The following is a 56,732-nucleotide window of genomic DNA, read 5'->3' on the forward strand; positions in this document are numbered from 1 at the left end:
ACAGTCGACAAATCCAGCCAAGGACAGCAACCGTCGGTCAGGGCAAGGGTCAGACAACCGGGTGACCGCCCCTACATCCTCACTGTCAGGGCAGGAGGGCGCTGGGGATGACCTCGCCGGTGGCGAGCAGGACGGCGGGGCCGGCCAGCCAGCAGGAATCCGGGGTGACGGTGACCGTGAGACGACCGCCGGGGACGTCGACCGCGACCACGCCGGTGTCCCGGGAGTCGTCGTGCAGGGCCACCGCGGCCACCGCGCAGGCCCCGGTGCCGCAGGAGAGCGTCTCGGCCGAGCCGCGCTCGTAGACCCGCATCTGCACGTGCCCGTCGGCCCCGTCGACCGGGTCGCCGGGAGTGATGAATTCGACGTTCACCCCGGCCGGGAAGACCGCCGGGTCGAAGCCGGGGGCCTGGGTGAGGTCCAGCGCGGGCAGGTCCAGCCCGGCGGGCAGCGAGCAGACCAGGTGCGGGTTGCCCACGTCCACCGCGGTGCCGGTCAGCGTCAGCCCGCCCAGGACGGCCGTGGAGGCGTCGTACAGCCGGGGGCGGCGCATCTCGACGGCGATGGTCTCCTCCCCCTCGACGCGCGCGCGCACGACGCCGGCCCGGGTGGCCACCGGCAGCACCGCGCCGTCCGGCGTGGCCAGCCCGGTGTCGAGCAGGTAGCGGACGAAGACCCGGGCGCCGTTGCCGCACATCTCCGCGTACGAGCCGTCGGAGTTCCAGTAGTCCATGAACCACTCGGCCTCGCCCGCCTGACCGGCGCCGTCCGGGTGCTTCGCCGCCCGGACCACCCGCAGCACGCCGTCCGCGCCGATTCCCCGTCGCCGGTCACAGAGGCCGGCAATCAGGCCCGGGGTCAACTCGAGCTGATTGTCCGGATCGGGCAGCACGACGAAGTCGTTGCCGGTGCCGTGCCCCTTGGTGAACTCCACGTACCCATCATCGCGCAGGGGCCGGCACCAACCGCAGGGCGGCCTCGATCAGGTCGGGCGCGGCCGAGTCGAGCCAGTGGATGCGCGGGTCACGCCGGAACCAGGAGCGCTGCCGGCGGACGAACCGGCGGGTCGCGCGGATCGTCTCCTCGTGCGCCTCGTCTTCGGTCAGCTCCCCGGCGAGAAGACGCAGCACCTGCTGGTAGCCGAGCGCGCGGCTGGCGGTGCGGCCCTCCGGCAGGCCGTGGCCGACCAGCTCCCGGGTCTCGGCGACCAGCCCGTCGGCCCACATCCGGTCGACCCGCCGGGCGATCCGCTCGTCGAGCAGCGGGGTGCCCAGGTCGACGCCGAGCTGCACCGACGGGTAGTACGGGGTGGGCTCCGGCAGCGAGGCGGTGAACGTCCGCCCGGTCAGCTCGATCACCTCCAGGGCCCGGACGATCCGACGGCCGTTGCCGGGCAGGATGCTGGCGGCGGCGGACGGGTCGATCTCCCGCAGCCGGGCGTAGAGGGGCGCGGGGCCCGTCTCGGCCAGTTCCCGTTCCAGCCGTTCGCGCACCGCCGGGTCGGTGCCGGGGAACTCGAAACGCTCCAGCACCGCCCGGACGTAGAGCCCGGAGCCGCCGACCAGCAGCGGCACCCGACCCCGGGCCAGGATGTCATCGATTGCCGCGCGGGCCAGCCGCTGGTACTCGGCGACGCTCGCCGGCTCGGTCACCGCCCAGATGTCGAGCAGGTGGTGCGGCACGCCGTCTCGCTCGGCCGCGGTGAGCTTGGCGGTGCCGATGTCCATCCCCCGGTAAAGCTGCATCGAGTCGGCGTTGACCACCTCGCCGTCGAGGGCGTGCGCGAGCGCGATGCTCAGCGCGGACTTGCCGGCCGCCGTCGGTCCCACCACCGCGACCACGGTGCCGACCGGCGGGCGGCTGCCGCCGGGGTCGGTCGGCCCGGTCACGCCGGGGTCCAGCTGGCGACGAGGTACGCGACGCCGTAGGGGGCGGCGTCGTAGCGCAGCTCGCCGCGCCAGTCGCCGCCGGCGGCCCGGGCCGCGCCGGCCAGCACCTGCCAGGGCGCCCGCCCGGCGACCCGCAGCTGCGCCGAGAGCGCCGGGTCCAGGTTGAGCAGCGCGTCGGCGTCCGCGCCGGCCAGGGCGGCGGCGACCGCGCGGTCGTACGGCTCGGCGCGCGGGTCGTGGTAGCCGGGTGCCTTCTGTCCCCGACAGGCCGAGGAGTCGCCGAGCACCAGCAGCCCGACCCGCGGACGATGGTCGTGCACCTGCCCGGCGAGCTCGCGCAGCAGCGCCGGCCCGGCGTCGGCGGCGACCTGGACCGCGGCCACCGGCGGTCGCGGGTCGTGGCGGGTCAGCAGCCAGGCGCCGATGGTCAGGCTCAGCGGCAGCACCGCGCCGCGGTCGGGCAGCGTCGGGTCGAGCGGTACGGCCAGGTCGACGCCCCAGGGTTGCAGTGAACCGGTGGCCGGCGGGCCGATCCAGCCGGTGACGGGCCCGTCACCGATCAGCACCACGGCGTCCGGCCGGTGGGCGAGCAGCGCGGCGACGGCGCTGTCGCAGGCGGCGCGGAGATCGTCCAGTTCGGGCGCGGCGGCGCCGGCCACCTCGGGCATGAGCAGGGGCGGATGCGGGCAGACGGCGGCGGCGACCAGTGGCACCCGATCACCGTAGCCGGACTTCCCGGTGAGTCTCCGCGCCGATCCGGTCATCCGGGCGCTAGGACACCGTATGGTCACGGTCGGCGATAGGCGCTCGACGGGGACCGGGTCGGACCTGTGACAATGCCGGGAGAAACTTGGCTGCGCTGTGGCGGTGATCGGGAGACTGCTCTTCCGACGCCGGGAGAACGAGGATGGGCACATGAGCGACTGGACTGCCTTCGGACGGGTGGACGCGGACGGCACCGTGTACGTCAAGACCGCCGAGGGTGAGCGGGTGGTCGGATCCTGGCAGGCAGGGGCACCAGAGGAGGGGCTGGCACACTTCGCGCGCCGCTTCGCCGACCTGGTGACCGAGGTGGACCTGACCGAGGCCCGGCTCAACTCCGGTGCGGCTGACGCCGGCCACTCGCTGACCACGATCCGCCGGATCCGGGCCTCGCTCGCCGAGGCGCACGTGGTGGGCGACATCGACGCGCTGGCGGCGCGGCTGGACAAGCTCGCCACCGTGGCCGAGGAGAAGGCCGGGGAGGCCCGCGCGGCACGGGACGCGGCCCGCGGCGAGGCGTTGGCCCGCAAGACGGCCCTGGTCGAGGAGGCCGAGAAGCTCGCCGCCGAGTCGACCGGCTGGAAGACCGCCGGCGACCGGCTCAAGGAGATCCTCGACGAGTGGAAGACGATCCGCGGCGTCGACAAGAAGACCGACGGCGAGCTGTGGAAGCGGTTCGCCGCCGCCCGGGACGGCTTCACCCGCCGGCGGGGCGCCCACTTCGCCTCGCTCGACGCGCAGCGCAAGCAGGCGCAGTCGGTGAAGGAGGAGCTGGTCGCCGAGGCCGAGAAGCTCAAGGAGTCCACCGACTGGGCGGCCACCGCCAACCAGCTCAAGGACCTGATGACTCAGTGGAAGGCCGCGCCGCGTGCCTCCAAGGAGGCCGAGCAGAAGCTCTGGGACCGGTTCCGGGCCGCGCAGGACGAGTTCTTCACCCGGCGCAGCGAGGTCTTCTCGGCGCGCGACAACGAGCAGCGCGCCAACCTGGAGCGCAAGCAGGCGCTGCTCGCCGAGGCGGAGGCGCTCGACGTGGACGCCGACCCCAAGGGCGCCCAGGCGAAGCTGCGCGAGATCCAGGCACAGTGGCATGAGGCCGGTCGGGTGCCGCGTGAGGCGGCGGCCGGGCTGGAGCGGCGGCTGCGGGTCATCGACGACCGGGTCCGCGAGGTGATGGATTCGGCCTGGCGCCGGACCACCCCGGCGGACAATCCCCTGCTGGCTCAGATGCGGGCCCAGGTCGCCGAGGCCGAGGAGCGGCTGGCCCGCGCCCAGGCGGCTGGTGACGCCCGGCGGGTCCGGGAGGCCGAGCAGGCGCTCGCCTCGAAGCGGCAGTTCCTCCAGCTCGCCGAGCAGTCCGGCTGAGCTGACGTACGTCGGAAGCCCCGGTCCGTGCGGGCCGGGGCTTCCGTGCGTCCAGCGTGACTGCCGGGCCGGCAGCCGGGATCAGCGCGCGGCGCAGGCGCTGTCGGCTGCCGGCGCGGCGGCCGGGGCGCCGAGCCCGGGCAGCCCGAGCAGCACCCCCGGGGTACGCGGGGAGCGGCCGGCCTCGGCGGCGTCGCCGGCCCGGGTCCGCCGGTGCGACAGCGGTTCACCGTCAGCGTTGAGGTGGTGCGGGGCGGCGTAGGTGACGGTGGTGTGCACGATGTCGCCGGGGCGGATCTGCCCGGCGAGCGCGCCCGTGGCGAAGTGCACGAGCCGGCTGTCGCGGGCCCGGCCGGAGAGCCGACCCGTCCGGTCGTCCTTGCGCCCCTCGCCGACCGCGACCAGCACCTCGACGGTCTCCCCGAGCTGGCGCTTGTTCTCCGCCCAGGTGATCTCCTCGACGCAGGCGATCAGCCGCTCGTAGCGCTCCTGGACCACCTGCTTGGGCAGCTGTCCGTCCATCGTGGCGGCCGGGGTGCCGGGGCGCTTGGAGTACTGGAAGGTGAAGGCCGAGGAGAAGCGGGCCTCGCGGACCACGTCGAGGGTGCGCTCGAAGTCGGCCTCGGTCTCGCCGGGGAAGCCGACGATGATGTCGGTGGTGATCGCGGCGTCCGGCATCGCCGCCCGGACCTTCTCGATGATCCCCAGGTAGCGGTCGGACCGGTACGACCGGCGCATGGCGCGCAGCACGTCGTCGGAGCCGGACTGGAGCGGCATGTGCAGCGAGTGGCAGACGTTCGGCGTCTCGGCCATCGCGGCGATCACGTCGTCGGTGAAGTCCTTCGGGTGCGGGCTGGTGAACCGGACCCGCTCCAGGCCGTCGATGTCGCCGCAGGCGCGCAGCAGCTTGCCGAAGGCGAGCCGATCGCCGAACTCGACGCCGTAGGAGTTGACGTTCTGCCCGAGCAGGGTCACCTCCAGCACACCCTCGTCGACCAGCGCGCGGACCTCGGAGAGGACGTCGCCGGGGCGGCGGTCCTTCTCCTTGCCGCGCAGGGAGGGCACGATGCAGAACGTGCAGGTGTTGTTGCAGCCCACCGAGATCGACACCCAGCCGGCGTACGTCGACTCGCGGCGGGTCGGCAGCGTCGACGGGAAGACGTCGAGGGACTCCAGGATCTCCACCTCGGCGGCGGCGTTGTGCCGGGCCCGCTCCAGCAGCACCGGCAGCGAGCCGATGTTGTGCGTGCCGAAGACCACGTCGACCCAGGGCGCCTTGCGGACGATGTCGCCGCGGTCCTTCTGGGCCAGGCAGCCGCCGACCGCGATCTGCATCCCGGGGTGCTTGTCCTTGACCGGGCGCAGATGACCGAGGTTGCCGTAGAGCCGGTTGTCGGCGTTCTCCCGGACCGCGCAGGTGTTGAACACCACCACGTCGGGTTGCTCGTCGGCCTCGGGCGCGCGGACGTAGCCGGCCTGCTCCAGCAGCCCGGAGATGCGCTCGGAGTCGTGCACGTTCATCTGGCAGCCGTACGTCCGCACCTGGTAGGTGCGCGGGCTGCCCGCCGCTGCGGTAGTCATGACGAGGACAGCGTATCCGGGCCCACCGGATGGACCAGAACCGAGGAGGAGCCGTGTGCCGGAGCATCAAGACCCTGCGTGAGCCGTACACCCCGCAGGTGACCGACGCCGACGTCGAGGCGGCGGCGCTGCAGTACGTCCGGAAGATCTCAGGTTTCCGGGCGCCCGCCGCGCACAACGCCGCCGCCTTCGACGCGGCGGTGGCCGCCGTGGCGGAGGCCACCCGGACCCTGCTCGACCAGCTCGTGGTGCGCGGCGGGGCCGCGCCACGGGACGGTCAGGCCGCCGCGAGCACCGGGGCGACCGTGTCGGGGGCCCACCGCGAGCGGTGACACTGCGACCAGCCCCGGCACCCGGGGTCGGCCTCGGTGCAGAGCCGCTGGTTGCTGAGCACCTCGCCGTCGTCGGTCTCCTGGACGTCGAAGTGCACCGGGCGGATCGTCCCGTCCGGGGTGACCAGCAGGTGCCGGCCTGCGTCGAGGGTGTCGTCGCGCAGCAGGCAGTTGCGGTCCAGCAGCCGGGCCAGCCCGGCGATGCTGGCGTGCTCGGAGAGCCGGTCGGGCACCCCGTAACAGTCCACGATCGTGGCGAACTCGCCCGGCGCCTGCCAGACGTCGCAGATCACCGCGTACGTGGGCAGCCGTGCCGGGTCGGCGACTGCCAACGGCATCACCACCCGACCGAGTGCCTCGGCCAACGCCGGGTAGACCGCCACGGGTCGTACCTGGTCGATTCTCCAGTTCCACAGCTCGGTCATGCCGCCTCCTCGCTGCGTTCGTCCCACCGGCCCCGGACCGGGCCTTACTCACGATGGTGGGGTGCATTTGACCCCAGCCGGGGGCAAGTTACCGGTCTGTGACCATTCCGGGCAAAATTTACTGGACCGGCATTGCTCCGAGTAGCGGGAAGATGACAGATTATCGGGTATGGTGCCGCTTCGCCCCTCGACACGTGCGACGACGGGCGACCGTTCTCAGCGGATGACGACCCGGTGCTCGCCGGCCGGGAGCAGCTCGCCGACCACCGGCGCGCCGGGCAGCTCACCGGCGACCAGCAGCCCGCCCGAGGTCTGCGCGTCGGCCAGCAGCAGCCGTTCTTCCTCCCCGGCGGCGCCGAAGTCGGTCCACGGGCTGACCCAGTCCAGGTTGCGCCGGCTGCCGCCGCTGACGTGGCCGTCCCGGACCGCCTCCCGGGCCCCGTCCAGGTAGGGCACCTGGGCCGCGTCGATCGCCACGGTCAGCCCGCTGGCCCGGGCCAGCTTCGAGGCGTGCCCGAGCAGGCCGAAGCCGGTCACGTCGGTACCGCAGCGGATGCCGGCGGCCACGGCCGCCCGGGCGGCGTCCCGGTTCAGCGCGCTCATCGTGGCGACCGCCTCGGGAAACCGCTCGCCGGTCGTCTTGTGTCGGGTGTTCAACACCCCGACGCCGAGCGGCTTGGTCAGCGACAGCGGCAGCCCCGCCCGGCCCGCGTCCAGGGTGATCAGGTCCTCCGGGCGGACCACTCCGGTGACCGCCAGCCCGTACTTCGGGCCGTCGTCGTCGACGCTGTGCCCGCCGGCCAGGTGGCAGCCGGCGTCGCGGGCCACGTCCTGCCCGCCGCGGAGCACCTCCCGCGCCAGCTCCAGCGGGAGCACGTCGCGCGGCCAGCAGAGCAGGTTCAGGGCGACCAGGGGGGTGCCGCCCATGGCGTACACGTCGGAGAGCGCGTTGGCCGCGGCGATCCGGCCCCAGTCGTAGGCGTCGTCGACGACCGGGGTGAAGAAGTCGGCGGTGCTCACCAGGCCGGTCCGCTCGTCCAGCCGGACCACCGCGGCGTCGTCGCCGTGGTCCAGGCCGACCAGCAGCTCCGCGGTGCCGGTCGCCGGACCGAGCCCGGCCACCATCGCCTCCAGCTCGCCAGGCGGGATCTTGCAGGCGCAACCGCCGCCCCGGGCGTACCGGGTCAGCCGTACCGGTTCGGTCATCCCCCCATGATCCCGGCACCGGGTCCGCCACCGCCACCGCCACCGCCACCGATTCGCGGTCGAAATCGGACACCCGACGCCGATCACAGCTGGTGTTACCGCTCCGTGACCAACCGAGTTGCGTTCCGCCACATCCCCCCGCCTACAGTTGCCCAACCGGGGGTCATCGCACCCCTATCCGGGAGACGACAGGGACGGTGGACGACGTGACGACGGGCGAACCGCTCATCGTGCTGGACTCGGTCAACAAGTGGTTCGGGCCGCTGCACGTGCTGGACGACGTCTCGCTGTCGGTCGGCCGGGGCGAGGTGGTCGTGGTGATCGGGCCGTCCGGCTCCGGCAAGTCGACGCTGTGCCGCGCCATCAACCGCCTGGAACCGATCAACTCCGGCACCATCACTTTCGACGGCCAGCCGCTGCCGGCCGAGGGCAAGGCCCTGGCGAAGCTGCGCAGCGAGGTCGGCATGGTCTTCCAGTCGTTCAACCTCTTCGCGCACAAGACGATCCTGGAGAACGTCACCCTCGGCCCGATCAAGGTACGCAAGGAGAAGCCGGCGGTCGTCCGCGAGCGCGGCCTGGCCCTGCTCGACCGGGTCGGCATCGCCAACCAGGCCGACAAGTTCCCCGCCCAGCTCTCCGGCGGCCAGCAGCAGCGCGCCGCGATCGCCCGCGCGCTGGCCATGCAGCCCAAGGCGATGCTCTTCGACGAGCCCACCAGCGCGCTCGACCCGGAGATGGTCGGCGAGGTGCTCGACGTGATGACCTCGCTCGCCAGCGACGGCATGACGATGGTCGTGGTGACCCACGAGATGGGCTTCGCCCGGCACGCGGCGAACCGCGTCATCTTCATGGCCGACGGGCAGTTGGTCGAGGATGCTCCGCCGGCCGAGTTCTTCGCGAACCCCCGCAGTGAGCGGGCCCGGGACTTCCTCTCCAAGATCCTCACGCACTAGGCGTCTGTTAGTGGAGCGCGCCATCCCCCGGCGGGTCCAACCGAAGAAGGAGAAGAGTATGCGTATCACGCGTGTAGCGGCACTCGCGGCGGCCGCCACCCTGGCGCTCGGCCTGACCGCCTGCGGTGGCGACGACGCCGGCGAGGGCACCGGCGCCGGCAGCAAGTCGTTCGCCGCCGGCAGCACGATGGAGCGGCTCAACAAGGCGCAGGCCATCAAGATCGGCACGAAGTTCGACCAGCCCGGCTTCGGCCAGAAGGGGCTGTCCGGCAAGCCGGAGGGCTTCGACGTCGAGGTCGCGAAGATCATCGTCAAGGAGCTCGGCATCCCCGAGGACAAGATCGAGTGGGTCGAGGCCCCCTCGAAGGTCCGCGAGGACGTGATCGTCAACGGCACGGTCGACCTGGTCGCCGCGACGTACACGATCAACGACAAGCGCAAGGAGCGCATCGCCTTCGCCGGGCCGTACTACGAGGCCGGCCAGAACATCATGGTGAAGAAGGACGACGCCGCGATCACCGGCCCGGACTCCTTCAAGGACGGCACCAAGAAGGTCTGCTCGGTGACCGGCTCGACCCCCGCTGAGACGATCAAGCAGTACGTCAAGGACGTCGCCACCCAGCTGGTGCTCTTCGACACCTACGACAAGTGCCGGGACGCCCTCAAGGGCGGCCAGGTCGACGCGGTCACCACGGACAACGTGATCCTGCTCGGCTACATCGCCAAGGACGAGGCCTCGTTCAAGCTCGCCGGTGACAACTTCACCAAGGAGCCGTACGGCATCGGGGTGAAGAAGGAGGACACCGACTTCCGCAACTTCGTCAACGACACGCTGGACAAGGCGTTCGCCGACGGCAGCTGGAAGAAGGCGTGGGACGACACGGCCGGCAAGTTCGGCGCCGAGCTCGGCAGCGCCCCGACCGTCAACCGCTACTGATCTGATTCCGCCGATCTGGAGGGTGGGGAGGAAGACCGACCCGTGAGTGTTCTCATCGACAAGTTCGACGTCTTCGCGGGTGGTTTCTGGCTCACCCTCCAGATCTGCGTGCTCGCCGCGATCGGTGCCCTGATCCTGGGCGCCATCGTGGCGGTGCTCCGGATCTCACCGGTCCCGCCGCTGCGGGCGGTCGGCACCGGCTACGTCAACATCTTCCGGAACATGCCGCTGACCGTGGTGATGTTCTTCGCCGCGTTCGGCCTGCCGGCGCTCGGCTCGAACGCCGATTTCCTGCGCATACCGGGCCTGGACTCGCTGTTCAACCGGCTCGGCACGGACCTGCCCTACTTCCGCTTCGCGCTGATCGCGCTGGTGCTCTACACCGCGGCGTTCGTCTGCGAGGCGCTGCGCTCGGGCGTCAACGCGGTGCCGGCCGGACAGGCCGAGGCCGCGCGGTCGTTGGGGCTGACCTTCGGCCAGAACCTGCGGTACGTGGTGCTGCCCCAGTCCTGGAAGGCCTCGATCGTGCCGCTCGGTTCGGTGATCATCGCGATGATCAAGAACTCTGCGCTGATCGGCTTCTTCGGCGTGGTCGGTGACCTGTCGGCCACCGCCGACCAGCTCACCGGGGCCGAGGGTTACGCCTTCATCCCCGTCGCCATCGGCATCTCGATCGGATACCTGATCATGACGGTTCCCCTCGGCGCCCTCCTCGACCGGATCGAGAAGCGGCAGGCGGTGGCCCGATGAGCCAGCAGACCGTCCTCTACGACGTACCCGGGCCCCGGCAGCGCCGGATCACCCTCGTCAGCAGCCTCGTCGCCACCGTGCTGCTGCTGGTCGGCGCGTACTTCCTGATCTACCGGCCGCTCAGCGACAAGGGCCAGTTCTCGATGGAGCTCTGGGGGCCGCTGATCGACCCCGCCAACGAGAACTTCTCGCTGGTCTGGGACCGGATCGGGCTCGGCCTCAAGAACACCCTGATCGCGGCGGTGCTGGCGATCATCTCCTCGCTGGTGATCGGCACCCTGCTGGCGGTCCTGCGGATCCAGCTCAAGAGCCTGGCCCGGCGCCGGTTCACCGGGTTCGCCACCCCCGTGTCGTACCTGCTGCGCGGGTTGAGCGTGCTGCTGTCGGCGGTCACCCGGGTCTGCGTCGAGGTGTTCCGCGGCCTTCCCGTGGTCATCACCATCTTCTTCGTGGCCCGGGGCTTCCCGGAGTTCGGCGTCACCTTCGAGACGCTCTGGTACCTGGTCATCGGCCTCACCATCTACAACTCGGTGGTGATCGCCGAGATCCTCCGCTCCGGCATGGAGGGCCTGCCCGGCGGGCAGGGCGAGGCCGCGGCGGCGATCGGCCTCTCCCCGCTGCAGACCACCCGGATGATCCTGCTCCCGCAGGCGTTCCGCATCATGCTGCCGGCGCTGATCAGCCAGCTGGTGGTGGTGCTCAAGGACACCTCGCTCGGCTTCATCATCAGCTACGAGGAAACCCTGAACATCGGCAAGCAGATCATCGGTGTGCTGGGCAACCCGATCCAGGTCTACGTGGTGATCGCGGTGCTCTTCATCGCGGTCAACTACTCGCTGTCGAAGCTGGCCCAGTACGTCCAGCGCCGGCTCTCCCGGGGCCGCAAGACCGCCGGAACCGCGGGGCAGAACCCGCCGCCGGCGGCGCTGATGTCGCAGGCCGAGGGCGGCGGCATGGGCGGCGGCGTCTGAGCCACACCGCAAGCACGACGAAGGGCCGCCCCGACATTCGGGGCGGCCCTTCGGTCAACCACCCCCGGCCGGTTGCCCGGCCGGGGCTGAGGGTTCGGGTCAGCGGGCGATCTCGGTGACCCGGGACTCACGGACCACGGTGACCCGGATCTGACCGGGGTAGGTCAGCTCCTCCTCGATCTGCTTGGCCACGTCCCGGGCCAGCACGGCCGCGCCGATGTCGTCGACGTCGTCCGGCTTGACCATCACCCGGATCTCCCGGCCCGCCTGCATGGCGAAGACCTTCTCCACGCCGAGCTTGCTGGCCGCGATCTCCTCGATCCGCTCCAGCCGCTTGACGTACGCCTCCAGGCTCTCCCGCCGAGCGCCCGGCCGGCCGCCGGAACAGGCGTCGGAGGCCTGGGTCAGCACCGCCTCGATCGTCTGCGGCGGCACCTCGTTGTGGTGCGCCTCGATGGCGTGCACCACGTCCTCGCTCTCGCCGTACTTGCGGGCCAGGTCGGCGCCGATGATGGCGTGGCTGCCCTCCACCTCGTGCGTGAGCGCCTTGCCGATGTCGTGCAGGAACGCGGACCGCTTGATGGTCGGCACGTCCAGCCGCAGCTCGGCGGCCATGATGCCGGCGATGTGCGCCGTCTCGACCAGGTGCTTGAGCACGTTCTGCCCGTACGACGTGCGGTAGCGCAGCCGCCCGAGCAGGGTGACCAGTTCGGGGTGGATCTCGGTGATGCCGACCTCGACCAGCGCGTCCTCGGCGGCCCGCCGGCAGAGCTGCTCCACCTCCTGCCGGGCCAGGTCGTAGACCTCCTCGATCCGGTGCGGGTGGATCCGCCCGTCCAGGACCAGCTTCTCCAGGGTGAGCCGGCCGACCTCCCGGCGGACCGGGTCGAAGCAGGAGAGCAGCACCGCCTCGGGAGTGTCGTCGATGATCAGATTGACCCCGGTCACCGACTCGAAGGCGCGGATGTTGCGCCCCTCGCGACCGATGATCCGCCCCTTCATCTCATCCCCCGGCAGGTGCAGGACGCTGACCACGCTCTCCGCGGTCTGCTCGCTGGCCACCCGCTGGATCGCGTCGACCACGATGTGCCGGGCGCGCTGCTCGGCGGTGCCCCGGGCGTCCGCCTCGATGTCCCGGACCAGCAGCGCGGCCTCCCGCTTCGCCTGGGTCTCGATCGCCTCGATCAGCTCCGCCCGCGCCGAGTCGGCGGTGAGCCCGGCCACCCGCTCCAGCTCCCGGCGGCGCAGCTCCTCCGCCTCGGCCAGCTCGGCCTCCCGCTGGTTGAGCGCGGTCTCCCGGGCGGCCAGCGCCGCGCTGGCCGCGGTGAGCTGCCGCTCCCGCTCGGCGAGCCGCTCCACCTCCTCGGTGTGCAGCCGCTCCCGCTCGTCCATCCGGGCGGCCCGCCGCTCCACCTCGGCCGCCTGCTCGCGCGTCGTCGCGGCGAGCACCGCGACCTCGCGTTCGCCGCTGCGTCGGGCGGCCGTGCGCAGCTGTTCCGCGTCGGCCTCCGCCTGCTTGTGGGCCCGCTCCAGCACGGTGTCGGCCTCGGCGCGGGCGTCGTCGAGCATCCGCCGGGCCTCGGCCCGCGCCGACTTCGCCTCCGCGTTCGCGGCCGCGGCCTCGGCCCTCGCGGCCGCCGCCGCGGACTTCGCCACGTCGATGGTGCTGTTCGCCTGGTCGGCCGCGCTGCGCAGAGCGGCCAGGGACTGCTCCTGGCGGTCCTTCTCGGCGATGAAGGCCGGGTCCTCCGGCACCGGAGCCACGCCGATCTGGCGAAGCGCCCGGACGCCGAACAGCACCGCGCCGACCACCACCACGGTCAGGATCAGTACGGCGGCGAGGAGCACGATGTCGAAGCCGCTCATGCCGGCACTCCGCTGCGCTGCGTGCCGCCATGAGGCACAGCCGCCCTGAGTCGATGATTCGCTCGCTGACGCTCACTCATGCCAGCACACTCGCGCGGACCGCTGGTTAACCTGTGCCGCCCCGCCATGGCCGCCTCCCCTGAACGTCGGCGCCGCAGTGACCGTGCCGACGGCACGCTCCTGCGACCTTGGACGCCCGACCGGAGCGGCTGGCCGTGGGTGGGTAGCTTTCTCCGCCGGCGGTGCCCTCGGGCATCGTCGGCGGCCGGGTGCAGTTGTCGCGGGCTCCGGGCCGGCCTGCCCGGAGCTGTCGCCAAAGGCCGATGAGTCGGCCAAAGTGATGCTGTTCTGTTACGAGATCTATGTTGTGCGCTTAGCCTGCGCTGGTCGGGCAATGTGAGCCTGTATGGCGAGGCTAGGTCGCGAGGGGTGGTCTGGTCAAGAACTCATGATCAAACCCCCCGAACGGAGAGAAGTTGTGACGTCACTCACCGCTGATGTCTCCTCGGACACCGCCGGACAAACGCGGCGAGTCAAGCGGCGTCATGCGGCCCCGCGCCTGTTCAATGGCCCAGGACGCTCGGCAGGAGGCGGGAAGCCGGCGGTGCCGGTCGCACGGTCGACAACGATCGGTGACATCGCGGCATCCGGTGCCGTGGATTCCCCGGGTCGTCGAGACGAAGTGGATCGTCCGCCGCCGCCGGCGGGCCGGGGTCGGTCAGTGCGCGCCGGCCGCGAGCGCGGCGCTGACCAACGCCGCGTTGTCCGCGACGGGCTCGCCGTCCGGCAGCTGGAGCGTGTCCTCCAGGCCGATACGGGTGTGCAGGCCCCGGCGGACCGCCTCCGCGAGCACCGGCCAGGTGGCCGGCCCCTCGGCGTGCAGCAGCACCGGCGGGGTGTCGTCTCCACCGGCACGCCGGGCGTCTCCGCCGGCGGCCGGTAGCGCGGCGAGGATCCGGGCCGCGTCGGCCAGCGCCACCGCGGGCTGCTCGGCCATGCACTCGACGAGGATCCGGCCCACCGGCACCCGCCAACGCCGGTAGGCGGCAACCGCGTCGACCGTCCAGAGGCCCGCCTCCACCATGACGCCCCGCTCGTGCAGCACGGCGGCGACCGCCTCGGCGCCCTCCTCGTGGGCGTTGACCGAGGCGAAGTCGGGCAGCCCCCGCCAGGCCCGGATGGCGGCCACCCGGGCGCCCGGGTCCGGCTCGATCCAGGCGCCGGTGCTCACCCCGATCGGCAGGCCGGGCCGGGCAGCCCGGATCGCGGTCAGCGCATCGGCGATCGCGTCGGGGCGCAGCGACTCGGCGCCGGTGGCGTCCCGCGGATGGACGTGCACGGCCACCACGCCGATCGCGGCGCAGCGGGCCGCGTCGGCGGCCAACTCGACGGGGGTGAGCGGCACGGCGGGGTGCTCGTCACGACCCCGCCCGCCGTTGAGGCACGCCTTCAGCACGGCGCGCACCGCCTCGGCGCACCGGACGGACACCGGCGGCGGCGACCGGCTTCCCTCGTTCGCCGCGAGCCGAGCTGGCCGCCGGTCACCCGGCCGGCCGGCTGTCGCGGTCGAGCTCCCCCTCGGCATCGGCGAGCGCGTCGGCGTCGATCTGCTCGGCGAACTCGGCGGCCTCGGCGCTCTGCGCCGCGAGCGCGTCCTTCACCGCCCGGATCGCCACGCCGGGCGGATAGCCCTTGCGGGCCAGCATGCCCACCAGCCGGCGGAAGACCGCGTCGGGCTCACCCCGGGCGGTACGCAGCTTCCGCTCGACCAGGGCGCGAGCGGTCTCCGCCTCGGTCTCCTCACTCAGCTCACCGAGGGCCTCGCTGGCGACCTCGCCGTCGACACCGCGCTGGCGCAGCTCGTTGGCGAGCGCCCGCCGGGCCAGGCCCCGCCCGTTGTGGCGGCTGGAGATCCAGGCCCGGGCGAACGCGGCGTCGTCGATGATGCCGACCTCGTCGTAGCGGTCGAGCACCTGGGCCGAGACCTCGTCGGAGATGCCCCGTTTCGCCAGCGCACCGGCCAGCTCGGCCCGGGTGCGCGGGCGCACGGCGAGTTGCCGCAGGCAGATCTCCCGGGCCAGCTCCGCCTCGTCGCGCGGCGGAGTCGGCGAGCCGCCGCCGCCGGCCGCGTCGGGACCGGCGTCATCGGCGCCTGCGGGGCGGGATCGCCGGCCTCGGCGGGGAGGAGGTGGGGTGTTGGCGTCGCCCGAGCGGGGCGGGCTGGCATCCCAGCCCCGCCCCGTCCGGGCTCGTCGTCCTGCCACGGGTCAGATCAGAAGTCGACCGGCGGCAGCTCCGGCCCGCCGGCCGCGTCGCCGGCGCCGATCCCGACGCCGAGCTTCTCCAGGATCTTCTTCTCGATCTCGGCGGCCACGTCCGGGTTCTCCTTGAGGAACTCCCGGGCCTTCTCCTTGCCCTGGCCGAGCTGGTCGCCGTCGTAGGTGTACCAGGCGCCGGACTTGCGGATGATCGCCTGCTCCACGCCGACGTCGATCAGCGAGCCCTCGCGCGAGATGCCCTTGCCGTACATGATGTCGAACTCGGCCTGCTTGAACGGCGCCGCGACCTTGTTCTTCACGACCTTGACCCGGGTGCGGTTACCGACCACGTCGGTGCCGTCCTTGAGGCTCTCGATGCGCCGCACGTCGAGCCGGACCGAGGCGTAGAACTTCAGCGCCCGACCACCGGTGGTGGTCTCCGGGCTGCCGAACATCACGCCGATCTTCTCGCGGAGCTGGTTGATGAAGATCGCCGTGGTGCCGGTGTTGCTGAGCACACCGGTGATCTTCCGCAGCGCCTGGCTCATCAGCCGGGCCTGGAGGCCCACGTGGCTGTCGCCCATCTCGCCCTCGATCTCGGCACGCGGCACCAGGGCCGCCACCGAGTCGATGACGATGATGTCGAGCGCGCCGGAGCGGATCAGCATGTCGGCGATCTCGAGCGCCTGCTCGCCGGTGTCCGGCTGGGAGACGAGCATCGCGTCGGTGTCGACGCCGAGGGCCTTCGCGTACTCCGGGTCGAGCGCGTGCTCGGCGTCGATGAAGGCCGCGATGCCGCCGGCCCGCTGGGCGTTGGCCACCGCGTGCAGCGCCACCGTCGTCTTACCGCTGGACTCGGGGCCGTAGACCTCGACCACCCGGCCGCGCGGCAGACCGCCCACGCCGAGCGCGACATCGAGCGCGATGGAACCGGTCGGGATCACCGCGGTCTGGATGACCGGCCGCTCCCCCAGCCGCATCACCGAGCCCTTGCCGAACTGCTTGTCGATCTGAGCGAGAGCAAGGTCTAGTGCCTTCTCCCGGTCAGGCCCTGCTGCCATGGTTGCCACCCCTGCCTTCGCCGGCGTCTTTGCTGAGCTTCGCGTCACGCGGACACGCTAGGCGCTGGGTCCGACAGAAAACCAGCCGACGGGCCGCGAGCTGTGGACGAGCACCCCGCTGTGGACAATAGCCGAACAGGTGTACGACTCGGCAAGCGACACGCGGAGCGGCGGAAATCGCTGCTCAGCGTAGTCGCGCGGGCACTCGGTCGGGGTACGCGGCGCAGACCGCCCGCCACACCAGGTGCGTCTGCTCCCCCGAGGCCAGCGCCTGCTCGATCGTCCGTCCGTCGAGCTGGGCCAGCACCTGGTCGCGGGCGATGCTGGCCGCGTAGCCGGGGCCGAACGCCTCCTCCAGCCGCGCCCAGAAGTCGGTCAGCCGCACGTGATCAGCCCTCCTCGTCCGGTGCCCCGGTCGGCACCGGCCGCAACGCTAGCGCCACCAGGGGCACGGCCGCGACCGCCGCGAGCAGGGCGAGGACCGGATAACCGGCCATCCGCATGACAAACCCGCTGAGCGCGGCGGCTCCCGCGCCGGCCAACCCCATGGTCAGGTCGGAGAGCCCCTGCACACTCGGCCGGATGCCGGTCGGCACCGACTCCGAGAGCAGCGTGGAACCGGCCACCATGGTCCCCGACCAGCCCAGACCGAGCAGGAGCAGGCCGACGGAGAGCCGGGGCGTGTGGTGCCCGGCGGTGCCGGCGACCGCGCACGCGGCCAGCAGCAGCCCCACGCCGCCGAGGATCACCGGCCGCCGCCCCAGCCGGTCGGTCAACCAGCCGACCAGCGGGGCGAACGCGTACATCCCGGCGATGTGCAGGCTCAGCACGATGCCGACCACCCGCAGCACGTCGGCGTCGGAGTGCGACTCGCCGAGCCGTACCGGGGTCATCGACATCACCGCGACCATCACCAGGTGGCCCACCGCGACCGCGGCGATGCCCAGCCGGGCGGCCGGCCGGCCGCGTACCGCCGACCAGGCCGCCCGCATGCCGGCGACGCGCCGGGCGGTCGCGACCGGTGCGGCGACCGGGCCGGCCGGGGCGTCGGCCGCCGCCAGCCGGCGCGCGGTGAGCAGCGGATCGGGCCGCAGCAACACCAGCAGTACGCCGGCGGCGAGCACGAACGCGGCCGCGCTGAACGCGAACGGGCCGGCCAGCGGCGGCAGTCCCCAACCCCCGGTGGTGTGGTCGGCGAGCGCGGCGAAGTTCGGCGCGGCCACCGCGCCGATGGTGGTGGCCCAGACGATCAGGGAGAGCTGCCGGCCCCGGCGCGCCGGTTCGGCGAGGTCGACCGCGGTGTAGCGGGCCTGCAGGTTGGCCGCGCTGCCACCGCCGAAGAGCAGCATGCCGAGGAAGAGCAGCGGCACCCAGCCGGTGGCCGCGGCCAGCACCACCAGCACGCCGCCGGCCGCGCCGACGAGGTAGGCGACCACCAGGCCGGGTCGCCGGCCGTGCCCGGTCATGATCCGGGTGACCGGGACGGCGAGCAGTGCCCCACCGACCACGCCGCAGCTCTGCGCGAGGCCGGCCGCCGCCGTGCCGGCGATCCGCTCCGCGAGCAGCGCGCCCACCGCGATGCCGATGGTGACCCCGACGCCGCCGATGATCTGGGTGGCGAAGAGCAGCCGGAGGGTACGCCGCTGGATCGGCGCGACGTCCGGGCGGACCGGGGCCGGCGCGGTGAGGTCGGTGGCCATGCGAACTCCTCGCCGGTAAGGGGTGTCGAGCGCTCCCATCCTTGCGCACCGGGGCCGGCCGGCGGCAGTCGGTTTCGCTGTCGGCCGATCCCACCCGGACGACGGGAAAGGGGGCCGCCGGTGGCGTGGGCGCCGCCTACGACGTGTTCGGCAAGATCACGACGGGCGGCTGAGCGCCGGCGGCTGTCAGGCGAGCGCGCTGGCGGCGACGGTGAGGTCGGCGACCAGTCCCTCGTACGCCTTGTCCTGGTCGTCGGCGCGCAGCACCGCCGACGGGTGGATGGTGGCGAGCAGCTGGGCCGGCGGGGTGTCGGCCACCTTTCCGGCGCTGTCCACCGGCACCCGCTGGAAGTCCTCCGGGTGCTGGGCCGACGCCGGCCAGGGCAGCAGTTCACCGCGCTGTCGGGTGACCCGGAAGTTCGGCCCGAGCAGCGCCTTGGCGGCGGTGGCCCCGAGCACCACGACGATCTCGGGGTGCAGCCGGGCGAACTCCGCGACCAGCCAGGGCCGGCAGGCGGTGATGTGCACCCGGTCCGGGGTCTGGTGGATGCGCCGCTTTCCGCGCAGCTCGAAGCGGAAGTGCTTCACGGCGTTGGTCAGATAGATGTGCCCCGGATCCAGGCCGGCGTCGTCGACCGCCCGACGCAGCAGCCGGCCGGCGGGCCCGACGAAGGGCAGTCCCTTCTGGTCCTCCATGTCGCCGGGCTGCTCACCGACGAAGACCACCCGGGCGCGCTCGTCACCCCGGCCGAAGACGGTCTGCGACGCGTCCCGGTAGAGCTCGCAGCCCCGGCAGCCACCGGCCGCGGCCCGCAACTCGTCGAGGGTGTCCGCACCGGGCGGGATGAACCGCTGGGCGCCGGGGGCGGTCTCGGTCTGCTCGGCCATGCCGACTTTATATACCTCTTCCGGCGGCGTCGCCGGGCACGCAGCCATGGCCGGAGCGCTGCCCGGCCGTGGCGGACCGCGGCTGCCGCCGCGCGTCAGTACCCGCCGCCGCCACCGCCACCACCGCCGGACATCAGCGCGATCACCACGATGATGATCACGATCACGGCCACCGCGATCGCGATCCAGATGCCCCTCTTCGTGCCGGTCGAAGCCATACTGGCTCACCTCCGGCGCCGCGCTTACCCACCCGCACGGCCGCCACGCCCGGACCGCCCCGGGCAACCGGTCGCGCCGGCCCGGTGGGCGCGGCTCAGGCGGTGAACCCGGTCGGCCGCGGCGGCCGGACGGCGCGGGCCACCGCGTCGGCGAGCGGCCCGATGTCGGCGTCGGCCAGCGAACTGACCGTGATCCGCAGGCCGGGCGGCCCGGCGATCCGGTAGAGCGCGCCGGGCGCGACCGACCAGCCGCCGTCGCGCAGCGCGGTCACCGCGCTGGTCTCGTCCGGGACGGGCAACCAGACGTTGATGCCGCTGCGGCCCTGCCCGGAGAGCCCGCGCTCGGCCAGCGCGACGAGCAGCGCGTCGCGGCGCCGGTCGTAGCTGTCGGCCGCCCGCTCGACCAGCTCGGCGACGGCCGGGTCGCGCCAGAGCGCGAGCAGGAGCCGTTGCAGGACGGTGGAGACCCAGCCGGCGCCGACCCGGGTCCGGCCGGCCACCCGGGCGACCGTGGTCTCGTCGCCGACCAGCACCGCCAGCCGCAGGTCGGGGCCGAAGGGTTTGCTCGCCGAGCGGAGGAAGGCCCAGCTCGGGGTGGCCCCGGCCAGCGGGTGCAGCGGCACCCGGGCCAGCTCGGCGGCGTGGTCGTCCTCGATCAGCAGCAGGTCCGGCCGGTCGGCGAGGAGTTCGCGCAGTGCCGCCGCGCGGGCCGCCGAGACGGCGGCTCCGGTCGGGTTCTGCGCCCGGCTGGTCACGATCAGCGCCCGCGCCCCGGCGGCGAGCGCCGCCGCCACCCCGGCCACCACCGGCCCCTCGTCGTCGACCGGTACGCCGATCGGGCGCAGCCCGAGCGCGGCGACGAGGTCGAGGAGGTTGGCCCAGCCCGGGTCCTCCACCGCCACCGCGTCACCGGGGCGCAGGTGCGCGCCGAGCAGCCGCTCGATGCCGTCGAGCGCGCCGCCGGTGAGGGTCAACTCCCCGGCGGGTACGCCGTCGGCGGCGAGCCGCGCCCGGGCGGCCTCGGCCAGCTCGGGCAGCACGCCGGCACCGGAGTAGCTGACCGGCGGGCCGGCGTCGGCGGCGAGGGCGGCCAGGTGTGGGCCGAGCGGCGGCAGCAGGCCCGGATCCGGTTCACCGGCGGCGAGGTCGCGCAGGCCGGGGGCCCGCGGCGGGGCCAGCGCCGCGCGGGGGGCGGCGACCGGCGGCCGGGACCGGACCCGGGTGCCGTGCCGGCCGGCGGTGGCGACCAGCCCGCGCTGGCGCAGCTCCTGGTAGGCGCGGGCGACCGTGGCCGGGCTGACCGCCAGCTCGGTCGCGAGCGCCCGGACGGGCGGCAGCGCCGACCCCGGCGGCAGGGCGGCGGTGCGGATGCCCGACTCGATGCTGGCCGAAATCTCGACTGCCGTGGTCCCGGTGACCTGATAGCGTGCTGACACAAATAAGAGATTGTACTAGAACAAAGGTGGACCGATGCACCCAGTCGACCGGAGCACCTATCCCCGGACGCCGCGAACGACGGCGAGCCGCTCCCGGGACCGGATGAGCTACGACCGGGCCGCCGCCCACGAGGTGCTGGACGAGGCGTACCACTGCGCGCTCGCGTTCACCGTCGACGGCGAGCCACGGGTGCTGCCCACCCTGCACGTCCGGATCGGCGACACCCTCTACCTGCACGGCTCGACCGGCAGTCGGCCGCTGCTCGCCGCCCGGGGCGACGGGCTGTCGGTCTGCGTGGCCGTCACCCTGCTCGACGGGCTGGTCTACGCCCGTTCGCAGTTCCACCACAGCGCCAACTACCGGTCGGTGATCGCGCACGGGACCGCCCACCTGGTCACCGACGAGCAGGAGAAGGCCGACGCGATGACCGCCCTGGTGGAGAAGGTCGGCGCCGGACGCGCCGCGGAGAGCCGGCCGCCGAACCGCCGGGAGCTGGCCGAGACCGCCCTGCTGGCGCTGCCGCTGCACGAGGTCTCGCTGCGGACCCGCACCGGTGGGGTCGGTGAAGACCCGGCCGACCTCGGCCTGCCGCACTGGGCCGGCGTGGTGCCGTTGCGGCTGACCAGCGGCCCACCGGAGCCCGACGCCGGCGTGACCGCGCCGGTCCCCGCCTATCTGCGGGCGGCCCGGTCGCCGTGGCACGAGCCGGCGACGATGCGCGGCGAACACGTCGTGCTGGAGCCGCTCGACCTCGCGCACGCCGACGAGCTGCACGCCGCCACCGCCGAGGAGGAGGTCTGGCGGCACCTCGGCACGGCGCTGCCCGCCGACGCGGCCGGGACCGCCGAGGTGGTCGCCACCGCGCTGGCCGCGCAGCACCGGGGCGAGCGGGTGCCCTGGGTTCAGCGCTGCGCGGTGACCGGCGCCGTGGTCGGTACCACCTCCTACTACGAGGTGGATCCGCAGCGGCGGGCGGTCGCGATCGGCTACACCTTCCTGGGCCGGCCCTGGTGGCGTACCGGGATCAACACCGAGGCGAAGCTGCTGCTGCTCACCCGGGCCTTCGACGAACTCGGCGCGCTGCGGGTCGTCTGGCACACCGACATCCGCAACGAGCGCTCGCAGCGGGCCATCGAACGGCTCGGCGCGACCCGCGAGGGCGTGCTGCGGATGCACCGGCAACGCGCCGACGGGTCGTGGCGGGACACCGTCCAGTACGCGATGACCGTCGACGAGTGGCCGAACGCACAGCTCGCGCTGCGGGAAAGGCTTCGTCGGACGGCACCGGTGGCGTGATGATGGCGGGCGTGCTGGGCATCACCGACCTCGGAACGTACGTGCTGGGCACCGTGGCGATCATCCTGTTGCCCGGGCCCAACTCCCTCTTCGTGCTCTCCACCGCCGCCAAGCGGGGGGTGGGGGCCGGCTACCGGGCCGCGGGCGGCGTCTTCCTCGGCGACGGGGTGCTGATGGTCCTCTCGGCCGCCGGGGTGGCCTCGCTGCTGCAGGTGTACCCGCCGCTCTTCCTGGTGGTCAAGTACGCCGGCGCGGCGTACCTCGGCTACGTGGGGTTGACCATGCTGCGCGGCGCGTGGCGGCGCTGGCGCGACCGCAACGACCCGAGCACGCCGCGGCTGATCGACGCGGCGGAGCCGGCGGCGATGCGCAGCCCGTTCCGCAAGGCGCTGGTGATCAGCCTGCTCAACCCGAAGGCGATCCTCTTCTTCATCTCGTTCTTCATCCAGTTCGTCGACCCGGGCTACGCCTGGCCGGCGCTGTCGTTCGTGCTGCTCGGGCTGATCGCGCAGGTGACCAGCGCGCTCTACCTGACCATGCTGATCTTCGCGGGCACCTTCCTGGCCGCGCAGTTCCGCCAGCGCCGCCGGCTCGCGGTCGGCGCGACCACCGGCGTGGCCGCCCTCTTCCTCGGCTTCAGCATCAAACTCGCCACCGCCAGCATCTAGGCCGCGGGCCGACCAGCCACCCCCGCCGCCGGCGGGTCAGGTGCCGTCGCCACCGCCACCGGCGGGTCAGGTGCCGTCGCCACCGCCACCGCCACCGCCGATGCCGGCGCCGCCCGCCGTGCCACCGAGGCCGTATCCGGGCGGCACCGGCTCGTCCGGTGGCCGGCTGACGTGCGCCGACTCCTTGATCTGCGCGGACCAGTCGGCGTGCGCGGCCGCCGCCGCGTGCCGGTTGATCGCCATCCGCAGCCAGCCGTCCACCGTGGACACCCAGTCCCGCCGGTCGGCGTCGGCGTGCCAGATCCGGAACCGGCTGATGCTCTGGTGGGTGATCCCGGCCAGGGCCAGTCGGCGGTCCATCCAGAGGATCACCTCAAGGCCGGCCGAGTTGGCCACGAAGACGACCTCCAGCTCGGTGATCGGGCCGGCGTAGAGCGGCGCCGCCCAGAAGCCGACCCGCTGGTGCAGCGGCAGGGCCTGCGCCACCCCGGGCAGTTGGGCGTCGACCAGCCCGGCCTGGCGCAGGGTGAAGCCGAGGGTGTCCAGCGCCGCCAGCACGTGCGCCTGGGTGGGCAGCGGGTGCACGAAGACCGGCACCATCGCGCCCTGGTCCAGCTCCGGCTCGACGGCCACCTCGGTACGCAGCCCCATCCGCAGGCTCAGCAGCGGCGCCCCGCCGAAGATGTTCACCGGGGTCTCCCACGGCATCGGGAACTGGAACGGGATGGTCCGGCCCCGGCCGGCGGGCAGCACGAACCCCCCGATCAGCTCCGCCTGGTGGAACTGCACCAGGCGGCGCGGCGCGGACGGGTCGTCCGGCTCGGCCGTGGTGACCAGGCCGAGCCGGACATGCCGCACCGACACGTCGCGCGCGCCGGCGATGACCGTGACCCGACCGGGTAGGCGCAGCCCCGGTCGGGTGCTCGGGTTGGTCAGGGCGGTCCGCACCGACAGGCCGGTGCGGCCCGACTCCGGTGACACCCCCGTGTACCGCACCGGACTTCCTCCTCCCGCGCACGCACCCACCCGCACTGTGGCGGACCCCGCCCCGGGGTCACCCCGGCTTCGTCGGAAGCATCCGGTCCACGGCAGCCGACCCGGGTCACCACCTTCGGACCCGCAGCCAGCTCGCCCGTGACGCGACTACGCCTTGCTGAGCATGTCCAGTGACACCTGCCAGAGTTGCTTCGCCGCCTCCGGGTCAAGCGCGTACGCAGCCACTCCGCGATTCGTGCCGGGCTGGTTGAGTCCTGCCTCGTTGCAGTCCTCGAAGTAGCGTCCGCCGACACCGGCGAGTCCTGACGAGGTCGCGACGAGGACGCTCGTGGCTGCGCCCTGCTCCGGCGACTTGAACACCTCGCCCGACGACGCCGCGGTCTCGATCTCCTCCGGGCTCATGTAGCGCGTCAGGTTCGAATCGAGGATGGCACCCGGGTGCACGGCGTTGACCCTGATTCCTTCATCCGACCAGCGTCGGTCAGCCTCGACGGCGAAGAGCACGTTGGCCGTCTTCGACTGCCCGTACGCCACCCAAGGGTCGTACGGGCGCCGCTCGAAGTTGATGTCGTCGAAATCGACCGAGGCGGTCAGGTGCCCACGGGAGCTGAGCGAGACCACGCGGGCGTCGCCTGCCGCCGCGAGCGCGTCGTGCAGACCGGTGGCGAGTGCGAAGTGCCCGAGGTAGTTGGTGGCGAACTGGAGTTCCCAGCCCTGGCGAGTGCGGGTCAGCGGGGGCGCCATCACGCCCGCATTGTTGATCAGGATGTGCAACGGTCCCTGCCAGCCCTCGACGAACGCCCGCACCGAGTCCAGGTCCGCGAGGTCGAGCGGAGCGACCAGAGCTCGGCCGACGCCGGTGCCGGCGGTGATGTCGTCTGCGACCCGCCGACCCGCCTCGACATCGCGGACCGCGAGGGTGACCTCGGCGCCTACGCGGACGAGCGCCCGCGCGGTCTCCACCCCGATGCCGGAGGCTGCCCCGGTGACGACGGCCCGGCGGCCGGACAGGTCCACCGCGGAAACAACCTCGGCGGCGGTGGATCGGGCGTCGAACAAGTTGGCCATTTTCGTTCCTTCCCTTTTCGATGGCGGGCACACAACCGCAGGCGCACTTCTGCTGATCCTGCTGGTTCGCTCGTGCCTGCTGAAATGGGCGGCCAGGTCGTCAGCTACGCGGACAAGCGGACCGGCTCGGCTGAAGGTGGCATAAGCGGGCCTCACTCCGGCGGGCGTCGCCAGGAAGCAGAATCCGCCTCGACCGTCAGGTTGTTCAGCCGTCCGACTCCCAGCGGACCCCGACCAACGGTCGAGGTCCGCTGCGCGTACTCATACGAGTCGTGCGGCTTGGTCCCGCAGCCGTCTCACCTCAGCCGGCGGCCCCGCGGCACCGTGTCGGTCTCGTCGTCGAACTCGCCGATGACCTCCTCCAGCAGGTCCTCCAACGCCACGAAACCGATCGGCCGGGCCGGCCCGCCGCCGTTACGCACCAACGCGAGCTGGGACTGACGGGACCGCATCGCGGCCACCGCCTCGGTCACCGACGCCGCGGCCGGCAGGGTGAAGGCGCTGCTCATCAGTTCACCGGCGGTCGCCGAATGGCCGGTCGTGACCGCCCGCACCGCCTCCCGGACGTGCACCAGCCCGCAGACGTCGCCGGCGGCGTCCAGCACCGCCAGCCGGGACCTGCCACTCTCCCGGCTGACCTGCTCGATCCGCTCGGCGGACTCGTCCCGGCGGACCGTCACCATGGTGGCGAACGGCTCCATCACCTGGGCCACCGTGGTGCCCTGCAACTCCAGCATGCTGGTCAGCAGCTGGTGCTGCTCGGCGCCGAGCAACCCGTGCTCGCGGGACTGCTCCAGCAGAATGCGCAGCTCGTCCGGGCCGTGCACCTGAGCCAGCTGGTCCTGCGGGTTCACCCGGACCAGCCGCAGGATCGCGTTGGCCACCGCGTTGAGCGCGGACAGCACCGGCCGGGCGACCCGGGCGAAGGCGCGGAACGGCAGGGCCAGCAGCGTGGCCGAGCGCTCCGCGTCGGTGATCGCCCACGACTTCGGCGCCATCTCCCCGACCACCAGGTGCAGGAAGGTGACCAGGCCCAGCGCGAACACCAGCGCCACCGCGTGGCTCGCCGCGTCGGGCAGCCCCACCGCGTGCAGCGCCGGGCTGAGCAGGTGCTCGATGGCCGGCTCGGCGAGCGCACCGAGGCCCAGCGTGCACAGGGTGATGCCCAGCTGCGCGCCGGCGAGCATCAGCGACAGCTCGCGTACGCCGTCCAGCGCGGCCCGGGCCGCGCGCCCGCCGCCCGCCGCGGCCTGCTCCAGCCGGTACCGCTTGCTCGCCACCAGGGCGAACTCGGCGGCCACGAAGAAACCGTTCAGCGCCAGCAGCACCACCGAGGTGAGCAGCGCGATCCCGGGGCTCATCGGGCCCGCCCTTCGTTCGCGACTGCGGGGCTCGCAGGCTCACTCCTCGCGCTCACGCGGACACCTCGTGGCGGGGGGAGCCGGGTTCGGTGACCCGGAGCCGGACGGAGTCGGCCACGTGCCGGTCGACGGCAAGCACCTCGACCAGGGCACGCCGGTCGACCTCGCCGTCCTCGCCGTCGGCCAGCAGGCTGATCTCCAGCCGGTCGCCGACCTCGGGCACCCGGCCCAGCTCCCGCATAACCAGGCCGGAGAGGGTGTCGTACTCCGGGGCCTCGGGCAGCGTGATGCCGGTGCTGTCGGCGACCTCGTCGATCCGCCAGCGCGCCGGCACCACCCAGGAGCCGTCGTCCTGCCGGGCCGGGGCCCGCTCGGGCGGGTCGTCCTCGTCCCGGATCGGGCCGACCAGCTCCTCGGCGATGTCCTCCAGGGAGATCACCCCGGCGAAGCCGCCGTACTCGTCGACCACGCAGGCCAGCTGCCGGTGACCCGAGCGGAGCCGGTCGAGCACGGTCGGCAGCGGCAGCGTCTCGGGCACCAGCAGCGGCGGGACGGCCACCGCGCTCACCGGTGTGGTGGCGCGCTGCTGCGGGGGCACACCGAGCACGTCGGCGATGCCGACCACGCCGACCAGGTCGTCGACGCCCTCCGCGCCGCGCACCGGAAAGCGGGAGTGGCCGGTGTCCAACAGCTCGACCACCCGGCTGACCGGCTCGTGGGCGCGCACCGTGTGCACGTCGACCCGGGGCACCATGGCCTCGCCGGCGGTCAGCTCGCGGAAGTCCAGCCCCCGGTCGAGCAGGGTGGACATCTCCGCGTCCAGGTGCCCCTCCTGGCGGGACTCGGCGATGATCTGCTCCAGGTCCTCCGGGGTGGCGCCGCTGGGCAGCTCCTCGATCGGCTCGATGCCGACCCGGCGCAGCAGCCGCACCGCGGAACGGTCGAAGAGCCGGACCACGGGACCGGCCACCTTCAGGTACATCAGGGTCGAGCGGGACAGCGCCCGGGCAACCGGGACGGCGCGGGCGATGGCGAGGTTCTTCGGGGCCAGCTCACCGAGGACCATCTGCACCACGGTCGCGATGACCAGGGCCAGCACCACCGAGAGCGGCAGGCTGAGTGACTCGGCGATCCCGGCCACCCCGAGCAGGTCGGCGAGGCCGGCGCCGAGGTACGGCTCGGCGGCGTAACCGACCAGCAGGGCGGTGACGGTGATGCCGAGCTGCGCACCGGAGAGCATGAAGGAGAGCCGACCGGTCACTTCGAGCGCGCGGGCGGCGGGTTGGTCACCGTCGTCGGCGAGTTGCCGGAGCTTGCCCCGGTCGACGGCCACGTAGCCGAACTCCTGGGCCACGAAGTAGCCGGTGGCGGCGGTGAGAAGGATGATCAGGACTAGGCCTAGGACGATCAACACGGGAGGCTCAGGGCTCCCCGCGACGACGTCGGGGCCATCGGATGCCGGGCACGACCCGGCTGGCTACTGCTGCCCTCCTGGGCAGAAGAGTCGATCATGCCGCCATTTTATCGGCGTCCGCTGTACGTCCGCTGGGGGTGGGCCGAAGGCGCCGGTTGTCCGGTTCACCCCGTCGGGGCGCGGTCAACGGTCGGCCAACTCGTCGACGTCGAGCAACTCCCGGTTCACCCGGCCGGAACGGTACGCGGCCCGGCCGATCATCTGAGCGGCCACCGGGGCGGTGGCCAGTTGGAAGACCGCGACCAGCAGCACCATGCCGAGGTCGGCGACGGTACGCAGCCGCAGCGCGACCCCGGCCAGCAGGAGCAGCACCCCGAGCACCTGCGGCTTGGTGGCGGCGTGCATCCGGTCCAGCACGTCCGGGAAGCGCAGCACCCCGATCCCGGCGGCGAGCGCGAGCAGCCCGCCGGCGACCAGGAAGACGGCGCCGAGCCAGTCGGCGATGGTGGCGAGCATCAGGTTTCCTCCCGTACGGCGAACCGGACCAGCGAGACCGAACCGACGAACCCCAGCAGGGAGAGCACCACCAGCACCGGCAGCGTGGTGGCGTGCCGGTTGACCGCCGCCTCGGCGCCCACCGCGCCGACCATGGTGGCGAGCAGCATGTCGGCGGCGACCACCCGGTCCAGCAGCGAGGGCCCCCGGTAGAGCCGGACCAGCGCGAGCAGCGCGGTCACCGAGAACAGCACGGTGAGGACGACGGCGAGGAACGTGATCACGGATGGTTCTCCTTCTCGGCAGGGTCGGCCTCCACCCGGCGTACCTCGGCGGCCGAGCCGAGCGCCCGGACGATCCGCCGTTCGACCTCCAGCACCCGGGCCCGGTTCTCGACCAGGTCCGCCGGCCCGCGGACGTCGAGCACGTGCATGTAGAGCGTTCCGGTGTCCCGGTCCACCTCGAGGATGAGCGTGCCCGGGACCAGCGAGATCGCCTCGGCGGTGAGCGCCAGGTTCAGGTCGGTGCGCACCCGCAGCCGGACCGCGATGATCGCCCCGCGCGGCCGGCAGCCGGGCTGCACCGCGATCCGGGCGACGTGCGCGCTCGCCGCCACCAGCTCGGTGACGAAGCGCACGGCGAACACCAGCAGCGCCCGGGGGCGCAGCCGGCCGCCGAACGTGACCGGCGGCAGCGGGAAGAAGACCAGCACCGCACCGCCGACCAGCAACCCGCCCGCAAGGTTGCCCCAGGTGAAATCGCCCCAGAGCAGGTTCCAGATCAGCACCAGCCAGCCGAGCGCCAGCGCCTGGTCGCGCCAGCGCCCCATCCGGCTGCGCTCCGGCCGGGTCACGGCGGACCACCGGGCAGGACGGCCCGCAGGTACGGGGTCCGGTCCCGCAGGTCGGTGGCGGCGTCGGCGGTGACGTCGAAGAGCGGACCGGCGATCACGGTCAGCGCCAGCCCGAACGCGACCAGGGCGACGGTGGCCCCGATCATCAGCCCGGGCAGCCGGGTGGCGCCGGCCTCGGCCAGCCGCGGCGCCCGCCAGAACGCGATGTTCCACACCCGGGAGGCCACGTAAAGGGTGAGCAGGCTGGTCACCGCGCCGGCCGCGACCAGCGCCCAGGGCAGCGGTCCACCGGCCGCCACGCCGGCCTGGAGCAGCCCCAGCTTGCCGAGGAAGCCGGAGAACGGCGGCACCCCGGCGAGATTCATCGCCGGTACGAAGAAGAGCACGGCGACCAGCGGTGTCACCCGGGCCAGCCCGCCGAGCCGGCGCAGGTCGGTGCTGCCGGCCCGCTCCTCGACCAGGCCGGCCACCAGGAAGAGGGTGGTCTGGATGGTGATGTGGTGCACCACGTAGAAGATCGCGCCGGAGAGCCCGGCCACGGTGCTCAACGCCACCCCGAAGATCATGTAGCCGATGTGGCTGACCAGGGTGAACGAGAAGAGTCGCTTCATGTCCGACTGCGCGACCGCGCCGAGGATGCCGACCAGCATGGTGAGTCCGGCCACCACCATCAGCAGCTCGTCGACCTGCCCGCCCGGGAAGAGCAGCGTCTCGGTCCGGATGATCGCGTAGACGCCGACCTTGGTGAGCAGGCCGGCGAAGACCGCGGTGACCGGGGCCGGCGCGGTCGGGTAGCTGTCCGGCAGCCAGGCTGAGAGGGGGAAGACCGCGGCCTTCACCCCGAAGGCGAGCAACAGCATCAACTGCAACGCCAGCCGTACGCCGTCGGGTAGCGCGTCCAGGCGCTGGGCGAGCTGAGCCATGTTGAGCGTGCCGGTGGCCGCGTAGACGAGCCCCACCGCGGCCAGGAAGACCATCGACGACAGGATGCTCACCACCACGTACGTCGATCCGGTCCGGATCCGGGTCTCGGTGCCGCCCAGGGTGATCAGCACGAAGCTCGCGGCCAACAGGATCTCGAAGCCGACGAAGAGGTTGAACAGGTCACCGGCGAGGAAGGCGTTGGTCACACCGGCGGTCAGCACCAGATAGGTCGGGTGGTAGATGGTCACCGGGGCGGTCTCGCCGGTCTCCCCCTGTCCCTGGCCGATCGAGTAGAGCAGCACGCAGAGGGTGACCGCCGAGGAGACCACCACCATCAGCGCGGCGAGCTGGTCGGCGACCAGCACGATGCCGACCGGCGCCGGCCAACCCCCGATCGCCAGCACCACCGGCCCGTGCCGGTACGCCTGCAGCAGCAACGCCACGGCGACCGCCAGCGTGGTGGTCAGCCCGACCACGCTGACGCTCCGCTGCAGCCGGGGCCGGTTGGCCAGCAACAGGGTGAGCGCGGCGCCGAGCAGCGGCACCACCACCGGCAGCGGCACCAGCCGGTTCACCGGGCCACCCGGTTCGGGCCGGGGCGCGGGTACCCGGTCATTCGACGCCCTCCCCGCGCCGCAGCCGGCGCCGCGCCGGCTCGGGGTCGACCTGCTCCGGATCGGCGTCCGGGCCCTCCCCGCCGAGGTCCGTGGTGGCCACCTCGTCCCGCTCGGCCCGGCGGATGATCTGCAGGTCCTCGAGGTCGTCCGGCACCTCGTCGTCGCCGGTCAGATACCAGCTGCGGTAGCTGACCGCGAGCAGGAACGCGGTCAGCCCGAAGGTGATCACGATCGAGGTCAGCACCATGGCCTGGGCCAACGGGTCGCTCATCCGGTCCACCGGACCGGTGCCGATCACCGGGGCGCCACCCGACCGGCCGCCCAGCAGGATGAGCAGGTTGACCCCGTTGCCCAGCAGGATGACGCCGAGCAGGATCCGGGTCAGGCTCCGCTCCAGCAGCAGGGTGACCCCGCTGGCGACCAGCACCCCGACGGCGATCACCAGCACCAGCGTCGGCCCCGAGCCCCCTGCGGTCATGACCGCTGCTCCCCCGGCTCGACGGCCAGGCCGCGCGCGCCGGTGCCGGCCGCCTCCATGTGCTGGTCCATCTCGGCGCCCAGGCTGCGCAGGATGTCCAGCATCAGCCCGACCACCACCAGGTACACGCCGACGTCGAAGAAGAGCGAGGTGACCACGTAGAAGTCGCCGATCAGCGGGAGGTAGAGGTCGATCCGCGCGCTCTGCAGCAGCGACCCGCCGGCGAGCAGGGCGACCACGCCGGTGCCGATCGAGACGGCCAACCCGGCGCCGAGCACCGTGCCGGCCCCGATCGGCGCCGCCTCGGCCAGCTCGTACCGGCCGCCGGCCAGGTAGCGCACGACCAGCGCGAGACTCGCCACCAGCCCACCGGAGAAGCCCCCGCCCGGAGCGTTGTGTCCGGAGAAGAGCAGGAACAGGGAGAAGAGCACCACGGTGTGGAAGATCAGCCGGATGACCACCTCCAGCACGATGGACCGTCGCCGCTCGTGCAACCGGGCCCCGCCGCGCAGCCAGACCGGCCGGCCGGGTCGGTCCGCCCGGCGGGCCGGCTCGGGCCGGCGCGGGCGCGGCCCGGTCCGGGAGCGCTGGAAGATCAGGCTGGCCACCCCGGTCGCGGTCACCACCAGCACCGCCAGCTCCCCCATGGTGTCCCAGGCCCGGATGTCCACCAGGGTCACGTTGACCACGTTGCGGCCGTACCCCTCGTCGAAGGCAAGCTCCGGAAAGGCGGTGGAGATGGCCGGCGCCTGGCGGGCCCCCGCCGCGACCAGGGCCAGACCGGCGGTGACCAGCCCGGCCGCCACGCCGATCGCCCGGCGCAGCCACCGGGCCCGGCGCAGCGGGCGGGCCGAGAACCGTTCCGGCAGGCGGCGCAGCCCCAGCACGAAGACCGCGATGGTCGCCGTCTCCACCAGGAACTGGGTCAACGCCAGGTCGGGCGCGCCGTAGAGGACGAAGAGCATGGCGGTGCCGTAGCCGGTCACCCCGACCAGCAGCATCGCGGTCAACCGGCGACGCGCGCGGACCGCGAGCACGGCCGCGACCGCGAGCACCAACGCGACGACCGGTTGCAGCGGCGTGTCCCAGGCGGCGATCCGCTCCTGCCAGGGGCGGGCGGCGAGCATCGCCCCGCCGGGCAGCAGCACCAACGCCAGCAGGATGATGCCGAGATACTGCGGCAGGGATCCGCGCTGGGTGGCGCCGGTGACCTCCACGGCCAACCGGTCGAAGCGACCGATGACCCACTCGTACCCGGCGTTGCCGCCGACCGGCGAGCGGAGCCGGGCCAGCACCGGGGCGAGCGGGCCGCGCAGCGCGAAGAGCAGCCCACCGGCGACCAGCACCAGCCCGGAGAGGCCGAGCGCGGGGGTCGGCCCGGGCCAGAGCGCCAGGTGCGCGTCGAGGGCGCCGAACAGCTCGGCGTACGGGCGGAGCAGCACGTCCAGCCCGCCGGCGAACGGACCGGCCACCAGCCCGGCCACGGCGAGCACGGCCGGCGGTACGAACAGCGGCGGGGCGATCCGGGTGAGCCGGGTCGGTTCCACGCCTGCACGGTCGGCGAACGCGCCCCAGAGGAAGCGCGCGCTGTAGGCGACGGTGAGCACCGTGCCGATCACCAGCCCGGCGAGGATCACCGGCTGGTCGGTGAACGCGGCGAAGGCCGCCTCCTTGGCGACGAAGCCGACCAGCGGGGGCACCCCGGCCATGGACGCGGCGGCGAGCACCGCGACGGCGACCAGCGGACCGGCGCCGTGCCGCAGCCCGGAGAGTTCGCGGAGGTCCCGGGTGCCCACGCCGTGGTCGATCACCCCGACCACCAGGAACAGCGCCGCCTTGAACAGGGCGTGCGCGAGGAGCATGGCCACCGCGGCCAGCGCGGCGTCCGGGGTGCCCGCGCCGATCAGCACCACCAGCAGGCCGAGCTGACTCACCGTGCCGTACGCCAGCAGCAGTTTCAGGTCGGTCTGCCGCAACGCGGCCCAACCGCCGGCGAGCATGCTGGCCAGGCCGGCGACGACCACCACCGGTCGCCACGGCCCGACCGTGGCGAGCATCGGCGCGAGCAGTCCGATCAGGTAGACGCCGGCCTTCACCATCGCCGCCGCGTGCAAATAGGCGCTGACCGGCGTGGGTGCCGCCATCGCCACCGGCAGCCAGGAGCTGAACGGCAGCACCGCCGACTTGGAGAGCGCCCCGACCAGGACGAGCAGCACCGCGGCCACCAGGTAACCGCCGCCGGGCAACGGCCGGGCGGCGATCTCCGACCAGCGGTAGGTGCCGGCGTGCTCGCCGATCATGATGAAGCCGACGAGCATCGCCAGCCCACCCAGTGTGGTTACGGTGAGCGCCTGGGCGGCGGCCCACCTGCTGGACCGCCGCTCGGTGCTGTGCCCGATCAGCAGGTACGAGAAGATCGTGGTCAGTTCCCAGCCGACGTAGAGCAGCAGCAGGTCGTCGGCGAGGACGAGGCAGAGCATCGCCCCGGCGAACCCGACGAGCACGCCGGCGAAGCGGGCCAGGCCGAGCGAGCCCGGGGTGAAGTACCGGGCGCAGTAGACCAGCACCAGCGCGCCGACGCCGCCGACCAGCAGGGTCAGCAGCCAGGAGAGGGTGCTCAGCCGCAGCGCGATGTCGAGCCCCAACTGCCCGATCCACGGATAGGTCTCGACCACCGCCGCGCCGTCGCGGACCGCGGGGGTGCGGGCCAGCGCCCACCCGAAGGCGGCGGCCGGCGCCAGGGCCAGCGGGTAGCAGGCGCGCGGGCCCCACCAGCGGACGAGGAACGGCGCGAGGAGTGCCGCCACGAGGTGGAGGATGAGCAGTACGAGCACCCGCACTCCCGGTCGTGGTGGCAGTGGCGGACGCCGCCCGCGCGTTCGGCGCCTAGGAGCGATCAGACGCCAGTTCGCTCCCCTTCGGGCACCTTTTCCGGAAATCACCCTTATAGCCGGTCTCGACGGACCCGTCATCGAGGGGCGGCGTCAGGGAGTGCGGCGGGCGGACGGCGACGGGCGACGACCCACGGCGAGGGTTCGGCGGAGCGGCAGCCGGGCTCCGGGGCGGCGGGGTCAGCGGGAGACGGCGCCTCCGGGGCGGACCGACTCCCGGCTGGCCACCAGGTCGTGGCGCGGCGACTCGGCCAGCAGGTCGGCCCGGCCGAGCTGGCGGGCGACCCGGTCCACCACCCGCTCGGCGGCGGCCAGTGACCGCACCGACAGCAGCCGGCCACGGCTCTCGCGGCGCAGCACGAAGTAGTGGACCGCCGCGCGGACCTGCCCGCGGTCGGCGGCGCTCGCCTGGGCGGTGGTGACGACCAGCTCGCGCAGGCAGCGGGCCAGCCGCTCGGCGAGCTCCAGCTCGGGCCCGTGCAGGCCGACGCGGACGGCGGCGAGATGGCTGTCGACCTTGCGGATGAGCACGTCGGTGCCGGGCTCGACGTTGCGCCGCTCGACCGGCATCCGATCCCCTCCGCCCCGATTCTTGTCCCGAGTGAAGTTACTTTATGTTGTGCATCACAAGCAAGCAGTTAAGTGAGACTTAACGCATCAAGCGTCATATCCGCCTCGTAAGCGCCGTTGCCGGACACAAACAGCGCCGCGCCGGGCCGGGTTGTCACACCGGCGCGGCAGGATGGACGGGTGGCGGATAAGACAGGCGGCCCCGACGCGGTGGGCACCGACGTGCTGGCCGGGTTCGGCCCGGCGACCCGGGAGTGGTTCCGCGCTGCCTTCGCCGCCCCCACCGCCGCCCAGGCCGGCGCCTGGCGCTCGGTCTCCGCCGGGCACAGCGCGCTGGTGGTGGCGCCCACCGGCTCCGGCAAGACGCTCGCCGCGTTCCTCTGGTCGCTGGACCGGCTGGCCCGCGAGCCCGCCCCGGCCGAGGCCCGGCACCGCTGCCGGGTGCTCTACGTCAGCCCACTCAAGGCGCTCGCGGTCGACGTCGAGCGCAACCTGCGCGCCCCGCTCGCCGGCATCCGCCAGGCCGCCACCCGACTCGGCGTCGCCCCACCCGAGATCACGGTCGGAATGCGCACCGGCGACACCCCGGCCGACGAACGTCGGGCCTTCGCCCGCACCCCGCCGGACATCCTCATCACCACGCCCGAGTCGCTCTTCCTGCTGCTCACCTCCGCCGCGCGCGACTCGCTGCGCGGCGTCGAGACGGTCATCGTCGACGAGGTGCACGCGGTCGCCGGGAGCAAGCGCGGCGCCCACCTCGCCCTTTCCCTGGAGCGCCTCGACGAGCTGCTGCCCGCCCCGGCCCAGCGGATCGGCCTCTCCGCGACGGTCCGGCCGATCGACGGCTGCGCCCAGTTCCTCGGCGGCGCGCGGCCGGTCGACGTGGTGCAGCCGCCCAGCGCGAAGACCATCGAGGTCGCCGTCCAGGTCCCGGTCGAGGACATGACCCGCCTCGACGAGCAGGAGCAGCCACCGGAGGACGACCTGGGCGGGCCGGGGCCGCGCCGCGCCTCGATCTGGCCCGCGGTGGAGGAGCGCGTCTTCGCCCTGATCCGGGCACACCGCTCCACCATCGTCTTCACCAACTCCCGGCGCAGCGCCGAGCGGCTCTGCGCCCGGCTCAACGAACTGGCTGCCGAGGAGGTCGGTGACGCCCCGCCCGCCGGAGGGGACGGCGTCCGGCCACCGGCCGAGGTGATGGCCCAGTCCGGGGCGGCCAGCGGCGCGGCGCCGGTGATCGCCCGGGCCCACCACGGGAGCGTCTCCCGCGAGGAGCGCAAGCACATCGAAGAGGCGCTCAAGTCGGGGCAGCTGCCGGCGGTCGTCGCCACCTCCAGCCTGGAGCTGGGCATCGACATGGGCGCGGTCGACCTGGTCGTGCAGATCGAGGCGCCGCCCAGCGTCGCCGCCGGGCTGCAACGGGTCGGCCGGGCCGGGCACCAGGTCGGCGCGGTCTCCCGCGGGGTGGTCTTCCCCAAGCACCGCGGTGACCTGCTCTCCTGCGCCGTGGTCGCCGAGCGGATGAGCGACGGCGCGATCGAGGAGCTGCACTTTCCGCGTAATCCGCTCGACGTGCTGGCCCAGCAGGTCGTCGCGATGGTCGCGCTGGAGCCGTGGCGGGTCGGCGACCTTGCCGTGCTGGTGCGCCGCGCCGCGCCCTTCGCCGAGCTGCCCGACTCCGCGCTGCACGCCGTGCTCGACATGCTCTCCGGCCGCTACCCGTCGACCGCCTTCGCCGAGCTGCGTCCCCGGCTGGTCTGGGACCGGGCCGCCGACCTGCTCACCGGCCGTCCCGGCGCGCAACGGCTCGCCGTGACCAGCGGGGGCACCATCCCCGACCGAGGCCTCTTCGGCGTCTTCCTGGCCGGCGCCGAACGCGCCGCCCGGGTCGGTGAACTCGACGAGGAGATGGTCTACGAGTCGCGGGTCGGCGACGTCTTCCTGCTCGGCTCCTCCTCCTGGCGGATCGAGGAGATCACCCCCGACCGGGTGCTCGTCTCGCCCGCCCCGGGGCAGGCGGCCCGGATGCCCTTCTGGAAGGGCGACTCGCTGGGCCGGCCGGTCGAGCTGGGCCGAGCCATCGGCGCCCGGATCCGCGCGCTGCTGCGGCAGAGCGACGAGGCGGCGATCACCGCCCTGCGCGCCGGTGGGCTCGACAACTGGGCGGCCGGCAACCTGATGGCCTACCTGCGCGAGCAGCGGACGGCCACCCGCTCACTGCCCGACGACCGGACGATCGTGGTCGAGCGGTTCCGCGACGAGCTGGGCGACTGGCGGCTCGCGGTGCACAGCGTCCTCGGTGCCAAGGTCAACGGGCCCTGGGCGCTCGCCATCGGGCGTCGGCTTGCCGAACGCTACGGGGTGGACGCGCAGGTGATGCCCTCCGACGACGGCATCGTGGTGCGCCTGCCCGACACCGCCGAGGAACCGCCGGGCGCCGACGTGGTCGCCTTCGAGCCGGACGAGATCGCCCAGCTGGTCGAGGAGTCGGTCGGCACGTCCGCGCTCTTCGCCTCGCGGTTCCGCGAGTGCGCGGCGCGGTCCCTCCTGCTGCCCCGCCGCGACCCGCGCCGCCGGCAGCCGCTCTGGCAGCAGCGCCAGCGCGCCGCCCAGCTGCTCGACGTCGCCCGGGAATACGCCGACTTCCCGGTCACCCTGGAAGCCGCCCGGGAGTGCCTCCAGGACGTCTTCGACCAGCCGGCGCTGGCCGAGCTGATGGGTGACCTGGCCGCCCGCAAGGTCCGGCTGGTCGAGGTGGAGACGAGCCAGCCCTCACCGTTCGCCCGCTCGCTGCTCTTCGGCTACGTCGGGGCGTTCCTCTACGAGGGCGACGCCCCCCTCGCCGAGCGGCGGGCCGCCGCGCTGGCGCTGGATTCCGCCCTGCTCGGTGAGCTGCTCGGCCGGGTCGACCTGCGTGAGCTGCTCGACCCGGCGGTGCTCGTCGAGACCGAGCGGCAGCTGCGCTGGCTCACCGAGCAGCGCCGCCCGCGCGACGCGGAGGACGTCGTCGAGCTGCTGCGGGTGCTCGGCGACCTCAGCACGGCCGAGCTGGCCGAGCGCGGAGCGCCGGTCGGGTGGCTCACCGAGCTCGAGGCGGCCCGGCGGGTGCTGCGGGTCCGCATCGCCGGCGAGGAGCGCTGGGTCGGCGTGGAGGACGCCGCCCGGCTGCGCGACGCGCTCGGGGTGGCGCTGCCGGTCGGGGTGGCCGAGGCCTATCTCGCGCCGGTCGCCGACCCGCTCGGTGACCTCGTCGCCCGCTACGCCCGCACGCACGGCCCGTTCGCCGCGGCCAGCTGCGCGGCCCGGTTCGGGCTCGGCGTCTTCGTCGTGGAGCAGGCGCTGCGCCGGCTCGCCGCCACCGGCCGGGTGGTCTCCGGCGAGTTCACCCCGGACACCGCCGGCAGCCAGTGGTGCGACGCCGAGGTGCTGCGGCTGCTGCGCCGCCGTTCGCTGGCCGCGCTGCGCCGCGAGATCGAGCCGGTGCCACCCCGGGCGCTGGCCGCCTTCCTGCCCCGCTGGCAGCAGGTCGGCTCGTCCGCCCGTGGGGTGGAGGCGCTGGCCGCGGCGGTCGAGCAGTTGCAGGGCACGGCGGTGCCGGCCTCGGCGCTGGAGCGCCTGGTGCTGCCCGGGCGGGTCGCCGACTACTCCCCCGCCCAGCTCGACGAGCTCTGCGCCAGCGGCGAGGTGCTCTGGGCCGGCTCCGGCGCGATCTCCGGTGGGGACGGCTGGGTCACCCTCGCCTACGCCGACGCGGCGCCGCTGCTGCTCCCGCCGACGGACGAGGCACTGGCCCTCACCCCGCTGCACGAGGCGGTGCTCGACGCCCTCGCCGACGGTCAGGCGCTCTTCTTCCGCCCGCTCGCCGATCGGGTCAACTGCACCGACGACGCCGCGCTGACCGCCGTCGTCTGGGACCTGGTCTGGGCCGGGCACCTCACCAACGACACCCTCGCCCCGCTGCGGGCAGTGCTCGGCGCCGGTGGGGCGCACCGGTCCCGGCCGTCCGCGCCGCGGACCCGCTACCGCCGGCCCGGCCGGGTGGCGCTGCCCACCCGCAGCGGCCCGCCCACGGTGGCCGGGCGTTGGTCACGGCTGCCCGAACGCGACACCGACCCGACCCGACGGGCCGCCGCCCTGGCCGACGTGCTGCTCGAACGGCACGGCGTGGTCACCCGGGGCGCGGTCGTGGCCGAGCAGGTGGTCGGCGGTTTCGCTGCGGTCTACCCGGTGCTCTCCGCGCTCGAGGAGCGCGGCGCGGCCCGCCGGGGCTACTTCGTCGAGGGGCTGGGCGCGGCGCAGTTCGCCGTGCCCGGCGCGGTCGACCGGATCCGGGCCCTGGCCGAGCCGGCCGACGGTGCCCGGGGGCGCGGCGGGGCACCCCTGGTGCTCGCCGCCACCGACCCGGCCAATCCCTACGGCGCCGCCCTGCCCTGGCCGGAGCGTGCGGTCGACTCGGGTGACGGCGACGCGCCGGCCAGCGGGCACCGGGCCGGCCGCAAGGCGGGAGCCCTGGTCGCGCTGGTCGGCGGCGACCTGGCGCTCTACGTGGAGCGGGGCGGCCGCACGCTGCTCTCCTTCACCGCCGACGCCGAGGCGCTCGCCGCGGCCGCCAAGGCGCTCGCCGACGCGGTCCACTCCGGTGCGCTGGGCGCCATCTCGGTCGAGCGCGCCGACGGCGAGGCGGTGCACGCCTCGCCGCTGCGCGACGCGTTGACCGCAGCCGGTTTCCGGGCCACCCCCCGCGGCCTGCGCCTGCGCGGCTGACCAGCCGATCGGGTCGCTACAGGCCGGCGAGCACCCGCTCGTAGCGGGGGCGGTCGGCGGCCGGCGTCCGGGCCTCCAGATAGTTGAGCACCACCGGACCCCGGCGGTACGACTGGCCGCCCCAGGTCGCGGCGAGATCGCCGGCGCTGGTCTCGTCGGGGAAGACGTAGACCGTGACCGCGTCGGTGGCGATCAGCTCGGAGCAGCCCAGGCCGAGCCCGTCCGGTCCACAGTCGACGGAACGGTCGCGGGGGTTGGGCACCTTCAGGCCGGCGGTCCGGAACGCGTCGATCACCTGCTTGGCTCCCGGCGACCCGGTCGGGCGGCGGGGCAGCACCACCGGTGGCGGGCTGGCCGGGCGACGCTCGGTGGGCGGCTGCACGGCCGGGGCGTCCCCGGCCGGGGGAACCGCCGGGGCCGGTACGCCGGACGGGTCGGCGGCGGTCGGCGACACCGCCGGGGACGGGCTGGCCACCGAGGACGGGCTGGCGGCCGACGGGGCGGCTGCGGGCCGGTCGCCGTCGGCGCCACCGCAGCCGGCGGTGAGGGCAGCGGCGATCACGAGTACCGCGACGGCGGGCAGGCTCCGATGTGTCACCAGGGCAGTCTGCCGAACCGGCACGGGCGGCGGCAGTGGCCGGTCGGCCAGTCGCCGTGTCCCATATCCGCCAGCTCGAGAGACCCGCGCCGCCCCGATCGACTCCGGCTACCATCCGGTGCCGGCGAGGGAGGGTGACGTGGACGGGATCACGGTACGACCGGCGCGGCCGGGCGAGCGGACCGCGGTGGACGCGCTGCACGAGCGGGAGTGGGGCGGCCCGTACGTCATCGCCCACGACACCCGCTACGACCTGCGTACGCTGCCGACGCTGGTGGCGGTGGACGCCGCTGGCGCGGTGCTCGGCGCCCTCGCCCACCACCGCGACGGCGACGGGCTGGAGGTGGTCAGTGTGGTGGCCGGCGTGCCCGGTGGCGGCGTCGGCACCGCGCTGCTGGCCGCGGCGGCGCAGACCGCCCGGTCGGCGGGGCTGGCCCGGCTCTGGCTGATCACCTCCAACGACAACCTTCGAGCGCTGCGCTTCTACCAGCGGCGCGGCCTGCGACTGGTCGGGGTGGATCCGGGCGCGGTGGACCGGGCCCGACGGCTCAAGCCGGAGATCCCGCTGACCGGCGAGGACGGCATCCCGCTGCACGACGAGCTGATCCTGGAGCTGCGCACCGCGCCCTGACCTCCCCTCGAGGCACACCCGCGCGGGCCGGGCGGCGGGCGTTAGCCTGCCGGCATGCCCGACGCACCCTGGATCTCGCTGACCACCGACTACGGCCTCACCGACGGCTTCGTGGCCGCCTGCCACGGGGTGATCGCCCGAATCGCGCCGGTCGCCCGGGTGATCGACGTGACCCACCTGGTGCCACCCGCCGACGTGCGGCGCGGCGCGACGGTGCTCGCGCAGACCGTGCCGTATCTGCCGGTCGGGGTGCACGTGGCGGTGGTCGATCCGGGCGTCGGCACGGCACGCCGCGGGATCGCCCTGGCCAGCCCCGGCGGGTTCCTGGTCGGGCCGGACAACGGGCTGCTGCTCGACGCCGCCGACGCGCTGGGCGGGGTGAGCGCCGCGGTCGAGCTGACCGACCCGGCCTGGCTGGCGCCCCGGGTGTCCACCACCTTCCACGGTCGGGACGTCTTCGCGCCGGTCGCGGCGCGGCTCGCGCTCGGCGCGCCGCTGGCCGAGGCCGGTCCCGCGCTCGACCCGACGGAGCTGGTCCGGCTGCCGACGCCGGTGGTGACCGCGCATCCCGGGGGCTTCACCGCCGAGGTGCTGACCGTGGACACCTTCGGCAACGTCCAGCTCGCCGCCGCAGCCGATCTGCTGGACGGGCTGCCACCGGCGGTCCGGGTCACCGCGCGGGCACCCGGAGCGGCCGTGGAACCCGGTCCCGGCTGGCCGGCGGTACGCGGCCGGACGTTCGGCGACGCGCCTGCGGGCGGCCTGGTGGTGCACCCCGACTCGGCCGGCCGGGTGGCCGTGGCGGTGAACCGCGGTCGGGCGGTGGAGCTGCTCGGTGTGACGCCCGGTGACCTGCTGACCATCCACGGTCGAGTGCGGGTGGGCGACTGATTCTCAACTGTGGAATGCTGCCCCGGTGGGTGAGCACTGGGTTCCCGTTGCCTGTCCCTGCTGCGCCTCCCGGACCGGTGGTGGCACCTGCCCGGTCTGCTTCTGGACCGACGACGGTCAGTCCGACACCGACGCCGACGTGGTTCGCGGCGGCCCCAACGGCGACCTGAGCCTGACCCACGCCCGACTCAACTTCGCCGTCTACGGCGCCAGCCACCCGCGCTACCAGGACATGGTCCGCCCGGCCCGCCCGGACGAGCGCCCCTGACCCCCGAGCCGCCCGGGGCGCCGGGCCCGGGCGGTCGAGCCCGGGTCAGCAGCGCGGCACGGTGGCGCCGTAGACGGCCGAGATGTACGCGTGGCTGACGTACTGGCCGCTGGCCAGGCGGTTCCACCGGGTGGTGGTGCGGTACGGCCCGCTGACCGACTGGCCGGTCACGTAGCACTCGATCGGCACGTTGGCGTAGCGGGCGGCCAGTCCCCGGACCGCGTAGCCGGTGCCCGCACCGCTACGGATGTTGAGTGGCCCGTCGCCGACCACGCCACGCGACCCGCCACCGGTCCACAGGTAGGCCACGTCGACCCAGGCGTTCGTGGTGAGTTGCAGCCCGTCCCAGAAGGTGCCGTCTGCCAGGTCGATGCCGGCCGGGTTGAGCACGGTACGGCCGAACTGGTCCCGCCCGCCGTTGTAGCCGGACTGGTAGGCGGCCTGCGCCTCTGGCCGGCCCTGCGGCAGGTCCTTCCAGTTCTCCCGGACCCAGCTCGGGTTCCAGTAGTCGTCCCGGGTGTTCCACGGCCCGACGTCCCAGACCGGGGCGTACTCGCAGCGGCTGCCGGTGGTGGTGCAGACCCGGACGGTGTAGTCGCCGCTGTTCTGCGGCGCGAGCCCGCGTCGGGACGGCAGCGCCACGAAGTGGTCCCGTGGTTGGACGATCCGCCCGTTGGCGGTGGTCTCACCGACCAGCCCGATCCGGGTCGCGTACACCCGGTAGGTGCGCGCGGGGATGGTGGCGGAGACGGCGGCCCGCGCGTCCGCGGTGAGCTGGACCCCGGTGACCGTGGCGGCGGCCCGGGCGTCGCGGGCGGTGAGCACCACCCGGGCCTGCACCCGGGTGACGGGCCGGTCGAAGACCGCGCCGGCGGCGGCGCTGCGCCACTCGGTCCAGCCGCTCGCGCGCCAGCCGCGCACCTGGGCCTCCACCGTGGCGCCGGGCGCGGTCCGCGCGGTCACCTCGGCCCGGACCTGGGTGACCGGCCGGGACAGGGGACGCGGCGCGGTGAGCAGGATCCCCTCGGCTGCCGCGCTGTGCGGGCTGCGGGCGGCCCGGGCCGGGCTCGGGTGGGCGTCGCGCAGCCGGAGCCCGGCCGGGGTGCGCCGGACGTTGACGTCGTCGCCGTCGACGACCGAGAGGTCGACGCTCCACCGTTCCGCGGTCGGGGCGGCGGGAGCGAGGTTGAGGGCGGCGCCGCGGGTCGGCGCGGCCGGTACCGGGCCGGCGGCGGGCACCAGCGCGACGGTCAGTGCGAGGGCGAGGGTGGCGGCGAGGACGGCGGGACGGACGCAACAACGAGCTACTTTCATGTGCATTCTCCTCAGAACTCGCTGATAGTCCCCTTATCGGGAGATCAAGCGGAAGTGCGGTACAAATAGCGATACATGCGAATGCGGCTCGGACGAGAGAGGATGGGAGGATGCCCGAAGGCGACACCGTCTGGAACACCGCCCGCGTCCTGCACCGCGCGCTGGCCGGTGCGACGCTGACCGCGAGCGACTTCCGGGTCCCGCAGCTGGCCACCACGGACCTGACCGGCTGGACCGTGCGTGAGTCGGCCAGCCGCGGCAAGCACCTGCTGCTCCGGCTCACCGCCCCGACCACCGCCGCCCCAACCACCGACGCCGCCCGGGCCGAAGCCGGCGCCGGCGAGCCGGCGCGGGACCGGCACTGGACGCTGCACTCGCACCTGCGGATGGACGGCGCCTGGCGGGCGTACACCCCTGGGGAACGCTGGTCCGCCCGGCCGGCGCACCTGATCCGGGTGGTGCTGCGCAGCCCCGGGGCGGTGGCGGTCGGCTATCACCTGCACGAGCTGGCGCTGCTGCCCACCGCGGCGGAGGAGAGCCTGGTCGGCCACCTCGGCCCGGACCTGCTCGGCCCGGACTGGGATGTGGCCGAGGCGGCCCGTCGGCTGGCCGCCGACCCGGACGCCACCATCGGCGAGGCGCTGCTCGACCAGCGCAACCTGGCCGGCGTCGGCAACCTCTACAAGTGCGAGCTGCTCTTCCTGCGCGGCCTCTCGCCATGGACGCCGGTGCGCGCGGTACCCGACCTGCCCGGCCTGGCGGCCCTCGCCCAGAAGCTGCTCGCGGCGAACCGGGGACGCTGGACGCAGAGCACCACCGGCTCGCTGCACCGGGGGCAGACCAGCTACGTGTACGGCCGACGCGCCCAGCCGTGCCGCCGCTGCGGCACCGCGATCCGCAAGCAGGAGCTGGGTGAACGGGTCACCTACTGGTGCCCGAGGTGCCAGCCGGAACTCCCGGCCGGCTGACCGCCCGGACCCACCCCACCCGTCGCCCAGAAACGGACGATTGGGTAATTCCTAACCGGGCCGTCGGCGTCGCATGCTGCGTTTGGACGCTCACCGATCGTCAGCAGAGCCGGCCCGACCGGGTCGCCACGCCGGGGTGGCAACGGTCGCGCCCCGACCCCGGGGAGAGCCATGGCGATGTTTCGCAGACTCCGGGCCACCTGGACCGACCGCGCGGCGCGCGGCGCCAACGGCCACACCGTCGAGGCCGACCGGGCGGCGGCACCCGTACCGGCCGCCCGGACCGCCGAGGACGCTGCCGCCCCGGCACCGGCGAGCCTGGACCCCGCCGCCGTGCCGCGGTGCTTCGGCCCGGTGCCGAACTTCGCTCACAGCCCGCGGCCGGTCTGCGACGCCGACGACCGGGTGCTGGCCGGCACCGGGCTGCGCAAGTTCGTCGACGCGCTGCCGCGCCCGGGGCCGCTCGGCCGCACCGAGCTGGGCGGGTACCTGCCCGTGGCGGTGCCCGACACCATCAGCTACCCGGGCTGCGACTACTACGAGATCGGGCTGCAGCAGTACGCCCAGCGGCTGCACCGGGACCTGCCGGCCACCCGGCTGCGCGGCTACCGGCAGCTCAACCTCGGCACCGACCCGGCCGGGCACAACACCGTCGCACCGCCCGGCCGGCCGTGGTTCCTCGGCCCGCTGATCCGGGCCCGCCGAGGCCGGCCGGTCCGGATCAAGTTCATCAACCAGCTCCCCACCGGCCGGGCCGGCGAGCTCTTCCTGCCGGTCGACGAGAGTGTCGAGGGGGCCGGCATCGGGCCGCTGGACGGCCCGGCACCGTACCCGCAGAACCGGGCGGTGCTGCACCTCGCCGGCGCGCAGACCGGCTGGATCAGCGCGGGCAACCCGTGGCAGTGGGTCACCCCGGCCGGTGAGATCACCCCGTACCCGAACGGGACCGGACTGACCCACGTCCCGGACATGCCGCCGCCCGGGGCCGGCGCCACCACGCTCTACTACCCGAACGAGCAGAGCGGCCGGCTGATGTGGTTCCACGACAACACCGTCGGCCTGGCCCGGCTGACCGTCTACTCCGGACAGCTCGCGCTCTGTCTGCTCACCGACCCGGCCGAGGAACAGCTCGTCGCCGACGGGGTGCTCCCCGAGGACGAGCTGCCGCTGGTGATCCAGGACAAGACCTTCGTGCCGGACGACACCCAGCTCGCCGGCGAGGATCCGACCTGGGACCGGGACCGCTGGGGTTCCCGGGGCAGCCTCTGGCACCCGCACGTCTACCAGCCCCGGCAGAACCCGTACCGCGGCGGCGGGATCAACCCGACCGGCCGCTGGGACTACGGCCCGTGGTCGCGTACCGCGACGGACGGCGGTCCCGACCTCGACGGCCACCCGCGCGCGGCCACCGACCCGAACGGGACCGGGACGGGCCACCCCGGGCCGGTGCCGAACCCGCATCACGACCCGGTGGCCGCCGCCGAGGAGCCACCGCTGACGCCGGGCGTGCCGCACCCCAGCGCGGTGCCCGAGGCGTTCGGTGACACCCCGCTGGTCAACGGGATCGCCTACCCCTACCTGGAGGTGCAGCCCCGGACGTACCGGTTCCGGATCCTCAACGCCTGCCTGGACCGCAGCCTCAACCTCCAGCTCTACCGGGCCCGCTCGGACGCGCCGATGTGGGACGACGAGGGCAACCTGCTGGACGCCGACGCCGGGGAGGTGCCGATGGTGCCGGCGGTGCGGGCCCCCGGCCGGCCCGCACAGTGGCCGGTCGACGGGCGCGACGGCGGAGTGCCGGACCCGGACGCCGCCGGGCCCGAGCTGATCCAGGTGGGCAACGACGGTGGGCTGCTGCCCACCCCGGTGGTGATCCCGAACCGGCCGGTCGGCTACCGGTACGACCGGCGCGACCCCACCGTGCTCAACGTCGACGGGCACGCCCTGCTGCTCGCCCCCGGCGAGCGGGCCGACGTCGTGGTGGACTTCTCCGCTGTGCCCCCGGGCGGCACCCTGATCCTCTACAACGACTGCCCCGCCCCGCTGCCCGGCTTCGACCCGCGCTACGACCACCACACCGACGCGCCGGACCGGACCGTCGAGGGCGGCCCACCCGCCACCCGCCCCGGCTACGGCCCGAACACCCGTACCCTGCTGCAGTTCCGGGTGAACGGCGCCCCGGCGCAGCCGTACGACCTGGCCCGGCTCCGGGAGCGGCTGCCCCGCGCGTACGCGGCCAGCCAGCGCCCGCCGATCGTGCCGCAGCCGGCCTACGACCCGGCGATCGGCACCCGGACGACGGTGGCGGCGGTGGTGCCGGTGCACGCCACCACGATCGCCTTCACCCCGCCCGGCGGCGCCGCCCCGGTCACCGCGCCCATCGCCGTGAAGGCCGTGCAGCAGATCTTCGAGCCCGGCCACGGCCGGCTCGCCGGTCGGCTCGGCGTCGCCCACCCGCACGCCGGCCCGCTCACCCCCGCCACCCTGCCCCTCGGCACCACCGACCCGGCTACCGAGATCCTCTTCGCCGCCGACCCGGCGGTCCCCGTCGGCGCCCCGGCCGACGGCACCCAGCTCTGGCGGATCGTGGGAAACAGCCGGCAGACCGAGCCGATCCGCCTGGACGGCTGCGACCTCCAGGTGGTCAACCGGGTTGGCTGGGACGGCACGATCCGCCCGCCCGACGGCGGTGAGCTGGGCTGGAAGGAGGTCGTCCGGGTCAACCCCCGGGAGGATGTGATCGTGGCGCTGCGCCCGGTCGCCCCGGTCCTGCCGTTCAAGATCGGCGACAGTGTCCGGCTGCTCGACCCGTCCCGTCCGGCCGGCGCCAGGACCGGCTCGACCCCGGTCAGCCCGGTCGACGGCCGGCCCGCGCTGGTGGTCAACCAGTTGGTCAACCTCGGCTGGGAGTACCGCTGGCACACCCAGCTCGCCGGGCACCGTGACCTGGGGATGAGCCGGCCGCTCGTGCTGCGGGTCTCGCCCCGGGCACCCACCGGGCTGACCGCCACCCCCGCCCCCGGCTCGGCCACCGCGCTGCCGGCGATCGCGCTGGCCTGGACCGGCAACGGCGGTCGCCCCCCGGCCACCAGCCACCTGCTGCAGCGGGCCACCGACGCCACCTTCACCGACGGGCTCACCACGATCACCGTGGCCGCCACCGCGACCCGGTACACCGACGCCACGGTCACCCCCGGTGTCACCTACCACTACCGGATTCGGGCCGAGAACGCGGTCAGCTGCTCGTCCTGGTCGAACAGCGTGCCGGCGTCGGTGCAGCTCACCGCCCCGGCCGGGGTGACCGCGGCGGTACCGCCGGCCGCACCGCTGCGGATCTCGGTGCGCTGGGCGAACCGCTCCTTCGCCACCGGCATCGATGTGCAGCGGGCCACCAACCCGACCTTCACCAGCGGCCCGGGCACCACCGCGATCGGCGTCGGCGACAACCACCTGGACGCCGCCGTGGCCCCGGACACCACGTACTACTACCGGGTGCGGACCACCTACCTCGGCGCGGCCTCACCCTGGTCGACGGTGGCCGCGGTGACCACGCCACCGGCCCCGGCCACGCCGACCTCGGTGAGCGGCACCGCCGCCACGCCGGGACCGGACACCGCGACGGTGATCCTGGGCTGGGCGCCCGGCGCCGCCGCCGGGCCGGGCTCGGGGTTCATCGTGCAGCGGGCGCTGGACCCGGCGTTCGGCCAGGAGGTGGCCACCTTCACGGTGAGCGGGCGCGGCTTCACCAACACGGGGCTGGCCCGCGGTGTGACGTACCACTACCGGATCCGGGCGTTCAACGTGGTCGGCAGCTCACCGTTCACCGCCCCGGTCGCGATCACCACGCCGCCGTGACCCGGGACGGACGGTCAGCGGGTGGGAGCGCGCAGCGGGTCGCCGACCGCGCGCAGCTCGGCCAGCGCCGCGGCCACGCCGTGCAGCAGGTCGGTCGCCTCGGTCAGCCGGGACGCGGCCGGGTGCGGGCCGTCGGGACGGGCGTCCTCGGCCACGTAGCCGGCGGCGGCCACCACCAGCCGCTCGTACGCGGCGACGCCGCTCTCCAGCTGCTCGGTGAGCACGCGGTGCGCGTCGGCCAGCGGCGGCCGGGCGTCGACCGGGGCGAGCCGCAGCGCCCGCTCCACGCTCGCCACCTGGTGGGCGAGGTCCCGCAGCGACCGGTCGGCGGCGGCGGCCTCCAGCGCGGCCGGCTCGGCGATTCCGGTCAGCCGGTTCGCCATCCCGGCGAGGGTGAGCGCCGCCCGGTCCAGCCGGGCCCACGACGCGGCCGCGCCGGTGCCACGCAGCGCCACCCGGGCACGGACCCGGCGTACCTCGGACAGCACGCCGGGGCCGATCGGAAGGCGCTCGACGGCGGCGACCAGCCGGGCCCGGGAGCGGGCGGCGGCCTCCGCCGGGTCGAGCGCCGGCGGCGCCGGCTGGGCGGCCAGCGCCCGCAGGTCGATCCAGCGCCAGGCGGCGAGAGCCACCGCGCTGCCCGCGGCACCCACCCAGGCCGCGTCTGGCAGCCCGAGCCCGGCGTACGGGGTCAGCACGACCGCCGCGCCGCCGAGCCCGCCGGCCAGCACGCTCCACCGTCGGGCGGAGCGGCGCAGCCGGCTCAGCCGCCGGAAGTGCCGCGTACGCTCGTCTGCCACCCTGACCTCCTCGGACCGGCCGCTCAGCCGGCGGCGGTGGTGTCCCCGGTGCCCCGCTCGCGGGCCATGCTGGCCCGGAGCTCGTCGAGCCGGGCCGCGGCGGCCGGATCGGTGGCCGGCCCGGCCGGCGTCGGCTGCTCCGCGGCCGGCCGCTGCTGCGCGCCGAGCTGCTCGCCGGCCATGCTCGACCGGATCTGCTCCAGCCGGGCCGAGCCGGCCGAGTCGAGCGTCGCCTTCTGGATCTCGAGCATCCGGCCCTCGGCCGAGTTGCCGGCCAGCTCGGCGCGGCCCATCGCGGTGGCGTAGCGGCGCTCGATCCGGTCCCGCACCTCGTCCAGCGAAGGCGTGGTGCCGGGGGCGGTTAGCGCCGACATCGACTCCAACGAGCGGGCCACGCTCTCCTGCATCTTGGCCTGCTCCAGCTGGCTGAGCAGCTTGGTGCGCTCGGCGAGGCGCTGCTGGAGGATCATCGAGTTGTTCTCGACCGCCCGGCGGGCCTGGGCTGCCGCGCCGAGCGCCTGGTCGTGCAGGGTCTTCAGGTCCTCGGTGGCCTGCTCGGCGCTGACCAGCTGGGTGGCCAGGGTCTGCGCGGACTGCTCGTAGCGCCCGGCCTCGGCCTCGTCGCCCCGGGCCCGGGCCTGGTCGGACAGGACCAGCGCCTGCCGGGCGTTGGCCTGGAGGCGTTCGACCTCGGACATCTGCCGGGAGAGCTTCATCTCCAGCTGGCGCTGGTTGCCGATCACCGCGGCGGCCTGCTGAACGAGCGCCTGGTGCTGGCGCTGCGACTCCTCGATGGCCTGCTGGATCTGAACCTTCGGGTCCGCGTGCTCGTCGATCCGGGCGCCGAAGAGCGCCATCAGGTACTTCCACCCCTTGACGAACGGGTTGGCCATCTCCGCGGTCCCCTCAGTAACGTCGCTCCGCCTCGACGGTGCCGGGTGGGACGACCCCGCCCTGGCGCGGCAGCCACTCCATCGTCCCAGCCGAGCGCCAGACCGGCACCCGTACCGGTGAGCCGACGGGCCGACACCCTCCGCGATCAAGCCTACGCGGACCGGGCGATGCCGGCCATGGCGTGCGGGCGGGCGGGAATCAGGCGGCGCAGACCACGTCGCGGTCGCGCTTCGCGGAGCGGACCCGGGTGCTGCGCAGGGTGGCCTTGAGCGGCGAGTCCTGGCGGACCGAGACGGCGACCTTGCCGTCGGCGCTTACCTGGCGGACGCCCCGGCCGGCGGACCTGGCCACCGCACCCGCCGGCACCTTGGCGGGCTCGGCCGGCTCGTCGTGCACCGGGACCAGCACGTTGGGCATCTGCTCGGCGAGCGCGACGGTGTCGCTGACCTCACGCAGCAGCTCGGAGAGGCGCGCGCCGAGCGCGTCACAGATCGCGGCCAGCAGCTCGCTGGACGGCTCCTTCTGGCCGCGCTCGATCTCGGAGAGATAGCCGAGGCTGACGTTGGCGGCGGAGGAGACCTCCCGCAGGGTGCGCTGCTGCCCCTGCCGGCGCGCCCGCAGTGCGTCACCGATCACCCGGCGTAGCAGGACCATCGCACCTCCCCCTGAGGGCTGAACTCGCTCCGGGCGACCGCCCGACCGGACGCGGCGGACCGCGCCGGCCCCGACCGTCGGAGCCTTCCCGCAACCGTACCCGTTGCCGGGCCCGCCGACATCCCGCCCCGCCCGTCAGATCCGCCCGGCGCCGCTTCAGTGGCCGACGGCAGCCGGGTCGGCCTCGGCCGCCTCGGCGTCAGCCACGTCCGCCTCACGGACCCGTTCGGCCAGCAGCCGCAGCGCCTCGATCACGGCGGCGGAGCGGATGTGGTCCCGACCGCCGTCGAGGTCGAGCTGCCGGACGACGGTGCCGTTCGGCCCGGCCACCGCCGTGTAGACCAGCCCGACCGGCTTGCCGTCCTGGGGCTCCGGACCGGCCACGCCGGTGGTGGCCACCCCCCAGTCGGCACCGCAGCGCCGCCGGCCTCCCTCGGCCAGCGCCACCGCTACGTCCGGGTCGACCGGGCCACGCTCAACCAGCAGCCCGGTCGGCACCCCGGCCAACTCCGCCTTCAACTCGGTCGCGTAGACCACCAGGCCGCCCCGGTAGACCCCGCTGACCCCGGCGATCTCCACGATGGCGGCGGCGAGCAGCCCGCCCGTGAGCGACTCGACGGTGGCCAGCGTCTCGTGCCGTTCGGCCAGGCTGTGCACCACTCCCGCCGCCGGGCTGCCGACCGGCCGCTCGCCGTTGGCGTCGCTCTCCATGCCCCCGTCCTTCCCCGTCCGGCGTCCGATCAACCCGACCGGCTCCCGACCAGCCATCCTGCCCCAGTTCGATCGATCATGAGGTGAACCAGGCTTTCCCGCACGTCAACGCCAGAGTCGACGTGACGGAGCGCCGGAGGCTGGTCAGGGGCGCGGGCGGCGCAGGCGGACGGCCTGGGCGATGTAGTCGAAGCCGGTGACCACCGTCACCAGGACGGCCGCGGCCATGATCCACGGGCCGACCGGTGCGAGGGCGTCGGGCATCGGCCAGAAGTACCAGGCGATGGCGAGGATCTGGAGCGCAGTCTTGATCTTGCCGCCGCGGCTGGCCGCGATCACGCCGTGCCGGATCACCCAGAACCGCAGCGCGGTGATGCCGAGTTCGCGGACCAGGATGACCGCCGTCACCCACCAGGGCAGCCGGTCGTACCAGCTGAGCAGCACCAGGGCGGCGCCGGTGAGCGCCTTGTCGGCGATCGGGTCGGCCACCTTGCCGACCGAGGTGACCAGCCCGAAGCGGCGGGCGATCCAACCGTCGACCAGGTCGGTCGCCGAGGCGATCGCGAAGATCAGACAGGCCGCCATCTGCCAGCCGGCGTGCGTCATCTGAGAGGCGACCACGGTGGCCGCGAAGACCGGCACCAGCAGCAGGCGCAGCGCGGTCAGCGCGTTGGCCGCGTTGAGCAGCGGGACCGCGCGGACCACCCGGGCCGGCGTCGACTCGGTCGCCCCGGTCACCGCCGCCCTCCGCCGTGGCGTTCCCGGTACCCCACCGCGTGCCCTCCCCGCCTCGTCCGGCCCCGCCGTCACCGTGCCGCGCCGGGCGCCGCCGAGATCATCTCATCCGGTACGGCGAGCAGATCCACGCCTTCGGTACCGGTCACCGTCGCCCGGACCAGGTCGCCGGGGCGCAGCGCGGAAAGATCGACGCCGCCGCCCTTCGGGGCGACCAGCGTGGTGGAGCCGTCCACCTCGGGGGCCTGGTGCGCCGCCCGCCCCTCGACGACACCGTCGTCGACCGAGTCGACCAGGACCTCGACCGTCGAACCGAGCCGCTCCTCGGCCCGCTGCGAGCAGAGCTCGTCGGCGAGCGCGCTGAGCCGGTCGTAGCGACGCTTGATCGTGGCGGCGGAGACCTTGCCGGGCAGCCCGGCGGCCTCGGTGCCGTCCTCGTCGCTGTAGTCGAACATGCCGATCGCGTCGAGCCGCGCCTCGGTGAGGAACCGGACCAGCTCGCTGACGTCGGCGCGGGTCTCGCCGGGGAAGCCGACGATGAAGTTGCTCCGCGCCCCCGCTTCGGGGGCGAGCGACCGGGCGCCGGCCAGCAGCTCCAGGAAGCGGTCGGTGGAGCCGAACCGGCGCATCCGGCGCAGCACCGGCTCGCTGGAGTGCTGGAACGACAGGTCGAAGTAGGGCGCCACACCTGGCGTGGTGGCGATCGCCTCGACCAGGCCGGGCCGGGTCTCGGCCGGCTGGAGGTAGCTCACCCGCACCCGCACGATGCCGTCGACCCCGGCGAGCTGCGGAAGCAGCTTCTCCAGCGCCCGCGGGTCACCCAGGTCCTTGCCGTACGACGTCGAGTTCTCGCTGACCAGCACCAGCTCCCGGACCCCGGTCTTGGCCAGCCACTCCGCCTCGGCGAGCAGCTCGTCCGGCGTACGCGAGACGAACGCGCCGCGGAAGGCGGGGATGGCGCAGAACGCGCAGCGGCGGTCGCAGCCGCTGGCCAGCTTGAGCGAGGCGACCGGGCCGGTGTCCAGCCGGCGGCGCAGCACCTGGCGCAGGTGCGCCGGGGTGTGCTCGTCGGTCTCCACGGCCGTCCGGGCCAGCGTGCCGTGCCCGGGCAGCGACACCGCCGCCTCGCGACGCTTCACCGGGGTGAGCGGCAGCAGTTCGCGGCGGTCGCGCGGGGTGTGCGCGGTCACCGTCTCGCCGGCCACCACCGCGTCCAGCCGGGCGGCGATCTCCGGGTAGTCGTCGAAGCTGAGCACCGCCTGCGCCTCGGGGAGGCTGTCGGCCAGCTCCCGGCCGTACCGCTCGGCCATGCAGCCGGCGGCGACCACCTTGGCGCCGGTCCCGGCGGCAGCCAGCAGGGTCTGGATCGAGTCCTGCTTGGCCTTCTCCACGAAGCCGCAGGTGTTGACGACCACCACGTCGGCCCCCTCGCCGTCGGTGGTGACCTGCCAACCGTCGGCGTGCAGCCGCGCGGCCAGCTCCTCCGAGTCGACCTCGTTGCGGGCACAGCCCAATGTCAGCAGCGCGACGCGGCGGCCCGCCGTGGCGGACGACAGCTCGCCGCGCGCCGAGCTGGAGTTGTCGGACGACAGCTCAGGGTCGCGGCGCGGCGCCAGACGCGCCGAGCTGGCGTTGTCGGAAGGGGAGAAGGCAGACACCCTCCGAGGGTACCGGGCCGATCAGGGGGTCCCACGCACGTGGGCTGCCGAGGCGCTACCGGTCAGCCCGTCGCGGCGCCCACCCGGGCCAGCCGCTCGAGCAGGAAGACCTCGGTGCCGGCCAGGCCGGTGGAGCAGAAGAGCGAGATCTGGTCCGCGTCGGTCCGGCCGGGGACCGCCCCGGCGAGCACCGCGCCCAGGTCGTGCAGCCGTCCGGCGTACGCGGGCAGCGCGGCGAGCATCGGCGGGTGGTACGCGGCCGCCTGGGCCGGCGAGTCGGTGACCAGGAGAGCGGCGCTGTCCAGCAGGTCGAGCCCGAACTCGGCGCGGTCGCGCTGCTTGAAGCCGACCGCGTTGACGTGGGTGCCCGGGGCGAGGTGGGCGGCGTCGAGCACCGGCGCCTCGCTGGTGGTGGCGAGCACCACCACGTCGCGGTCGCAGACCGCCGCCTGGGCCGAGTCGACCGCCCGGGCCGGCACGTCCAGCTCGGCGCGGACCCGGGCGGCGAACGCCTCCCGGCGGGCGGCCGAGCGGCTGTGCACGGTCACCTCGCGCAGTGGTCGCACCGCGGCGGCGGCCCACACCTGCGTCCAGGCCTGCCGGCCGGAGCCGATCACGCCGAGCGTCGCCGCGTCGGGTCGGGCCAGCGCGTCCACCGCCACGCCGCCCAGGCCGCCGGTGCGCCGCGAGCCCAGCTCCTCGCCGACCGCCACCGCCCGCACCGCGCCGGTACGCCCGTCGTGCAGCACCACCAACTGCTCGGACTCCGGGTGGCCGAAGGTGTCGTACGAGCGGTAGCCGTACCACTCGCCGGTGAGGTGCCCGGCGGTCAGCACCATCCGGCCCCCACCCAGCGAGGCCGAGGCGCGCGGCGGGGCGACCAGCCGGCCGTCGTACGCGGCCAGCACGGCGGCGCGCATGGCGTCGACCGTGGTGGCGGCGTCCAGCGCGGCGGACACGTCGGAGTCGGTCAAGAGCACGGTCATGACGGCAATCCTGCAAGCTGAAGTCACCTTCAGGTCAACGCGCGGTGGTTTGGTTCACCCAGCCCCGGCGTGTCGGAGGGGTCCGTCCCGGTCCGGCCGGGCCGCGGCCACGGCCGGTGCTACCGTCGGCTGCGGTGGCCCGATCGGCCACCCCGGACGAGCGGTGGGCGTACCCGGTCAGGTGAAGACGCCCCGACTGACGTACAGACCCGACTCGTCCCGGCCCCGATGGTCCGGGCGCTCCCCGCAGAGGTGATGCGATGGCCTGGATCGTGCTGGTGATCTCCGGACTGCTCGAGACCGCGTGGGCGATCGCCCTGGACCGCAGCGCCGGGTTCAGCCGCCCCGTGCCGTCGGCGGTCTTCGCGGTGACGCTGGTGCTCAGCATGGCCGGCCTGGCGTACGCGCTGCGCGACATCCCGGTCGGCACCGGCTACGCCGTCTGGGTCGGCATCGGCGCGGTCGGCACCGCCGTGGTGGGCATGGTCGCGCTGCACGAGTCGGCCAGCCTGCCGCGGATCGTCTGCCTGCTGCTGGTCATCGCCGGCGTGGCCGGCCTGAAGATCTTCCACTGAGGCGGCCGACGACCGGAAACCGCCCGGCGGCAGGGCCGGTATCGACCCGGATGCGTATCGGACGGCCGGAATGGGTAGTCAGGGCCGCGACCGACAAGGCTCTCACCATGGAGGACATCATGGCCGACATTCCCACCACCGCCCGTCCCCGCAGCAGCGCCGCCCGCATCTGCACGATCGTGGCGTTCGTCTTCGCCGTCCTCGCGATCTTCGTGTCTCCGCTGATCTTCGGCGTGCTCGGGCTGATCCTGGGCATCGTCGGCGCGGTGCTCGGCGACAAGCCGCTCGGCTGGTACGCCGCCGCGGCCAGTGTGGTCGGGGCGATCCTCGGCACCGTGATCGCCGCCGCCATCCTCAACTCCTGACCCACCACGACTTCGGGCCCGCCGCACGCTGGCGGGCCCGATGCTGTCCGGGGTCAGCCCCGATCGGCCACCAGCACCCGGTTGCCGTCCGGGTCGAGCACCGCCGCCATCCGCTCGCCCCACGGCTGCGCCGCCGGCTCGGCGACCACGGTCACGCCGGCCGCCCGCAGGCTGTCCACGGCGGCGGCGCAGTCGGCCACGTAGACCCAGAGCGTCACCCGGTCGTTGGTCAGCGTGCCCGGCTCGTCCTGCCGGCCGATGCCGAGCTGACCGGTGCCGAGGCTCAGCGCGACGTAGGCCGGCTCCCCCGACTCGGGAAAGCGGTAGGTTTCCGTGCCGCCCAGCAGGTCCCGGTAGAAGCGCAGCGCCGCCGGGAGGTCCCCGGTGGTGAGGATCGGGAAGATCTCCTCGGCCAGCGGCGCCACGTCAGTCATCGCCGCCACGGAGGCCGACCAGGACCTCCTCCAGCTCGTCCGGCTTGACCAGCACGTCGCGGGCCTTGGAGCCCTCGGACGGCCCGACCACGCCCCGGGTCTCCATCAGGTCCATCAGCCGGCCCGCCTTGGCGAAGCCCACCCGCAGCTTGCGCTGGAGCATCGAGGTCGAGCCGAACTGCGAGGTGACCACCAGCTCGACCGCCTGCACGAGCAGGTCGAGGTCGTCGCCGATGTCCTCATCGATCTTCTTCTTGTTCTCCTGCGCCGGGGCCAGCACGTCCGGCCGGAACTCCGGCTCCCGCTGGTCCTTGCAGAACTTGACCACGTCGGCGATCTCGCGCTCGGTGACCCAGGCGCCCTGGATCCGGATCGGCTTCGACGCGCCCATCGGCAGGAACAGCCCGTCACCACGGCCCAGCAGCTTCTCCGCGCCGGGCTGGTCGAGGATGACCCGGGAGTCGGCCAGCGACGAGGTGGCGAAGGCCAGCCGGGACGGCACGTTGGCCTTGATCAGGCCGGTCACCACGTCGACCGAGGGGCGCTGGGTGGCGAGCACCAGGTGGATGCCGGCGGCCCGGGCCAGCTGGGTGATCCGGACCACCGAATCCTCGACGTCGCGCGGGGCGACCATCATCAGGTCGGCCAACTCGTCCACGATCACCAGCAGGTACGGGTACGGCCGCATCTCCCGCTCGCTGCCGGGCGGGGCCTTGATCTCGCCGTTGCGCACCTTGCGGTTGAAGTCGTCGATGTGCCGGACCCCGTTCGCGGCGAGGTCGTCGTAGCGCATGTCCATCTCGCGGACGACCCAGTCGAGCGAGTCGGCCGCCTTCTTCGCGTTGGTCACGATCGGGGTGACCAGGTGCGGGATGCCCTCGTAGCCGGTCATCTCGACCCGCTTCGGGTCGATCAGCAGCAGCCGCACCTCGTCCGGGGTGGCCCGGGTGAGGATCGACACGAGCAGCGTGTTGAGGCAGGACGACTTGCCCGCGCCGGTCGCGCCGGCGATCAGGATGTGCGGCATCTTGGCCAGGTTGGCGACCACGTAGCCGCCCTCGATGTCCTTGCCGAGCGCCACCACCATCGGGTGGTGGTCGCTGGTCGCCGTCCGGGAGCGCAGGACGTCGCCGAGCGCCACATTCTCCGGGTCGGTGTTGGGGATCTCCACGCCGACCGCGCTCTTGCCCGGGATCGGGCTGAGGATCCGCACATCCGGCGACTTCACCGCGTACGCGATGTTGCGGGAGAGCTGGGTGATCCGCTCGACCTTGACGCCCGGGCCCAGCTCGACCTCGTAGCGGGTGACCGTCGGGCCGCGGGTGAAGCCGGTCACCGCGGCGTCCACGTCGAACTGGTCGAAGACGCCGGTGAGCGCGGCGATGACCTCGTCGTTGGCCTTGC

At 73.9% G+C, this 56,732-nt stretch carries 53 protein-coding genes and 1 riboswitch (1 of these 54 running past the window's edge); of the genes, 16 read left to right on the forward strand and 37 right to left on the reverse strand.

The features are described 5' to 3' along the window. Positions 1-85: 85 nt before the first annotated feature. From dapF to ACIBBA_RS30870, 3 genes are read right to left on the reverse strand one after another with little or no spacing between them, the layout of a single operon-like run. Positions 86-934: a diaminopimelate epimerase gene (gene dapF / locus ACIBBA_RS30860; RefSeq protein ID WP_396702018.1), complete on the reverse strand. Its 849-nt coding sequence runs from the start codon at positions 932-934 to the stop codon at positions 86-88. 7 nt (positions 935-941) lie between these two features. Further along, complete coding sequence (gene miaA, locus ACIBBA_RS30865; protein ID WP_396702020.1) at positions 942-1,889, reverse strand: tRNA (adenosine(37)-N6)-dimethylallyltransferase MiaA; 948 nt, start codon at positions 1,887-1,889, stop codon at positions 942-944. After that, positions 1,886-2,653 carry a class III extradiol dioxygenase subunit B-like domain-containing protein gene (locus tag ACIBBA_RS30870; protein ID WP_396702022.1) on the reverse strand — a complete coding sequence of 256 codons (768 nt, stop codon included), beginning with the start codon at positions 2,651-2,653 and terminating at the stop codon, positions 1,886-1,888. The genes miaA and ACIBBA_RS30870 overlap by 4 nt, the downstream gene beginning before the upstream one ends. Positions 2,654-2,804: 151 nt before the next feature. Here ACIBBA_RS30870 and ACIBBA_RS30875 point away from each other — a divergent pair, with 151 nt between their 5' ends. Then, the gene (locus ACIBBA_RS30875; RefSeq protein ID WP_350869914.1) at positions 2,805-4,013 is read left to right on the forward strand and encodes a DUF349 domain-containing protein; all 1,209 of its coding nucleotides are present in this window, start codon (positions 2,805-2,807) and stop codon (positions 4,011-4,013) included. An 81-nt stretch (positions 4,014-4,094) separates the two neighbouring features. Here ACIBBA_RS30875 and miaB read toward each other — a convergent pair whose 3' ends face one another. Next, the gene (gene miaB / locus ACIBBA_RS30880; protein ID WP_396702024.1) at positions 4,095-5,594 is read right to left on the reverse strand and encodes a tRNA (N6-isopentenyl adenosine(37)-C2)-methylthiotransferase MiaB; all 1,500 of its coding nucleotides are present in this window, start codon (positions 5,592-5,594) and stop codon (positions 4,095-4,097) included. Between the two features lie 53 nt (positions 5,595-5,647). Between miaB and ACIBBA_RS30885 the strand changes: the two genes are divergently transcribed. Beyond that, complete coding sequence (locus tag ACIBBA_RS30885; RefSeq protein ID WP_357053181.1) at positions 5,648-5,926, forward strand: DUF2277 family protein; 279 nt, start codon at positions 5,648-5,650, stop codon at positions 5,924-5,926. On the opposite strand, the gene ACIBBA_RS30890 is transcribed toward ACIBBA_RS30885, so the two are convergent. Next, complete coding sequence (locus tag ACIBBA_RS30890; protein ID WP_357053178.1) at positions 5,872-6,351, reverse strand: hypothetical protein; 480 nt, start codon at positions 6,349-6,351, stop codon at positions 5,872-5,874. The two genes, ACIBBA_RS30885 and ACIBBA_RS30890, sit on opposite strands and share 55 nt — an antisense overlap. Before the next feature lie 216 nt (positions 6,352-6,567). After that, the gene (selD, locus tag ACIBBA_RS30895; protein ID WP_396702027.1) at positions 6,568-7,557 is read right to left on the reverse strand and encodes a selenide, water dikinase SelD; all 990 of its coding nucleotides are present in this window, start codon (positions 7,555-7,557) and stop codon (positions 6,568-6,570) included. Positions 7,558-7,754: 197 nt separating this feature from the next. On the opposite strand from selD, the gene ACIBBA_RS30900 reads away from it, so the two are divergent. The 4 genes from ACIBBA_RS30900 to ACIBBA_RS30915 are packed head-to-tail and all read left to right on the forward strand — an operon-like array spanning position 7,755 to position 11,168. After that, complete coding sequence (locus ACIBBA_RS30900) at positions 7,755-8,510, forward strand: amino acid ABC transporter ATP-binding protein (RefSeq protein ID WP_357053172.1); 756 nt, start codon at positions 7,755-7,757, stop codon at positions 8,508-8,510. Positions 8,511-8,568: 58 nt separating this feature from the next. Then, positions 8,569-9,447 carry a glutamate ABC transporter substrate-binding protein gene (locus ACIBBA_RS30905; RefSeq protein ID WP_357053169.1) on the forward strand — a complete coding sequence of 293 codons (879 nt, stop codon included), beginning with the start codon at positions 8,569-8,571 and terminating at the stop codon, positions 9,445-9,447. 42 nt (positions 9,448-9,489) lie between these two features. After that, the gene (locus ACIBBA_RS30910) at positions 9,490-10,197 is read left to right on the forward strand and encodes an amino acid ABC transporter permease (protein WP_396702029.1); all 708 of its coding nucleotides are present in this window, start codon (positions 9,490-9,492) and stop codon (positions 10,195-10,197) included. After that, positions 10,194-11,168, forward strand: a complete 975-nt coding sequence (locus tag ACIBBA_RS30915; protein WP_357053165.1) for an amino acid ABC transporter permease — start codon at positions 10,194-10,196, stop codon at positions 11,166-11,168. Before ACIBBA_RS30910 ends, ACIBBA_RS30915 begins: the two co-directional genes overlap by 4 nt. A gap of 99 nt (positions 11,169-11,267) precedes the next feature. Here ACIBBA_RS30915 and rny read toward each other — a convergent pair whose 3' ends face one another. The 9 genes from rny to ACIBBA_RS30960 form a co-directional block, all read right to left on the reverse strand. Continuing rightward, positions 11,268-13,034, reverse strand: a complete 1,767-nt coding sequence (rny, locus tag ACIBBA_RS30920) for a ribonuclease Y (protein ID WP_396702032.1) — start codon at positions 13,032-13,034, stop codon at positions 11,268-11,270. Between the two features lie 718 nt (positions 13,035-13,752). After that, on the reverse strand, positions 13,753-14,490 hold the full coding sequence (locus ACIBBA_RS30925; RefSeq protein ID WP_396702034.1) for a 3-keto-5-aminohexanoate cleavage protein: 738 nt from the start codon (positions 14,488-14,490) through the stop codon (positions 13,753-13,755). Positions 14,491-14,575: 85 nt separating this feature from the next. Then, positions 14,576-15,298 carry a regulatory protein RecX gene (locus tag ACIBBA_RS30930; protein ID WP_396702036.1) on the reverse strand — a complete coding sequence of 241 codons (723 nt, stop codon included), beginning with the start codon at positions 15,296-15,298 and terminating at the stop codon, positions 14,576-14,578. An 8-nt stretch (positions 15,299-15,306) separates the two neighbouring features. Beyond that, entirely contained in the window at positions 15,307-16,353 is a 1,047-nt protein-coding gene (gene recA / locus ACIBBA_RS30935; protein WP_121677980.1) for a recombinase RecA, read from the reverse strand. 184 nt (positions 16,354-16,537) lie between these two features. Further along, positions 16,538-16,738, reverse strand: a complete 201-nt coding sequence (locus ACIBBA_RS30940; protein ID WP_357053153.1) for a DUF3046 domain-containing protein — start codon at positions 16,736-16,738, stop codon at positions 16,538-16,540. A 4-nt stretch (positions 16,739-16,742) separates the two neighbouring features. Next, positions 16,743-18,092 carry an MFS transporter gene (locus ACIBBA_RS30945; RefSeq protein ID WP_396702039.1) on the reverse strand — a complete coding sequence of 450 codons (1,350 nt, stop codon included), beginning with the start codon at positions 18,090-18,092 and terminating at the stop codon, positions 16,743-16,745. Positions 18,093-18,239: 147 nt separating this feature from the next. Next, positions 18,240-18,941 (reverse strand): UdgX family uracil-DNA binding protein, encoded by a 702-nt coding sequence (locus ACIBBA_RS30950; RefSeq protein ID WP_396702041.1) that lies wholly within the window; start codon positions 18,939-18,941, stop codon positions 18,240-18,242. Between the two features lie 95 nt (positions 18,942-19,036). Then, the gene (locus ACIBBA_RS30955; protein ID WP_350869885.1) at positions 19,037-19,159 is read right to left on the reverse strand and encodes a hypothetical protein; all 123 of its coding nucleotides are present in this window, start codon (positions 19,157-19,159) and stop codon (positions 19,037-19,039) included. Positions 19,160-19,254: 95 nt separating this feature from the next. After that, positions 19,255-20,595 carry an aminotransferase class I/II-fold pyridoxal phosphate-dependent enzyme gene (locus tag ACIBBA_RS30960; RefSeq protein ID WP_396702044.1) on the reverse strand — a complete coding sequence of 447 codons (1,341 nt, stop codon included), beginning with the start codon at positions 20,593-20,595 and terminating at the stop codon, positions 19,255-19,257. 34 nt (positions 20,596-20,629) lie between these two features. On the opposite strand from ACIBBA_RS30960, the gene ACIBBA_RS30965 reads away from it, so the two are divergent. Both ACIBBA_RS30965 and leuE read left to right on the forward strand, forming a co-directional pair. Further along, positions 20,630-21,892, forward strand: a complete 1,263-nt coding sequence (locus ACIBBA_RS30965) for a bifunctional pyridoxamine 5'-phosphate oxidase family protein/GNAT family N-acetyltransferase (protein ID WP_396702046.1) — start codon at positions 20,630-20,632, stop codon at positions 21,890-21,892. Beyond that, positions 21,892-22,560, forward strand: a complete 669-nt coding sequence (gene leuE / locus ACIBBA_RS30970; RefSeq protein ID WP_396702047.1) for a leucine efflux protein LeuE — start codon at positions 21,892-21,894, stop codon at positions 22,558-22,560. The genes ACIBBA_RS30965 and leuE overlap by 1 nt, the downstream gene beginning before the upstream one ends. 66 nt (positions 22,561-22,626) lie before the next feature. On the opposite strand, the gene ACIBBA_RS30975 is transcribed toward leuE, so the two are convergent. The 11 genes from ACIBBA_RS30975 to ACIBBA_RS31025 form a co-directional block, all read right to left on the reverse strand. Continuing rightward, positions 22,627-23,556, reverse strand: coding sequence for a sporulation protein (locus ACIBBA_RS30975; RefSeq protein ID WP_396702049.1), 930 nt, complete (start codon positions 23,554-23,556; stop codon positions 22,627-22,629). Between the two features lie 147 nt (positions 23,557-23,703). Then, a complete protein-coding gene (locus tag ACIBBA_RS30980) occupies positions 23,704-24,624 on the reverse strand; it encodes an SDR family NAD(P)-dependent oxidoreductase (protein WP_396702051.1) in 921 nt (306 codons plus the stop codon). Positions 24,625-24,920: 296 nt separating this feature from the next. After that, positions 24,921-25,985 carry a hemolysin family protein gene (locus tag ACIBBA_RS30985; RefSeq protein WP_396702053.1) on the reverse strand — a complete coding sequence of 355 codons (1,065 nt, stop codon included), beginning with the start codon at positions 25,983-25,985 and terminating at the stop codon, positions 24,921-24,923. 52 nt (positions 25,986-26,037) lie between these two features. Beyond that, entirely contained in the window at positions 26,038-27,399 is a 1,362-nt protein-coding gene (locus ACIBBA_RS30990; protein ID WP_396702055.1) for a hemolysin family protein, read from the reverse strand. Positions 27,400-27,582: 183 nt separating this feature from the next. Continuing rightward, positions 27,583-27,915, reverse strand: coding sequence for a monovalent cation/H(+) antiporter subunit G (gene mnhG, locus ACIBBA_RS30995; protein WP_350869872.1), 333 nt, complete (start codon positions 27,913-27,915; stop codon positions 27,583-27,585). Then, complete coding sequence (locus ACIBBA_RS31000) at positions 27,915-28,178, reverse strand: monovalent cation/H+ antiporter complex subunit F (RefSeq protein WP_396702058.1); 264 nt, start codon at positions 28,176-28,178, stop codon at positions 27,915-27,917. Before ACIBBA_RS31000 ends, mnhG begins: the two co-directional genes overlap by 1 nt. Continuing rightward, complete coding sequence (locus tag ACIBBA_RS31005; RefSeq protein WP_396702060.1) at positions 28,175-28,747, reverse strand: Na+/H+ antiporter subunit E; 573 nt, start codon at positions 28,745-28,747, stop codon at positions 28,175-28,177. Before ACIBBA_RS31005 ends, ACIBBA_RS31000 begins: the two co-directional genes overlap by 4 nt. Continuing rightward, complete coding sequence (locus ACIBBA_RS31010) at positions 28,744-30,246, reverse strand: Na+/H+ antiporter subunit D (RefSeq protein WP_396702062.1); 1,503 nt, start codon at positions 30,244-30,246, stop codon at positions 28,744-28,746. Before ACIBBA_RS31010 ends, ACIBBA_RS31005 begins: the two co-directional genes overlap by 4 nt. Positions 30,247-30,283: 37 nt before the next feature. After that, positions 30,284-30,766: a Na(+)/H(+) antiporter subunit C gene (locus tag ACIBBA_RS31015; RefSeq protein WP_396702064.1), complete on the reverse strand. Its 483-nt coding sequence runs from the start codon at positions 30,764-30,766 to the stop codon at positions 30,284-30,286. Beyond that, entirely contained in the window at positions 30,763-33,600 is a 2,838-nt protein-coding gene (locus ACIBBA_RS31020; protein ID WP_396702066.1) for a Na+/H+ antiporter subunit A, read from the reverse strand. Before ACIBBA_RS31020 ends, ACIBBA_RS31015 begins: the two co-directional genes overlap by 4 nt. Positions 33,601-33,837: 237 nt before the next feature. Continuing rightward, complete coding sequence (locus tag ACIBBA_RS31025; RefSeq protein ID WP_396702068.1) at positions 33,838-34,227, reverse strand: hypothetical protein; 390 nt, start codon at positions 34,225-34,227, stop codon at positions 33,838-33,840. A gap of 180 nt (positions 34,228-34,407) precedes the next feature. Here ACIBBA_RS31025 and ACIBBA_RS31030 point away from each other — a divergent pair, with 180 nt between their 5' ends. Continuing rightward, the gene (locus tag ACIBBA_RS31030) at positions 34,408-38,991 is read left to right on the forward strand and encodes an ATP-dependent helicase (RefSeq protein ID WP_396702070.1); all 4,584 of its coding nucleotides are present in this window, start codon (positions 34,408-34,410) and stop codon (positions 38,989-38,991) included. Positions 38,992-39,007: 16 nt separating this feature from the next. Here ACIBBA_RS31030 and ACIBBA_RS31035 read toward each other — a convergent pair whose 3' ends face one another. Then, on the reverse strand, positions 39,008-39,589 hold the full coding sequence (locus tag ACIBBA_RS31035; RefSeq protein ID WP_396702072.1) for a hypothetical protein: 582 nt from the start codon (positions 39,587-39,589) through the stop codon (positions 39,008-39,010). Positions 39,590-39,728: 139 nt separating this feature from the next. Here ACIBBA_RS31035 and ACIBBA_RS31040 point away from each other — a divergent pair, with 139 nt between their 5' ends. Genes ACIBBA_RS31040 through ACIBBA_RS31050 form a run of 3 tightly spaced genes read left to right on the forward strand, consistent with a single transcriptional unit; the run spans position 39,729 to position 41,379 of the window. Continuing rightward, positions 39,729-40,220: a GNAT family N-acetyltransferase gene (locus ACIBBA_RS31040; RefSeq protein ID WP_396702074.1), complete on the forward strand. Its 492-nt coding sequence runs from the start codon at positions 39,729-39,731 to the stop codon at positions 40,218-40,220. A gap of 54 nt (positions 40,221-40,274) precedes the next feature. Then, entirely contained in the window at positions 40,275-41,111 is an 837-nt protein-coding gene (locus tag ACIBBA_RS31045; protein WP_396702076.1) for an S-adenosyl-l-methionine hydroxide adenosyltransferase family protein, read from the forward strand. 25 nt (positions 41,112-41,136) lie between these two features. Beyond that, positions 41,137-41,379, forward strand: a complete 243-nt coding sequence (locus ACIBBA_RS31050; protein WP_350869854.1) for a CPCC family cysteine-rich protein — start codon at positions 41,137-41,139, stop codon at positions 41,377-41,379. Between the two features lie 45 nt (positions 41,380-41,424). Here ACIBBA_RS31050 and ACIBBA_RS31055 read toward each other — a convergent pair whose 3' ends face one another. After that, entirely contained in the window at positions 41,425-42,693 is a 1,269-nt protein-coding gene (locus ACIBBA_RS31055) for a hypothetical protein (protein ID WP_396702077.1), read from the reverse strand. Between the two features lie 110 nt (positions 42,694-42,803). Between ACIBBA_RS31055 and ACIBBA_RS31060 the strand changes: the two genes are divergently transcribed. Together ACIBBA_RS31060 and ACIBBA_RS31065 are read left to right on the forward strand one after the other, a co-directional pair. Further along, positions 42,804-43,661, forward strand: coding sequence for a zinc finger domain-containing protein (locus ACIBBA_RS31060; protein WP_396702078.1), 858 nt, complete (start codon positions 42,804-42,806; stop codon positions 43,659-43,661). Between the two features lie 171 nt (positions 43,662-43,832). Next, a complete protein-coding gene (locus ACIBBA_RS31065) occupies positions 43,833-47,516 on the forward strand; it encodes a hypothetical protein (protein ID WP_396702079.1) in 3,684 nt (1,227 codons plus the stop codon). Positions 47,517-47,530: 14 nt separating this feature from the next. On the opposite strand, the gene ACIBBA_RS31070 is transcribed toward ACIBBA_RS31065, so the two are convergent. The 7 genes from ACIBBA_RS31070 to ACIBBA_RS31100 form a co-directional block, all read right to left on the reverse strand. Then, positions 47,531-48,316 carry a hypothetical protein gene (locus ACIBBA_RS31070; RefSeq protein WP_396702080.1) on the reverse strand — a complete coding sequence of 262 codons (786 nt, stop codon included), beginning with the start codon at positions 48,314-48,316 and terminating at the stop codon, positions 47,531-47,533. Positions 48,317-48,339: 23 nt separating this feature from the next. Beyond that, positions 48,340-49,209, reverse strand: coding sequence for a PspA/IM30 family protein (locus ACIBBA_RS31075; protein WP_396702082.1), 870 nt, complete (start codon positions 49,207-49,209; stop codon positions 48,340-48,342). Positions 49,210-49,408: 199 nt separating this feature from the next. Continuing rightward, positions 49,409-49,864 carry a helix-turn-helix transcriptional regulator gene (locus ACIBBA_RS31080; RefSeq protein ID WP_350869843.1) on the reverse strand — a complete coding sequence of 152 codons (456 nt, stop codon included), beginning with the start codon at positions 49,862-49,864 and terminating at the stop codon, positions 49,409-49,411. Between the two features lie 156 nt (positions 49,865-50,020). After that, positions 50,021-50,575 carry a CinA family protein gene (locus ACIBBA_RS31085; protein ID WP_396702084.1) on the reverse strand — a complete coding sequence of 185 codons (555 nt, stop codon included), beginning with the start codon at positions 50,573-50,575 and terminating at the stop codon, positions 50,021-50,023. Positions 50,576-50,719: 144 nt separating this feature from the next. After that, positions 50,720-51,313, reverse strand: coding sequence for a CDP-diacylglycerol--glycerol-3-phosphate 3-phosphatidyltransferase (pgsA, locus tag ACIBBA_RS31090; RefSeq protein ID WP_350869840.1), 594 nt, complete (start codon positions 51,311-51,313; stop codon positions 50,720-50,722). Positions 51,314-51,381: 68 nt separating this feature from the next. Next, positions 51,382-52,866 carry a 30S ribosomal protein S12 methylthiotransferase RimO gene (gene rimO / locus ACIBBA_RS31095; protein ID WP_396702113.1) on the reverse strand — a complete coding sequence of 495 codons (1,485 nt, stop codon included), beginning with the start codon at positions 52,864-52,866 and terminating at the stop codon, positions 51,382-51,384. A gap of 164 nt (positions 52,867-53,030) precedes the next feature. After that, positions 53,031-53,954, reverse strand: a complete 924-nt coding sequence (locus tag ACIBBA_RS31100; protein ID WP_396702086.1) for an ornithine cyclodeaminase family protein — start codon at positions 53,952-53,954, stop codon at positions 53,031-53,033. 130 nt (positions 53,955-54,084) lie between these two features. Beyond that, positions 54,085-54,151, forward strand: a riboswitch (guanidine-III (ykkC-III) riboswitch). Positions 54,152-54,214: 63 nt separating this feature from the next. On the opposite strand from ACIBBA_RS31100, the gene ACIBBA_RS31105 reads away from it, so the two are divergent. Beyond that, on the forward strand, positions 54,215-54,529 hold the full coding sequence (locus ACIBBA_RS31105; protein ID WP_396702088.1) for a DMT family transporter: 315 nt from the start codon (positions 54,215-54,217) through the stop codon (positions 54,527-54,529). 119 nt (positions 54,530-54,648) lie between these two features. Then, positions 54,649-54,894, forward strand: a complete 246-nt coding sequence (locus ACIBBA_RS31110) for a hypothetical protein (RefSeq protein WP_357053723.1) — start codon at positions 54,649-54,651, stop codon at positions 54,892-54,894. 53 nt (positions 54,895-54,947) lie between these two features. On the opposite strand, the gene ACIBBA_RS31115 is transcribed toward ACIBBA_RS31110, so the two are convergent. Then, on the reverse strand, positions 54,948-55,328 hold the full coding sequence (locus ACIBBA_RS31115) for a VOC family protein (protein WP_396702090.1): 381 nt from the start codon (positions 55,326-55,328) through the stop codon (positions 54,948-54,950). Beyond that, a protein-coding gene (locus ACIBBA_RS31120; RefSeq protein WP_396702092.1) for a DNA translocase FtsK crosses the window boundary here: on the reverse strand, positions 55,321-56,732 show its 3' portion. The gene runs 1,042 nt beyond the window's last position; 1,412 of the gene's 2,454 nt are visible here — the last part of the coding sequence; its start codon lies off the right edge, out of view; it ends in the stop codon at positions 55,321-55,323. The genes ACIBBA_RS31115 and ACIBBA_RS31120 overlap by 8 nt, the downstream gene beginning before the upstream one ends.

This window comes from Micromonospora sp. NPDC051006, assembly GCF_044456245.1.
Lineage (GTDB): Bacteria > Actinomycetota > Actinomycetes > Mycobacteriales > Micromonosporaceae > Micromonospora.

Bases quoted from the DNA above. Each gene is read 5' to 3' on its own strand.
- ACIBBA_RS30980 (WP_396702051.1), bottom strand. From the start codon at position 24,624: ATGGCCAACTTGTTCGACGCCCGATCCACCGCCGCCGAGGTTGTTTCC.
- ACIBBA_RS30890 (WP_357053178.1), bottom strand. From the start codon at position 6,351: ATGACCGAGCTGTGGAACTGGAGAATCGACCAGGTACGACCCGTGGCG.
- rny (WP_396702032.1), bottom strand. From the start codon at position 13,034: ATGAGCGGCTTCGACATCGTGCTCCTCGCCGCCGTACTGATCCTGACC.
- ACIBBA_RS31025 (WP_396702068.1), bottom strand. From the start codon at position 34,227: ATGCCGGTCGAGCGGCGCAACGTCGAGCCCGGCACCGACGTGCTCATC.
- ACIBBA_RS30945 (WP_396702039.1), bottom strand. From the start codon at position 18,092: ATGGGAGCGCTCGACACCCCTTACCGGCGAGGAGTTCGCATGGCCACC.
- ACIBBA_RS31015 (WP_396702064.1), bottom strand. From the start codon at position 30,766: ATGACCGCAGGGGGCTCGGGGCCGACGCTGGTGCTGGTGATCGCCGTC.
- ACIBBA_RS31105 (WP_396702088.1), top strand. From the start codon at position 54,215: ATGGCCTGGATCGTGCTGGTGATCTCCGGACTGCTCGAGACCGCGTGG.
- ACIBBA_RS31055 (WP_396702077.1), bottom strand. From the start codon at position 42,693: ATGAAAGTAGCTCGTTGTTGCGTCCGTCCCGCCGTCCTCGCCGCCACC.
- ACIBBA_RS31110 (WP_357053723.1), top strand. From the start codon at position 54,649: ATGGCCGACATTCCCACCACCGCCCGTCCCCGCAGCAGCGCCGCCCGC.
- recA (WP_121677980.1), bottom strand. From the start codon at position 16,353: ATGGCAGCAGGGCCTGACCGGGAGAAGGCACTAGACCTTGCTCTCGCT.
- ACIBBA_RS31060 (WP_396702078.1), top strand. From the start codon at position 42,804: ATGCCCGAAGGCGACACCGTCTGGAACACCGCCCGCGTCCTGCACCGC.
- ACIBBA_RS31065 (WP_396702079.1), top strand. From the start codon at position 43,833: ATGGCGATGTTTCGCAGACTCCGGGCCACCTGGACCGACCGCGCGGCG.
- miaB (WP_396702024.1), bottom strand. From the start codon at position 5,594: ATGACTACCGCAGCGGCGGGCAGCCCGCGCACCTACCAGGTGCGGACG.
- ACIBBA_RS30915 (WP_357053165.1), top strand. From the start codon at position 10,194: ATGAGCCAGCAGACCGTCCTCTACGACGTACCCGGGCCCCGGCAGCGC.
- selD (WP_396702027.1), bottom strand. From the start codon at position 7,557: ATGACCGAACCGGTACGGCTGACCCGGTACGCCCGGGGCGGCGGTTGC.
- ACIBBA_RS30965 (WP_396702046.1), top strand. From the start codon at position 20,630: ATGCACCCAGTCGACCGGAGCACCTATCCCCGGACGCCGCGAACGACG.
- ACIBBA_RS31080 (WP_350869843.1), bottom strand. From the start codon at position 49,864: ATGGTCCTGCTACGCCGGGTGATCGGTGACGCACTGCGGGCGCGCCGG.
- ACIBBA_RS31075 (WP_396702082.1), bottom strand. From the start codon at position 49,209: ATGGCCAACCCGTTCGTCAAGGGGTGGAAGTACCTGATGGCGCTCTTC.
- ACIBBA_RS31100 (WP_396702086.1), bottom strand. From the start codon at position 53,954: ATGACCGTGCTCTTGACCGACTCCGACGTGTCCGCCGCGCTGGACGCC.
- ACIBBA_RS30870 (WP_396702022.1), bottom strand. From the start codon at position 2,653: ATGACCGGATCGGCGCGGAGACTCACCGGGAAGTCCGGCTACGGTGAT.
- ACIBBA_RS30985 (WP_396702053.1), bottom strand. From the start codon at position 25,985: ATGAGCCCCGGGATCGCGCTGCTCACCTCGGTGGTGCTGCTGGCGCTG.
- ACIBBA_RS30950 (WP_396702041.1), bottom strand. From the start codon at position 18,941: ATGGCCGAGCAGACCGAGACCGCCCCCGGCGCCCAGCGGTTCATCCCG.
- ACIBBA_RS30905 (WP_357053169.1), top strand. From the start codon at position 8,569: ATGCGTATCACGCGTGTAGCGGCACTCGCGGCGGCCGCCACCCTGGCG.
- ACIBBA_RS30875 (WP_350869914.1), top strand. From the start codon at position 2,805: ATGAGCGACTGGACTGCCTTCGGACGGGTGGACGCGGACGGCACCGTG.
- mnhG (WP_350869872.1), bottom strand. From the start codon at position 27,915: ATGCTCGCCACCATCGCCGACTGGCTCGGCGCCGTCTTCCTGGTCGCC.
- leuE (WP_396702047.1), top strand. From the start codon at position 21,892: ATGATGGCGGGCGTGCTGGGCATCACCGACCTCGGAACGTACGTGCTG.
- ACIBBA_RS31045 (WP_396702076.1), top strand. From the start codon at position 40,275: ATGCCCGACGCACCCTGGATCTCGCTGACCACCGACTACGGCCTCACC.
- ACIBBA_RS31115 (WP_396702090.1), bottom strand. From the start codon at position 55,328: ATGACTGACGTGGCGCCGCTGGCCGAGGAGATCTTCCCGATCCTCACC.
- ACIBBA_RS31085 (WP_396702084.1), bottom strand. From the start codon at position 50,575: ATGGAGAGCGACGCCAACGGCGAGCGGCCGGTCGGCAGCCCGGCGGCG.
- ACIBBA_RS30955 (WP_350869885.1), bottom strand. From the start codon at position 19,159: ATGGCTTCGACCGGCACGAAGAGGGGCATCTGGATCGCGATCGCGGTG.